The sequence below is a fragment of the Streptomyces sp. A18 genome (genome assembly GCF_059026065.1).
The window spans coordinates 1-54,316 of record NZ_JBWLKL010000036.1; the positions used below are offsets into that span (position 1 = coordinate 1).

The following is a 54,316-nucleotide window of genomic DNA, read 5'->3' on the forward strand; positions in this document are numbered from 1 at the left end:
CTGCAGCCGGGTGAGACGCCCCCGCAGTTCGTGATCTTCTCCTGGGACGGTGCGGGCGAGGTCGGCAACGGTCTCTTCCCGCGCTTTCTGAAGCTGGCCGAGGACCACGACGCGAAGATGACGTTCTTCCTGTCCGGGCTCTATCTCCTGCCGGAGTCGAAGAAGCGGCTCTACAAGCCGCCGAACAATAAGGTCGGCGCCTCCGACATCGGTTATCTCACCGACGGCCACATCAAGGAGACACTGAAGTACGTCCGCCAGGCCTGGCTCGAAGGCCATGAGATCGGCACGCACTTCAACGGGCACTTCTGCGCGGGCAGCGGCACGGTCGCCAACTGGACGCCCGCGCAATGGCAGAGCGAAATCGACCAGGCGACATCCTTCGTCAAGGAATGGCGCACGAATACGGGCTGGACCGATCTGCCGTCGCTGCCCTTCGACTACGACAAGGAACTCGTCGGCGGCCGTACGCCCTGTCTCCTGGGCCAGGAGAACCTGCTGCCGACGGCGAAGAAGCTCGGCTGGCGCTACGACGCCTCGTCTCCCGGCGGCCGTCAGCGCTGGCCCCAGAAGAAGATGGGCGTCTGGGATCTGCCGCTGCAGGCGATGCCGTTCCCCGGGCACTCCTTCGAGGTCCTGTCCATGGACTACAACATCCTGGCCAACCAGTCGCAGAACTCCACGAAGGCGCCGCCGGCCAACTACCCGGGCTGGCGCAAGCAGGCCACCGAGTCCTACATCGCCGGTTTCAAGCGGGCCTACGAGACGAACCGTGCGCCGTTCTTCATCGGCAACCACTTCGAGGAGTGGAACGGCGGCATCTACATGGACGCCGTCGAGGAAGCCCTGAAGCACATCGCGGGCAAAAAGGACGTGCGCCTGGTCTCCTTCAGGCAGTTCGTCGACTGGCTCGACGTCCAGGACCCGAAGGTGCTCGCCGACCTGCAGGGCCTTGAGGTCGGCGCGGAGCCCACCGGTGGCTGGAAGGGACTCGGGAAGGCCGTCTGAAATGGGACTTTCCGCAACCCCGGGGGGCGCGGAAGATCCCCGAAACAGACATGCGAAACTTTTCACATGAGTGCCGCCTGCCGCGCCCCCCACAGCACGAACCGCAGCCGTAGCCGCAGCCGCGCCGCCCTTCTGGGCGCTGGGGCCGCGGTCGCCGCGCTGACCCTGTCGGCGTGCGGCTCGGGCGGCACGTCCGGCGGCTCGGGGAACACGAACTTCGTCACCGGCTCGGACGGCATCGCCACCGCCGGCAAGGGCGAGCGCCAGGACGGCCCGAAGCTGGAGGGGGAGACCCTCACCGGCAAGCACCTCGACGTCGACGGCTACAAGGGCAAGGTCGTCGTCCTGAACGTCTGGGGCTCGTGGTGTTCGCCGTGCCGGGCCGAGGCGCCGAACTTCGCGAGGGTCTCGAAGGACACCAAGGACAAGGGCGTGCAGTTCATCGGGATCAACACCCGTGACCCGCAGAAGGATCCCGCGCTCGCGTTCGAGAGGGAGTGGAAGATCTCCTATCCGAGCCTGCACGATCCGATGGGCAAGCTGATGCTGCGCTTCCCCAAGGGCACGATGAACCCGAAGTTCATCCCCTCCACGATCGTCCTCGACCGGGACGGGAAGATCGCGGCCCGCTCGCAGCAGGCGCTCAACGAAGAGAAGCTGCGCAAGATGATCGACCCGCTCATCGCGGAGAAGTGATCTTGCTGTGATGTCCACTCTCGCCGCCGTCGGCGAAGCGAACCAGACCGTGATGAACGGAGCGCTCCTCCTGGCGCTGCCCGTCGCGGTCCTCGGCGGTCTCGTCTCCTTCTTCTCCCCGTGCGTACTGCCGCTCGTGCCGGGATATCTGTCGTACGTCACCGGGGTCGGCGGCACCGATCTCGCGGAGGCCAAGCGGGGGCGGATGGCCGCCGGGGCCGGGCTCTTCGTGCTCGGTTTCACCGCCGTCTTCGTCTCCACCGGCGCGCTCTTCGGGTACGTCGGGCAGAACTTGCAGGACTACCAGGACGTCATCACCAAGGTGCTCGGCGCCCTGATGATCGTGCTCGGCATCTTCTTCATGGGGCTCATGCCCTGGCTGTCCCAGCGGGAGTTCCGCTTCCACAAGAAGCCCGCCGCCGGGCTCGCGGGTGCTCCGGTGCTCGGCGCGCTGTTCGCCGTGGGCTGGGCGCCCTGCGTGGGGCCCACGCTCACCTCCGTCAACTCCCTGGCACTCGACCAGGGGAGCGCGGGGCGCGGGGCCATACTGAGCGTCGCGTACTGCGTGGGGCTCGGGTTGCCGTTCATCCTCGCGGCGATCGCCTTCCGCAAGGCGCTCGGCGCGTTCAGCTGGGTGAAGAAGCATTACGTCTGGGTGATGCGCATCGGCGGCATCATGATGATCGCGACCGGGCTGCTGCTTGTCACCGGCGTCTGGGACAGCATCGTGCAGGAGATGCAGGTCTGGTCCAACGGCTACACGGTGGGGATTTGATCCATGAGCAAGACCGAAGCCCCTGAAGAGCAGGCCGGCCCGGGACAGGGCGAGCAGGACCTGGGTGCCGCCGGCGCCCAGCTCTCCACGGCCCCCGTGGACCGGGCGATGCCCGGCTCCTTCGGCGGCCGGCGCGCCCCCGGCGTCAGCGGGTGGCTGAGCTGGACGGGCCGTGAAGTCGTCGGCTGGACGCGGTGGATGTGGCGGCAGCTGACGTCGATGCGCGTCGCGCTGCTCCTGCTGCTCCTGCTCTCGCTCGGCGCGATCCCCGGTTCGCTCATCCCGCAGACCAGCATCGACGAGCTGAAGGTCCAGGACTTCAAGGCGGCGCACACCACGCTCGCGCCGATCTACGAGAAGCTCCAGCTGTTCGACGTCTACAGCTCCGTGTGGTTCTCGGCGATCTACATCCTCCTTTTCATCTCCCTCATCGGCTGCATCGTGCCCCGCACCTGGCAGTTCGTCGGCCAGCTGCGCGGCCGCCCGCCGGGCGCGCCCAAGCGGTTCGACCGGCTGCCCGCGTACACCACGTGGCGCACCGAGGCCGAGCCCGAGCAGGTCCACGAAGCCGCGCTCGATCTGCTCAAGGGCCGCCGCTTCCGCGCGGACCTCACGGCGGGCAAGGACGGCGCGGCTGCGTCCGTCGCCGCGGAGAAGGGCTATCTGCGGGAGGCGGGCAACCTCTTCTTCCACATCTCGCTGATCGTGCTCCTGGTGGCCTTCGCCGTGGGCGCCCTGTTCAAGTCCGAGGGCGGCAAGCTCGTCGTCCAGGGCGACGGGTTCTCCAACACCCTCACCCAGTACGACAACTTCAAGTCCGGCAGCCTCTTCAACACCGACGACCTGGCGCCGTTCAGCTTCCGCCTTGACAGCTTCGACTCCTCCTTCGAGCGGAAGGGCCCCGAGAAGGGGACGGCCCGCACCTACCGGGCGAACGTCACCTACAGCGAGGGTGTCGATGGACCGGAGAAGAAGAAGGCGATCGAGGTCAACAAGCCGCTCGAGGTCGACGGCTCGAAGGTCTACCTGATCGGCCAGGGCTACGCGCCGACCGTCACCGTCCGGGACGGCAGGGGCAAGGTCGTCTCCAGAACATCCGTGCCGCTGCTGCCCATCGACAGCAATGGCACGGCGACCGGCGCCATCAAGGTGCTCGACGGCTACCGGGACAAGAACGGGAAGAAGGAGCAGCTCGGCTTCAACGCCTTCTTCGTGCCGACGTTCGCGGGCTCCGGCCAGGGCAACATGTTCTCCCAGTTCCCGGCGCTGGACTATCCCGTGCTCGCGCTGTCCGCGTACCACGGGAGCCTCGGGGTGGACTCCGGGCTGCCGCAGAACGTCTACCAGCTCGACACCAGCAAGATGACCAAGTTCAAGGACGCCAAGGGCGAGCTCCTCAAACAGCGGATGCGGCCCGGCGAGACGATGAAGCTGCCGAACGGCGCCGGCTCGATCACGTTCGAGAAGGACATCAAGCGGTGGGCGACCTTCCAGATCTCCCAGCAGCCCGGCAGCATGTGGGCGCTCATCGGGGCGGTCTCCGCCATCGTCGGCCTCGCCGGATCGCTGTTCATCCAGCGCCGCCGCGTGTGGGTGCGGGCCGTCCGTGGCGCTGACGGCGTCACCGTCGTCGAGATGGCGGGGCTCGGCCGCAGTGAGTCCGCCAAGCTGCCCGAAGAGCTGGGCGACCTCGCGGCGCACCTCCATGAGAAGGCGCCGAGCGCGCCCGATCCAGACCCATCCGATGACCCGGCCGACCGTGCCGATCATGCCGACGCCCCCGATGTCGTGCATGCCGACTCCACCCCCCAAGTTGTTCCTGCCGAAGGGGCTGAGAAGTGAATCTCGCCACCACCCTCGCCGCCGAACCGAACGAGAACCTCGCGAACATCAGCAATGTGCTGGTCTACTCCGCGATGGCCGTCTATCTCCTTGCCTTCTTCGCGCACATGGCGGAGTGGATCCTCGGCAGCCGCAGCAAGGTCGCCCGCACGGCCGCCGCGCTGACCCCCCAGACCGCTGCCGCCGGAGCCAACGCGCCCGCCGTCACCGTCAAGGCCAAGGGCGGCACCGCTGTCCTCGACCGGCCGAAGACGGCACCCAAGGTCATCACCCGCTCCGTCACCGGCACCCGCGACGTGCCGGACGGTCCCGGTGCGTCGGCCGGAAGCGAGAAGGGGGACCTCTACGGCCGTATCGCCGTGTCCCTCACCGTGCTCGCGTTCCTCGTCGAGGCCAGTGGTGTGGTCACCCGCGCGCTGTCCGTGCAGCGGGCGCCGTGGGGCAATATGTACGAATTCAATCTGACGTTCTCCACGACGGCCGTCGGTGTGTACCTCTTGTTCCTGGCGCTGAAGAAGAACGTCGGCTGGCTCGGCCTTCCGCTGGTCACCACGGTCCTCCTCGATCTCGGTCTCGCCGTCACTGTCTTGTACACCGCCAGCGACCAGTTGGTTCCCGCCCTTCACTCGTACTGGTTGTGGATCCACGTCTCCACCGCGATCTTCTGCGGCGCGACGTTCTATCTGGCCGGCGTCGCGACGATCCTCTACCTCTTCCGCGACTCCTACGAGAACAAGCTGGCCGCGGGCGGAAAGCCCGGCCGCTTCGCGACCTCCGTCCTGGAGCGCCTCCCGGCCGCGGCCTCGCTCGACAAGTTCTCGTACCGCGTGAACGCCGCGGTCTTCCCGCTGTGGACGTTCACGATCATCGCGGGCGCGATCTGGGCGGGCGACGCGTGGGGCCGCTACTGGGGCTGGGACCCCAAGGAGGTCTGGTCCTTCATCACCTGGGTCGCCTACGCCTGCTACCTGCACGCGCGCGCGACGGCGGGCTGGAAGGGCCGCAAGGCCGCCTACCTGGCGCTGATCGCCTTCGGCTGCTGGCTGTTCAACTACTACGGCGTGAACATCTTCGTCACCGGCAAGCACTCGTACGCCGGGGTCTGAGCCCCTCGGGAGTGCGGAACGGGATGTACCGGGCCACGCTTGGGCCATGACCGCGACGATCGGGCAGGGCACGAGCAGGACGGAGAGCCTCACCGGCAGCGGGGCGCCGATCCAGCACCTCCATTACGAGCTCCACCTTCCCCACCCTGTGGAAAAGGTCTGGGCGGCGGTGGCCACCCCGGAGGGTCTTCCGGGGTGGCTGGCCGCCGCCGACGTGTTTGAGCCGAGGCTCGGTGGCGCGGTCGTACTGCGCTGGCTCAACGGGGACGAGGCGGCGACCCACGTCGGGCACGTCACCGCGTGGGACCTGGAGCGCGTCGCCGAGTACACGATCGACCTGCACGGACGGTGCCGTTTCCACCTGGAGACGGCCGACGGCAGGTCCGGCACGACCCTCCGCTTCACGAACGAGTTCGCGGGCGACGACGAGCTGCGCCTGGACTGCCTCGCCGGCTGGCACAACCACTTCGAGTTCCTGGTCGACGCGCTCGACGGGCGGCCGAAGGACTGGTCGACGTGGAGCCTGGGCCGGTGGCAGGAGCTACGGGACGCGTACGCGAAGAGCGAGTGATCGGCCCAGGTGATCGGCATCGGTGATCAGCCCGGATGGTGAACCCGAGTGGTCAGCCCCGGTGATCAGCCCGAATGGTTAGCCCGGTGGTCAGCCCCGCGTGACCGAGTCCGGCCGCACCCGCAGCAGCAGCTTCCCCGTGCTCGTGCGCGCCCCCATCAAGCGATGCGCCTCCGATGCGTCGGCCAGCGGGAACTCCGCCGTCACCGGCAGCTCCACGGTCCCGTCCGCCACCTTCGCGAACGCCCGTGCGGCGACCTCGCGCAGGGCCTCGGGTGCCGACGTGGCGAGGGAGAGGATCGAGAAGCCGAAGACGCCGAGCCCCGTCCCGTACAGCTCCGGCTGGCCCACCCGCCACGGCTCCGCCGAGCTCGCGTTGCCGAAGGAGACGAGGCGCCCGAAGACGGCGAGCGCGGCCAGTCCGCCGCGGAAGGCGTCGCCGCCGACCGGGTCGAGGGCGAGGTCCACCCCGCGCCCGCCGGTGGCCGCGCGCACCTCCGCGGCGAAGCCGCCGTCTCCGGAGTCGCCGCCGTCTCCGGAGTTCCCGGAGTTCCCGGAGTTCCCGGAGTTCCCGGGGCTCCCGATGAACACCTCGTCGTAGCCGTGCTCCAGTGCGTACTTGGCCTTGGCCTCGCTCGACACGACGCCGTACACCGCGCCCGCGCCGCCCGCCTTCGCCAACTGGCCCACCACCGTGCCGATTCCACCCGCAGCGCCCTGCACGAGGACCGTCTCGCCCGCGCGCAGCCGTCCCACTTCGTGGAGCAGCGCCTGCGCGGTGGGCAGGACCGTAGGGAGCGTCGCGGCCGTGCGCAGGTCCACGCCGGTCGGCAGGGCGAACACCGTCGTCGCATCGGCGAGCGCGACCTCCGCGTACGCGCCGCCTGCGGTGAGCGCGGCGACCTCCTGGCCGACCTCGAACCCCTCGACGCCCGCCCCGAGCGCCCGTACGTGCCCGGAGACCTCGAGGCCCGGCACGTAGGGGAGGGAGGGGACGCGGTAACCCTCGCCGCGGGCCTTCAGGTCGGCGAAGTTCACGCCGGTGTAGGCGACGTCGACGGTGATCTGGCCGGGGCCCGGCTCGGGGACGCGCGCGTCCACCGCCTTCAGGACCTCCGGGCCGCCGTACGCCTGGAACTGGATCGCGCGCATGGTGGCCGTGGTGGCCGTGGTGGGTGTCGTGGGCGTGGTGGACATGGGCGAGCACCCTTCGAGTGTTCAACGGGAAGCGAACACTCGTGAGTGTATGGTTTTCATCGAACACTAGGCAAGAGGTGTCCCTGTGGCGAACCATCACCACCGCGCGGCGCCGGTGCACGTCCACCCGGACGAGGTGCCCGTGCTGGCCGCGCTCACCGCGCTGGCGGATCCCGTACGCCTGGAACTGGTAAGGGAGTTGGCGTCGTCCGCCGACTGGACCAGGTCCTGCGGCAGCTTCGACGTCCCCGTCGGCAAGGCGGCGCTGAGTCATCACTTCGGGGTGCTGCGGGGAGCGGGCCTCGTCGAGCAGCGGGACGAGGGCCCTCGGCGGGTCAACCGGCTCCGCCGCGAGGAGTTCGACGCCCGCTTCCCCGGGCTGCTCGCGCTGGTCCTGCGGGCCGACTAGGCCCGACCAGGCACGACCAGGGCGGACTAGGCACGACCAGGGCGGACCAGGCACGACCAGAGCGGACCCAGAACGGACCGGGACCGGCGTCGGCCGCGCGCTCAGGCGCTCCAGCCGCCGCCGACCGCACGGCTCGACAGGAACGAGTCGCGCAGCGCCTTGCGCAGGCCGGGGACGATCTCGTCGAACCGCGCGGCGAGCGCCTTGAGCGCCTGCTTGTGGGTGCGGCGGTCTCCCCGGCTCCACACGCAGGTCACCTCGAGCTCGGCCGCGAACACGGCCATGGCCAGGTCCTCCAGTGGGATCGACGCCGGGTCGGCTCCGCCGAGCACGGTGTCGCGCACCCGCTTCTGCAGGGCGCGCACCTCCTCCGGGTGGGCGACGGTGACGCGGTCGGCCGGGATGAGCCCCATCAACTTGCCTCGGGAGAGGGTGACTTCACCGGCAGCGGCGAGCTGGTCGCGGACGGGTGTCTCCGCGGTGTGGGCCTTGTTGTGCACGAACTGGAGCCAGCCCTTGGGCTTGTTCTCGGGCAGATCGCTCCACACCGTGACGACGAAGGCGTCGTCCGGCGTCTTCCCGGGCTTGCGGATCACCTTGCCTCCCGTGGCGTCGAGCAGCCCGTCGCGGGCCAGCTCGGTCAGGGCGCCGGCACGCAGCAACTGGCCGCGTCCTTGCAGGTTGTCGATCTGGAACTTGCCCTGGTCCACGGTGTAGCAGAGCAGGTAGAGGCTTTGCGGCAGGGTCTGGGGCATGGCATCTCCCACGAGAAGCGTGCGGGTTTCTGGCGTTTCTGGTTTCCGGTCCGGTCCGGTCCGGTTCCGGTTCCGGTTTCTGATTTCCGGTTTCAGGTTGCCGATTGGCTCTCGAAGCCCAGGTGTTCGGCCAGGAAACGTTCCGCCGCGGCGTAGAGGGCGATCACGTTCTCCGGGTTCTCGATGGCGTGGCCCTCGTCCTCCATGACGATGTACTCGACGGGGACGTCTCGCGCGCGGAGGGCTTCGACGAGCTGGTCGGACTCGGCGAGCACGACGCGGGCGTCGTTGGCGCCATGCACCACCATCAGGGGTGTGCGGATCCGGTCGACGCGGCTGATCGGGGAGCGGGCCAGCATGTCGGCCTCCTGCTCCGGGTCGGCCGGGTCGCCGACGTACGTGAACCAGTTGTAGGCGAGCATCGGCTTGACGAAGTCGGGCTGGCTGCGCATGAAGTTGGCCAGGTCCGAGATGCCGACGACGTCGATGGCGGCGGCGAAGACGTCCGGCGTGAAGGTGACTCCGACCAGCGACGCGTAACCGCCGTACGAGCCGCCCATGATGGCCACGCGCTCCGGGTCCGCGTACCCCTGCTCGACCGCCCACCGCACGCCGTCGATGAGGTCGTCGTGCATCTTGCCCGCGAACTCGCCGATGCCTGCCCTGGTGAAAGCCTTGCCGTAGCCGGTGGAGCCACGGAAGTTGATCTGCAGCACGGCGCAGCCTCGGTTGGCGAAGAGCTGCGCGGCGGGGTGGTACCCCCAACTGTCCCGGCTCCAGGGGCCGCCGTGGACGAACAGTACAAGTGGCAGCCGGGACGGCTCGGCGCCGATCGGCAGCGTCAGATACGAGGGCAACGTCAGGCCGTCGCGGGAGGTGATCGACACCGGTCGCATCGGTGCGAGGGAGTCGGGGTGGAGGTGCGGCTTCGCCCGGTGGAGCAGGCGGCTCTCACCGGTGGTGTGGTCGTAGAGGTAGGTGACCCCGGGGTCGCGGTCGTGGGTGAAGCCGGCCACCCACCGCTGGCCGCTCTCGTCGGAGGAGAGCCCGGCGAGATCACCGTCGGAGAGCTTCTCCAGGTTCTCCAGTACGGCGGCGAAGTGCGGGTCAAAGGCGTGGATCACCTGCCGCTCCCCGAGGTAGCGGACGCCGAGCAGCTCACCCGTGAGCCTGCTGCGGATCAGGGGGGAGGGCAGCGCGGGAAAGACCCGGGCGCGGGTGTCCAGGTCGTACCGCGGGTGGGAGTCGACCTCTTCCTCCTTGCCGGTGGCCAGGTCGAGCCGGGTCAGGCGGAGACGGTCGCTCCCGCTGTTCGAGCCGAGCCACACCCCGGAGCCGTCCGGGGTGACCTCCATCGGGTAGATGCCCAGAGGCGCGTCACCGCCCTCGAACCGCGCCACGGGGGTCGGTTCTCCCGTCGCCGCGTCCCAGCGGGACAGCTCGACGTCGCCCTCGGCCGTCGTCGCCACCGCGAACAGTTCGCGCTCGCCGTACAGCCACCCTTCGACCCTGCCGTCGGAACTCTGGGCGAGGGTCGTGAGGTCGCCGGTGGCGATGTCCAGTTCTACGAGGTCGAACTGGGCCCGGTCGCGCAGGTTCAGCTGGGTGATCACCTTGCCGGGCCGCCCCGCGGGCAGGTCCAGGCCCACGGTCCGCACCCCGGGGTAGGGGGTGAGGTCAACCGCGGGGGTGGCCGGGTCCTCCAGGTCGACGCGGTAGATGTGCAGGTTCTCGTCGCCGCCCTGGTCCCGCGAGTAGAGCAGCCAGCGCGGGTCACGGGTCCAGTGGTAGCTCACCACTCCGCGGTCCTCGGTGGTCACGCACCGCGCGTCGCCCGGTGCGTCGACGCTCTCGATCCAGACGTTCATGCGGTTCTTCCAGAGGGCCAGGTACGCCAGTTGCTTGCCGTCAGGCGAGAGGCTCGCCTTCGCGCGAGTGGGCGGCCCGAAGAAATCCTCGACGGAGATGGTCTCCCGCAGTGCCATGTCGATCCTTCCGTGGTCAGCTCCAGGTGTCACTAAATGACAGTGTCACTTAATGACACAGGCTTCAAGTAGGTCCGGAGTAGAAGGAGTTGCGAATCGTCGAGTGACCCACGTCACATCAGGAAGGGTAGCCATGTGTGTCACTTAATGACACGATAGCGCTCAGTGACATTGAGAATCGAACCTTGCCCCCAGACGAACTCGGGAGAACTGACCACCATGAAGGCCAAGAGCTTCCTTGGGACAGAGTCCGACAAGCAGGCGGAGCAGACGGAGCAGGCGGAGCAGACGGAGCAGGCGGAGCAGACGGCGCCCCGGCAGCAGTCCTCGGTCCTCGACCAGGCCGGAGGCACCAAGGGGATCGTCTACTCGGCGCTGCCCGTGGTGGCGTTCGTCGTCGCCAACAGCGCGGGCGGACTGCGGGTGGCGGTCATCGCCGCCCTCGCGGTCGCGATCGGCATCGGCGTGCAACGGCTGGTGCGCAAGGAGTCGGTGCAGCCCGCGATCGGCGGCGTGTTCGGCGTCGCGGTCGCCGCGGGCATCGTCTGGCTCACCGGATCCGCCAAGGACTACTTCCTCATCGGCATCTGGGCGAGCCTGGCCGGCGCCATCCTCTTCGTACTCTCCGTCCTGGTGCGGTGGCCGCTGGCGGGCGTGATCTGGAACGTGGCCACCGGCAAGGGCACCATCTGGCGCGCGGACAAGCGCTCGCGGCTCTACTACGACGTCGCCACTCTGACGCTGGCGGCCGTGTTCGGCGCCCGGTTCGCAGTCCAGCAGTACTTCTACGTGACCGACCAGGTCGGTTCGCTTGGCTTCGCCAAGGTCGCCATGGGCTTCCCGCTGCTCGCCCTGGCCCTCCTGGTGGTCGCCTGGGCCGCCCGGCGCTCGAACAAGCGGCTTGCGGCGATCGGTCTGCTGCCCGCCAAGCGCGCCTGACCTCCGAGAATGCCGCAGTGACGACGAGGAGGCGGAAACCCCGATGGACCTGTGCCGCGCCGCCGGCCTGGCCGATGAGGTGGTCAACCGCTTTGCCGGGAACCGGACTTCGAGCGAGGCGCACGAGGCCGACGGCTTCTGGAAGCTGGCCCGTGGCACCCGGGAGTCGCTCATGCGCCAGCGCGCTCCGCACGCACTCGAGGCCGTCGGTGCGCAGCTCACGGAGCACGCACCCGCGAGCGTCGCGAGCGGAGGTGACCGGCATGGCGGCGGCCGAGCGCGGCGGAAACGGAATGAGTGACGAGCGGCGCCGTCGGCTGCGTCTTGAGGTCTCCCGCGAGGCCTCGCGTCTGTTCTGGGAGCAGGGCGTGGATGCCACCAGCGGTGACCAGATCGCCGAGGCGGTGGGTCTGTCCACGCGTACGATCTGGCGGCACTTCCGCAGCAAGGAGAGCTGCGCGGAACCCATCGTGACGCAGGGCGTGGAGTGGGAGTTGAGCGCGTTGCGGAGCTGGCCGCGCCACCTCTCTCTGGAGGAGCATTTCGCCGCGGAGGTCGTCAGGTACGAGGATGCCGCCGGTGCCAGGGAGCACGCCGACACCTTGCTCGCGGTCAGGATGATCCGGCTCGCGGACCATGAGCCGGCGATCCGGACGGCCTGGCTCATGGCCTGTGATGACGTGGAGCGGGAGATGACCGTGGTCATCGCGAAGCGTCTGGGCCGCCCGGCCGAGGACCTCGCCATGCGGCTGTACGGGGCGGCGGCCTCCGGCGCCTTCCGGGTCGTGAACGAGGAGCTCGGCGCCGCCGCGCTGCGCGGTGTCGTTCCCGAGGATCTGGAGGGTGACGTGATCCGTCGCGTGGCGGGAGCGGTGCGCGACGCCACAGGCGGCGCGATCGGCGGCGCGATCGGCGACACGGTCGCCTAGTCCTCGCCGGTGCGGTCGCCTAGCCCTCGTCGACGCCGATGTCCTCGTGCCACAGCTCCGGGCGCGCCGCGATGAAGTCCTCCATCATCGCCGCGCACGAGGGGTCGTCGAGGATCACGATCTCCACGCCGTGCTCCGCGAGCCAGTCGTGCCCGCCGTGGAACGTCCGCGCCTCGCCCACGATCACCCGCGAGATCCCGAACTGCCGTACCAGTCCGCTGCAGTACCAGCAGGGCGAGAGCGTCGTGACCATCGTCGTCCCGCGATACGTGCGCTGCCGCCCCGCGTCCCGGAACGCCGACGTCTCCGCGTGCAGGGACGGATCGCCGTCCTGCACCCGCCGGTTGTGCCCGCGCCCCAGCAGCACGCCGTCCGCGCCGTAGAGGGCGGCGCCGATCGGTACGCCGCCCTCCGCGAGCCCCTGCCGGGCCTCCTCGACGGCGGTCGCGAGCCACGCGCGGGCCTGTTCCTGATCCAGTTCCTGATCCAGTTCCTGATCCATGGGCGCACCTTCCTTCCACACGTCATCGTCACGTCATCGTCCCTGCCGATGAGCCCATCGGCAGGACGCCCCACTGGCTCGTGGACCAGCGCATACGTCCGCTCGTAGCTTCATGGGCATGACCTCAGAGAACAAGGGCACGGCCCAGCTCACCGCAGCGATGGTGCTCTCCGGCACCCTCGGAATCTTCGTCGTCGAGTCCGGTGCGTCGGCCTTCAACGTCGTGTTCTTCCGGGTGCTCTTCGGCGCGCTCGCCCTGGGCGCCTACGCCTTCGCCCGCGGCTACTTCCGCGATCACGGCCTCACCCCGAAGAAGCTCGGACTCGCGGCGCTCGGCGGCGCGTTCATCGTCTTCAACTGGGTGTTCCTCTTCAAGGCGTACGAGGCGACCTCGATCTCGCTGGCCACCGTCGTCTACCACACGCAGCCTTTCCTGCTCGTGCTGCTCAGTGCCATCATCTTCCGCGAGCGCCTGACCAAGCATCAACTAATGTGGCTGGCAACGGCGTTCGCCGGGCTCGTCCTCGTCTCCGGAGTGCGCCCCGGCGACCTCGGCTCCCTCACCGGCATCGGCCTCGCGCTCCTGGCCGCGCTGCTCTACGGCCTCTCCACGCTCGTCACCAAGCGCATCACCGGTGTACGCCCGCACCTCATCGCCCTCGTCCAAGTCATCGTCGGCATACCGCTGTTGCTGCCCTTCGCGGACTTCGGCGCGATGAGCGGCACGGGCGCCGGATGGGGCTGGCTCGTCGGGCTCGGCGTCATCCACACCGGCCTGATGTACGTCCTGATGTACGCGGCGTACGCGAAGCTGCCCACCGCCAAGATCGCCGTACTCGCCTTCACGTACCCGGCGGTCGCGATGGTCGCCGACTGGGCGGTCTACGGGCACCACATCGGCCTCGTCCAGGCGCTCGGCGTACCGCTGATCGTCCTTGCGAGCCTGAAAGTCAACCGTGCCAAGTCGCCTAAGTCAGTGGCTGGTTCACGGTCTCCGCTGCCTGCTCCCGCACCAGCCGTACCGACTGGTCGATGAAGAGCCGCACATGCGAGGCAAGGCGTTTCCCCGCCCGCCACGCCAGCTGCGTGTGCAGCGCGAACGGCGGCTCCCACGGCAGCGCGACGAGCACCCCCGAGGTCAGTTCCTCGCGCACCGCCATCCGCGGGAGCAGCGCCACCCCGAGGCCACCGGCGACACCTCGCTTGGTGGCCTCGATCGTGCCGAACTCCATGAAGGGCGGCGGGGCGCCGTTCCGCGTCCGCAGCTCGTCCTCGAACAGATCGCGGTAGGGGCAGCCCGGCTCCGTGCCGACCAGCTGCACCGCCGCCAGATCGCCGGTGGCGAGCGAGTCGCCGCCGTGCCCGGCCAGCGGATGCGTCGGCGCGCAGACCAGGACCAGCGGCTCCTCGGCGAGGACCTCGGTCTCCAGGCCCGCGTGCTCGGTCTCCCGCTCCATCAGGAACCCGACGTCGTACGTCCCCTGCCGCAGCGCGTGGCGGGTCTCGTCGCCCAGGGTGGGGCGCAGGGAGAGCTGCACCTTGGGGTAGCGGTGGTGGAAGAGTTCGAGCAGCGGGGGCAGGCGGTAGGAGGTCAGGGACTCCATCGTGCCGACCGCGATCGCGCCGCTCGGCTCCCCGGCGTCGACGACCGCGGAGCGCGCCTCGTCCGTCAGCTCGATGATCTGCCGGGCGTAAGGGAGCAGGCGCTCGCCCGCCTCCGTCAGACGGATGCGGCTGCCGAGCCGGTCGAAGAGTTCGGCGTCGAGCGAGGACTCCAGGGAACGGATCTGGCTCGTGACGCTGGACTGGGCGTACTTCAGCTCGGCCGCGGCCTGCGTGAAGCTGAGTACGGACGCGACCTTTTCGAAGGTGACGAGCAGCCGCAGTTCCATCATCAGCCCTCCGTGCCCCGGTCCCGCTTCTTGTCGTCCGGATCCTCGTCCCTGAGGGACTTCAGGAACTCGGGGTTGTCGTCCGGCGCCACCCACTGTCCGCCGCGCCCGGGGCGCCGGCCGGCTCCCGCGGCAGGCGTCTTGCGCGCCTTGCCCGTGACGAACCAGGCGATGGGTCCGAGCAGGACCTCTCCGAAAAGCAGCACGATGATGACCCAGACCACCTTCGGCAGATGCCTGACCTCCTTCTCCGGAGTGTTCAGTACATCGATGAAGGCATAGATCCACACGGCCAGGACCAGCAGGAACGGCAGATACCTGAGCATGTTGGCGCGATTCCCCAAGCGACGAAGGACGGGCGGCGTGCGGGCCCCGCTGTCGGGGCCAGGGTAGCCGGTGACCGATACTTGACCGCATGGCTTATGACGATCTTCGCTCCCTGCTCCGTGCACTGGAGCGCGAGGGCGATCTCAAGCGCATCAAGGCCGAGGTCGATCCGTATCTGGAGGTCGGCGAGATCACCGACCGGGTGCAGAAGTCCGGCGGCCCCGCGCTCCTCTTCGAGAACGTCAAGGGCTCGGCGATGCCCCTTGCGATGAACGTGTACGGGACGGACCGCCGCCTCCTGAAGGCGCTCGGCCTGAAGTCGTACGGCGAGATCAGCGAGAAGATCGGCGGCCTCCTGAAGCCGGAGCTGCCGCACGGCTTCGTCGGCGTGCGCGAGGCGTTCGGGAAGCTCGGCGCGATGACGCACGTACCGCCGAAGAAGGTGAAGTCCGACAACGCGCCGGTGCAGGAGGTCGTCCTCACCGGCGACGACGTCGACCTGGAGAAGCTGCCCGCGCTCTTCACCTGGCCCGAGGACGGCGGCTCCTTCTTCAACCTGGGCCTGACCCACACCAAGGACCCGGACACCGGCGTACGCAACCTCGGTCTGTACCGCCTGCAGCGCCACGACAAGCGCACCATCGGCATGCACTGGCAGATCCACAAGGACAGCCGCAACCACTACCAGGTGGCCGCCCGCAGGGGCGAGAAGCTGCCGGTCGCGATCGCCTTCGGCTGTCCGCCCGCCGTCACGTACGCCTCCACGGCCCCGCTGCCCGGCGACATGGACGAGTACATGCTGGCCGGGTTCATCCAGGGCAAGCGCGTGGAGATGGTCGACTGCAAGACGGTCCCGCTCCAGGTGCCCGCGCACGCCGAGGTCGTCATCGAGGGCTGGCTGGAGCCGGGCGAGATGCTCCCGGAGGGCCCCTTCGGCGACCACACCGGCTTCTACACGCCGCAGGAGGACTTCCCCGCCCTGAAGATCGACTGCGTGACGATGCGGAAGCGTCCGCTGCTCCAGTCGATCGTGGTGGGCCGCCCGCCGACGGAGGACGGCCCGCTCGGCCGCGCCACCGAACGCTTCTTCCTGCCCCTCCTCAAGGTGATCGTCCCGGACATCGTCGACTACCACCTGCCGGAGTCCGGCGGCTTCCACAACTGCGCGATCGTCTCGATCGACAAGAAGTACCCGAAGCACGCGCAGAAGGTCATGCACGCCATCTGGGGCGCCCACATGATGTCGCTGACCAAGCTGATCGTCGTCGTGGACAAGGACTGCGACGTCCACGACCTGCACGAAGTGTCCTGGCGCGCGCTCGGCAACACCGACTACGCCCGCGACCTGACGGTGGCCGAAGGTCCCGTCGACCACCTCGACCACGCCTCCTACCAGCAGTTCTGGGGCGGCAAGGCGGGCATCGACGCGACGAAGAAGCTGCCCGAAGAGGGATACACACGGGACGGGGGCTGGCCGAACATGGTCGAGTCCGACCCGGAGACGGCGTCGAAGGTCGACCGCCGCTGGAAGGAGTACGGGCTCTAAAGATGAGTGCTGATTCAGCGACTCCCGAACTCTTCGGGCCCGAGCCCGCCCCGCCCGGCAAGGTCAAGGCGTTCCTGCGCCTCGTCATGATCGAACACTCGGTCTTCGCCCTGCCCTTCGCCTACATCGCCGCGCTGACCGCGATGTTCCAGCTGGACGGGAACATCCACTGGGGCCGGCTTCTCCTGGTCACGATCTGCATGGTCGGCCTGCGGACGTTCGCCATGGCCGCCAACCGGATCATCGACCGGGAGATCGACGCCAGGAACCCGAGGACCGCCCACCGTGAGCTCGTCACGGGCGCCGTCTCGGTCAAGTCCGCCTGGACCGGCGCGCTGATCGCGCTCGTCGTGTTCCTCGGTGCCGCGGCCCTGCTCAATCCGCTCTGCCTGGCCCTCGCGCCCATCGCGGTGATCCCGATGGTGGTCTATCCGTACGGCAAGCGGTTCACGAACTTCCCGCAGGCGATCCTCGGTCTCGCCCAGGCCATGGGCCCCGTCGGCGCCTGGATCGCCATCACCGGCGAGTGGTCCTGGCAGGCCGTCATCCTCGGGCTCGCGGTCGGCGTCTGGATCGGCGGCTTCGACCTGATCTACGCCTGCCAGGACGTGGAGACGGACCGCGAGGTCGGCGTGATGTCGGTGCCCGCGCGGTTCGGCATCTCCAACGCGATCTGGGGTGCGCGCGGCTGCCACCTCGTGACCACGGCCCTGTTCGTCTGGTACGCGGCGGACACCGGCGCGGGAGTGTTCCTCTGGCTCGGACTCGCGGTGGTCGCGGGCGCGTTCGTCTACGAGCACTCCATCGTGAAGCCCCATGACCTCTCGCGGCTCAACCGCGCCTTCTTCCAGGTCAACGGCTTCATCGGCATCGCGCTCTTCGTCTGCGCCCTGCTCGATCTGCTGGTGCGCGGCCTGACCGTCTAGGCTCACAGCGTGAAGCCAGGAGATACGCAGCGTAAGCCTTGGATCGTGGGGGTGTCGGGGGCGTCGGGGACCCCGTACGCCGCCGCCGTGCTGCGGGCGCTGCTCGCTGCCGGGGAGAGCGTGGACCTGGTGGTCTCGCGGGCCTCGCGTCTGACGATCCTCGACGAGACGGGCATCGCCTTCCGGGACGCGCACTGGCAGGAGGACCTGCGGGAGTGGCTCGGACGCGGGGCCGAAGGGAAGCCGGGCACCTTCGACGTACCGGTGGACGACGTGCGGTACTGGGCGGCCGGGGATCTGGCCGCCGGGCCCTCGTCGGGGTCGTACGCGACCAAGGGGATGCTGATCGTGCCCGCGTCCACGGCGTGCGTGGCCGGGGTGGCGCTCGGGCTCTCGAAGGATCTGCTGCAGCGGTCGGCGAGCGTGACGCTCAAGGAAGGCCGCCGGCTCGTGGTCTGCGTACGCGAGACGCCGCTGAACGGGCAGACGCTGAAGCACTTGGTGACGCTGGACGAGGCGGGCGCGATCGTGCTGCCCGCCTCTCCGGCGTTCTACGCGGGGGCGACGCACATCCAGGATCTGGTGGACTTCGTCGCGGGGCGGACGCTGGATGCGGCGGGGGTGCCGCACACGCTGTACCGCCGGTGGGAAGGGAACCTGGGAGGCGCTTCCCGTGCGGAATGAGCGCCCCGAAGGGGCGCGGGGAGCTGCGCGCTCAGCCACGACGAACGCCCAGCCGCCGCTGATCCGCGCTCCCGCGGCGGGACTATCGCTTCTTGGCGCCCCGGGACTTCTTGGTGGTCCTGGGCGCCGCCGCAACAGTCGCACGCGAGCGGTTGGCCAAGTCCTGCAGCTCGCGCATCCGGGCGTAGGCCATCTCGATCGAGTACACGGTGTGACTCACTCCTGAGTGTTGGTTGTGAAGTGCCGTTTGAAGAATCCTCGCCGATCGGCGGAGATTCCGAAAGATTCACAGGGGTTCAACCCTGTTGCACCTTAGATTCTACACATAGACTCGCGGTATCGCTGAATAATGAAAGGCATCGCACCTATGGACGCCGTGGACAGGCAGCTCATCCAGGCACTGCGCGAGAACGGCAGGGCCTCGTACGCCGAACTCGGTCGGCTCGTCGGCCTCTCGGGGCCGAGCGTCACGGATCGGATCAACCGTCTCGAAGCGGCGGGCGTCATCACCGGCTACCGCGCGACCGTGGACTCCGCGTCGCTCGGCCTGGGCGTCATCGCCCTCATCGGCATCTCCCTCTCGGACGCCGCCGACCACGAGGACGTGGCACGGCGCCTGAAGGACCTGCACGAGATCGAGGACTGCTGGTTCATCGCGGGCGACGACTCGTACATGCTCAAGGTCCGGGCCAGCGACGTGGACGGCCTGGAGAAGACGATCCGCAGGCTGAGCGGCACGAAGGGCGTCTCCAGGACGCGTACGACGATCGTGCTCTCCACGAAGTGGGAGAACCGGGTCGGGGAGCTGCCGGAAGAGGGCTAGGCGGGTAGGCGTACGGTTGGCGAGGCCTGCTTTACGCAGACATTTAGAGCAGACGGAACAGACACGGAGAGGCGGCCGGGAATGGACGCTGGGCTCAAGCGCGAGCTGGAGCAGAAGGTCCGCGCGGGTGAGCGGTTGTCCCGTGAGGACGGCATCGCCCTCTACGCATCGGACGATCTGGCCTGGCTCGGCGGTCTCGCCCACGAGGTGCGCACGCGCAAGAACGGCGACGTCGTGCACTTCAACGTCAACCGTCACCTCAACATGACGAACGTGTGCACCGCCTCGTGCGCGTACTGCTCGTTCCAGCGCAAGCCGGGCGAGAAGGACGCGTACACGATGCGCATCGAGGAGGCCGTCCGTCTCGCCAAGGCGATGGAGGGCGAGAACCTCACCGAGCTGCACATCGTCAACGGCCTGCACCCGAACCTGCCGTGGCGGTACTACCCGCGTTCCCTGAGCGAGCTCAAGAAGGCGCTCCCGGACGTGTCCCTGAAGGCGTTCACGGCGACGGAGATCCACCACTTCGAGACGATCTCGGGGATGTCGGCATCCGACATCCTGGACGAGCTGATCGAGGCGGGCCTCGAGTCGCTGACCGGCGGCGGCGCGGAGATCTTCGACTGGGAGGTCCGCCAGCACATCGTCGACCACCGCACCCACTGGGAGGACTGGTCGCGCATCCACCGCCTCGCGCACGAGAAGGGTCTCAAGACCCCGTGCACGATGCTGTACGGCCACATCGAGGAGCCCCGTCACCGGGTCGACCACGTGCTGCGCCTGCGCGAACTCCAGGACGAGACCGGCGGGTTCCAGGTCTTCATCCCGCTGCGCTACCAGCACGACTTCGTGGACATGAAGGACGGCAAGGTCAGGAACCGCCTCCAGGCGCGGACGACCATGGCGTCGGGCGCCGAGGCCCTGAAGACCTTCGCGGTCTCGCGTCTCCTCTTCGACAACGTCCCGCACGTCAAGGTCTTCTGGGTCATGCACGGCCTGCAGACGACGCAGCTCGCGCTGCAGCACGGCGCGGACGACATGGACGGCTCGGTCGTCGAGTACAAGATCACGCATGACGCGGACGACTTCGGTACGCCGAACAAGCTGACGCGGGAAGACCTGCTCGACCTCATCCGCGAGGCGGGCTTCCGCCCCGTCGAGCGGAACACCCGCTACGAGTCGATCCGTGAGTACGAGGGTCCGGACCTGTCGCTGCGGGAGACGCCGCAGGCGATGCGGGTCTGACGGACCTCACGCGCGAGCGAGCCCCGGCCTCACGAGGCCGGGGCTCGCTGCGTTGTCCGCGATGCGGAACACGGTTGAGGCGCGCGGCCGGTAATGGTTAATCTTGCCCTATGGCGCTTACCTTCCGGCTGGACCCGGCGATCGATCCCGCCCTCCGCGACGGCGTACTCGCCCTCTGGGCCGACGTGTCCAACGCCGGCGGGGCCGTCGGTTTCGTACCGCCCGTGACGGTCGAGGACATACGGCCCGAGTGGCTCAAGCGCCTGGCCCAGCTGAGCGAGGGGGACACCCGGCTGCTCGTCGGGTACGACGAGGACGGTGCCGTCGCCGCGACCGCCTTCCTCGCGTACAACACGCACCGCCTGATGAAGCACTGGATCTGGCTGTACGTGGTGATGGTGCACCCCAAGCACCAGGGCAAGGGATACGGGCGGGATCTGATGTCCGCCGCCGCGGACGCCGCCCGCGGGCTCGACGGGATCGAGGCGATCCGGCTGACCTGCAGGGGCGGCACGGGAGTCGACCGGTTCTACGAGTCCTGCGGATACAAGGAGGTCGGGCGGGTGCCCGGCGCGATCCGCGTCGCCCCCGACGACGACCGCGACGACATCACCATGTTCCTGCCGCTGGGCTGAGGGTCCACGAGAGGGCTCACCCCCCTGCTGGAGGCGACCCCTCCCATGCTTCACTGGAGGGGCTCGTCCTACTCGGGCCAATTTCGGAACGGAAGAGTGGATTGACATGCTCCGCTACACGCTGATGCGCCTCGGGGTCTTCGTGGGCTGCTTTTTCGCGGTCTGGGGACTTGTCTACGTCGGGGTCCTGCCGAAGGGCCTCGGGGACTCCAACCTCCTCTGGGTGCTGCTGCTCGCGCTCGTCGTCTCCGCGCCCATCAGCTTCGTGGTGCTGCGGGGGGAGCGGGACCGGGCATCGATCCAGGTCGTCGAGCGCGTGGAGCGCACGAAGGCCAACCTGGAGGCGAACCGCACCCAGGAGGACCTCGCCGACGACGCGGCGCGCGCCAAGTCGTAGCCGGTCGCGCGGGCCCCTGCGGCTCGTAAGGTTCGTCACAGAGACTTCACGGCCCCGGCCCTTGAGCACCTGCTCCAGGGCCGGGGTTTCTTGTGTCCCAGGGGCGACTCACCCTCTGATTGGGCACGTCTACCTCAAACAAGACCTTTGATGTTCTCAAAGTTCAAGTGTTAACGTGTTCGCCATGAAGACAGCAGCCGCGCACCGCATCGCCATGAGCGTTCCGCTCGTGGCGCGCCTGCATGTCGATCTCTGCCGCTGCATGTCCGCGGCCTGTCGTTGCCGTCGTTGAACCGCGCGAGCGACAAGCACCAAGTGACATCTGCACTGCAGCGGCGCCGTTACGGCCGTTCCGTCTGACCCTTCGCGGTCGCCGCTCCCTCACGTCCCCCCTGCCATTACCCGGAGTGTGTCCGTGTCCGCGAAGTCCCCCGTATCCCCGGCCCCGTCGGCCGAGCAGCCGAAGTCCGGCTCCCGGATACCCCAGTTCCTGAAGCTGCCCTTCTGGGCGCAGATCCTCGGCGGTCTGGTCCTCGGCGTCCTGCTCGGCTGGCTGGCCCGCAGCCAGGACGTGTCCTGGCTCGTCACCACCCTGGACAAGGTCGGAAGCACCTTCATCGGGCTCCTGAAGCTGGCGGTCGCCCCGCTGGTCTTCTTCGCGATCCTGGTGTCGATCACCAACCTCCGCAAGGTCAACAACGCGGCGCGGCTCGCCTCGCAGACGCTGGTCTGGTTCATGATCACGTCGCTGATCGCGGTCGTCATCGGCCTCGCGATCGGCCTCCTCACGAACCCGGGCGCCGGCACCGGCCTCACCCCGAAGGACGGCGCCAAGCCGGACGAGGCGGGTACGTGGATCGACTTCCTCACCGGGATCATCCCGACGGACGTCGTCACGCCGTTCACGGAACTCAACGTCCTGCAGATCGTCTTCATGGCAGCCGTCGCCGGTATCGCCGTACTGAAGATCGGTGACAAGGCGCAGCCGATCCTGGACCTGAGCGAGTCGGTGCTCGCCCTCCTCCAGAAGGCCCTGTGGTGGGTCATCAAGCTCTCGCCGATCGGCACCATCGGCCTCATCGGCTTCGCCATCGCCGACTACGGCTGGGACCTGATCAGCAAGTACGCGACGTTCACCGCCGACATCTACATCGGCTGCGCCATCGTGATGTTCGGCGTCTACCCGCTGCTGCTCTCCACGGTCGCCAAGGTCAACCCGCTGCAGTTCTTCAAGGGCGCCTGGCCCGCGATCCAGCTGGCCTTCGTCTCGCGCTCCTCGGTCGGCACGATGCCGGTCACCCAGAAGGTCACCGAGCGCCTCGGCGTGCCGAAGGAGTACACGTCCTTCGCGGTGCCGTTCGGCGCCACGACCAAGATGGACGGCTGCGCCGCGATCTACCCGGCGATCGCCGCGATCTTCGTCGCGCAGATCTTCGACGTGCAGATGGGCATCAAGGAGTACGTGCTCATCGCCTTCGTCTCGGTGGTCGGCTCGGCCGCGACGGCCGGCCTGACGGGCGCCACGGTCATGCTGACCCTGACCCTGTCGACGCTGGGCCTGCCGATGGAGGGCGTGGGCCTGCTGCTCGCCATCGACCCGGTCCTGGACATGATGCGCACGGCCACGAACGTGGCGGGCCAAGCGGCCATCCCGGTGATCGTCGCCGCCCGCGAGAAGATCCTCGACCGTGAGGCCTACGAGAACGCGTCGGCCTCGCCGCTCGACGGGTTCGACAGGTCCGCCGACGAGCCGCAGACGGTGCCTGCCGCTGCCTGATGTCCCCCGGCTCGTGGTGAGCGTGCCCCCGTGCCCCCGTACCCAGGTCTTGGGTGCGGGGGCACGCTCATGGGTGGTGACGGGTGGGTGGTGGTTGTGGCGCAGGGGCCGGGGGCGGGGCGGTTACCTCGGGTCGCGGTTGAAGACCGACTTCGACCAGAAGTAGCCGAGCGCGGTGAGCGCGAGGCACCACCCGAGCGTGAGCCAGCCGCTGTTGCCGATCTCGGTGCCGAGGAGGAGACCGCGCAGGGTCTCGATGGCCGGGGTGAAGGGCTGGTACTCGGCGATGGGCTGGAACCAGCCCGGCATCGAGTCCACCGGGATGAAGGCGCTGGACAGGAGCGGCAGCAGGATCATCGGCATCGCGTTGTTGCTGGCGGCCTCGGCGTTCGGGCTGACCAGGCCCATGCCGACCGCGATCCAGGTGAAGGCCAGGGCGACGAGAACGAGCAGCCCGAAGGCCGCGATCCACTCCAGGGCTGTGGCGTCCGTGGACCGGAAGCCGATGGCCACACCGACGGCGCCCACGAGGACCACGCTGGCGATCGACTGCAGCACGCTGCCGACGACGTGTCCGATGAGGACGGATCCGCGGTGGATGGACATGGTGCGGAAACGGGCGATGATGCCCTCGGTCATGTCCATGGATACGGAGACGGCCGTGCCGACCGTCGTGCCGCCGATGGTCATCAGCAGGATGCCCGGGACGAGATACGCGATGTACTCGGAGCGATTCGCCCCGCCGCCGCCGATACCCGCGCTCATCACGTCTCCGAAGATGTAGACGAAGAGCAGGAGCAGCATGATCGGGGTGAGCAGCAGGTTCAGGGTGAGTGACGGGTAGCGGCGCGCGTGCAGGAGATAGCGGCGCAGCATGGTGGAGGAGTCGCGCGCGGCGAGGGAGAGGGAGCTCATCGGACGTTCTCCTTGGACTGGTTGGACTGGTTGGACTGGTTGGGGACGGTGGGGTGGGTGGTGTCGCCGGTCAGGGCGAAGAAGACGTCGTCGAGGTCGGGGGTGTGCACGGTGAGTTCGTCCGCCTCGATGCCGGTGGAGTCCAGCCAGTCGAGGATGGAGCGGAGCTCGCGCTGGGTGCCGTCGCTGGGGATCTGCAGGGACAGGGACTCGTCGTCCGTGGTGACTTCGCGCAGGGCGGTGGCGGCGGACTTGTAGGCGTCCGGGTCGGTGAAGCGGAGGCGTACGTGGCCTCCGGGGATGAGTCGCTTGAGTTCTTCGGCGGAGCCTTCGGCGGCGATCTTGCCGTTGTTCAACACGGCGATGCGGTCGGCTAGTTCGTCTGCTTCCTCCAGGTACTGGGTGGTGAGGAAGACGGTGACGCCGTCGGAGACCAGCTCGCGGATGATGCCCCACATGTTGTGGCGTGAGCGGGGGTCGAGGCCGGTGGTGGGCTCGTCGAGGAAGATGATCCGCGGGTTGCCGACCAGGGTCATGGCGATGTCCAGGCGGCGCTTCATGCCGCCGGAGTAGGTGGACGCGGGCTTCTTGGCGGCGTCGGTGAGGTCGAAGCGTGCGAGGAGTTCGGCGGCGACCTTGCGTCCCTCGCTGCGGGAGAAGTGGTGCAGGTCGGCCATGAGGAGCATGTTCTCCTCGCCGGTGATCAGGCCGTCGACGGCGGAGAACTGACCGGTGACGCCGATCGCGCGGCGTACCGCCTGCGGGTCGGTGGCCAGGTCGTGGCCTGCCACTTGGGCCTCACCGCCGTCGGCCCTGATGAGTGTGGAGAGGATCTTGACGGCGGTGGTCTTGCCCGCGCCGTTCGGCCCGAGCAGCGCGAACACGGATCCGGCGGGGATGAGCAGATCGATGCCGTCGAGCACGACCTTGTCGCCGTACGACTTGCGCAGGCCGAGGGCGGAGACGGCGGTGGGTGTGGGAGTTGCGGGGGTGGGAGCGGGCGTGGGCATGACAGGTGAAGGCATGGAGTGCTCCGTTGGAAGGCCGAGGGGGGCTTGAGGGCTGGGGTGGTACGTACGCGGGGTGGTGCTCAGGCGCCGGCGCCGACGCGGCGGACGTCGATGTTGCCGTAGCGGGTGCGGGCGCGGACCTCGACGGTGTCCTCGTTCTTCGCCGGGGACTCGGACGCGGTGAGCGTCTTGCGTACCTGCCCGTGGTCGGAGCTGCCGTCGATCCAAGCGGCGGTGCCCTCGCGGATGCCGACTTCGATGGCGCCGTAGGAAGTCTCCAACTGGACGGTGCCGCAGGCGACTTCGCCCACACGCAGGGTTCCGTGGGCGGTGGTGGCGGCGACGGAGCTCTCGGCGCGGGTGATGTCGATGTCGCCGTTGGCGCCGCTCACCCGCAGGTGGCCGGTCACGGAGCCGACGGTCGTGGTGCCATGCGTGTTCTTCAGTACGGCGGGGCCGTCGACGGTGCCGATGCGCAGGCTGCCGGAGCTGGTGGTGATCTCGGCCATGCCTTCGACGTGATCGACGGTGATCGAGCCGTGGGATGCGGTCAGGCGCAGGGGCCCGGTCGTGTCGAGGCGGACGTCGCCGGAAGAGGTCTTGACCCGGACGTCGCCGAGCCGGCCATCGCCGAGTACCTGGGTCCAGGCGCCGGTCGCGTCGACGCGTGAGCCGGCGGGCAGTTCGACCGTGACGTCGACGGTGCCGGTGCGTCCGATGAGGTAGCGCTGCTTGGGCGTCCTGATGGTCAGTACGCCGTTCGCGTAAGTGACTTGGGTCTGGTCGGCCGTGCGGATGTCCTGGTCCTTCTTCGGGTCGCGGGGCAGCACCTCGACGACCGTGTCGAGGCGGTCGCCTGCGGCGAAGCGGATGGAACCGGCGTCCACGTGGGCGGTCGCCGAAATCGGGGTCGGAGTGTCGAAAGAAGGCATGGCTGTCCCGTCCTTGTGGGTCTTGGAAGGTGGGTCTTGGAAGGCCGGTCTGGGAGAGGCTGTGTGTGAGGGGCCTAGTGAGTGCTTGGGGTGGAGTTCGCGGCTGCCGAAATGGCCCGGACCAGCCAGGCGTTGACCGACAGGCCCTCGCGGTTCGCTGTCTCCTCGGTGCGTGCCTTGAGGTGGGCGGGCAGGCGCAGATTGACGCGGGCGGTGCCGCCGCGGTCGTCGCTCTCGGCGGGCGCGGCGGTTTCCTCGGGGGCGATGTCGGCGGGCGGCGGCGTCACCACGAAGTCGGGGTCGAGGCCGTGGAGTCGTACGTCGACGGAGCCGGGGGCGAGCTCGCGGGTGATCTCGTCCATCGCGGCGGTGAGCACGGTGAGCAGGGTCAGCCGGGTCGCCGACTCCAGAGGGGCGGTGAGCCGCTCGGCCACCTCGCGCGCTTCCTCCCCGCCGGCTTCGGCGGCCACCGCGAGATCGCGGTGGAGGGAGTCGACGTACGGGGTGAGGTCCATGACGCCATCATGGCATCAATTTGGCGCCACGCGCAAGGGTGGGTGGTGTCGCGAGTAGGTCGGGGTTGTGTGTGGCGCTCTGACCTGCAGAAATGTGGCTGGTGCGATGGGTGGCGTCGTGGTGCCACGTGGTGTCGCATGGTGGCGGGCTCTCGGGGGTGGGCTGACCGTAGGCTGGTCTTTCTGTGCACAGGTTGTGTGGAAGGCGGGCGGCTGGGGTGGGCGAAGTGAAGGTCGGTGCGGTGGCCGGCGGCGCGGCGGGGAAGCGGCAGAAGCGGATGCCGCGGGCCGTACGGGAGCAGCAGATGCTGGATGCCGCCGTGCGGATCTTCGGGCAGCGGGGGTACCGGGCGGCGTCGATGGACGAGATCGCGGAGGTCGCGGGAGTCTCGAAGCCGCTGGTGTATCTGTACCTGAACTCCAAGGAAGAGCTCTTCACCGCGTGCATCCGGCGGGAGGCGGCGGCGTTGGTCGCGGCGGTGCGGGGTGGGGTGAGTGGGGGCGGCACGAGCGGGGGCGGTGCGAGCGCGGGCGATGCGAGTGGAGGAGGCTCCGCTGACCGGCAGTTGTGGGCTGGGCTGCAGGCCTTCTTCACGCACACCGCGGAGCGGCCCGACGCGTGGGTGGTGCTGCACAACCAGGCGCGTACGCAGGGGGAGCCGTTCGCGGCCGAAGTCGCCGTGATGCGAGAGGAGATCGTGGCGTTCGTGACGTCACTGATCGCGGAGGCAGCGCGTGAGGCGCACCGGAATCCGGAGCTGGCGGAGCGTGAAGTGGCGGGCCTTGCCCAGGCGTTGGTAGGGGCGGCGGAGTCGCTCGCCGGTTGGGCGAACGGGGACGCGTCGGTGTCGGCGAAGGAGGCTGCGGCGACGCTGATGAACTTTGCGTGGGCAGGGCTGGGGGAGTTGATGGAGGGGCGGAGATGGGTTCCCTAGCTCTCCCTGGCTCCCCTGGCTTATTCGTTTTCTGGCCCTCTAGTTGAGGGCTCCGCTGAGGTGGGTGGTGGTGCCGTCGGAGCTGAGGAGTTGGAAGGCGGGGCCGTCGGCGGCGTACGTGACGGTGCTGGGGAGCAGTACGGGGGCCTTGAAGTCGACGCGTGCGTGGGCGACTTCGGGTGCGCCTCGATTCTCGTGCTCCGCGATGCAGCGGGCCGCGGTCCACATGCCGTGGGCGATGGCGCGGGGGAAGCCGAGGGGGCGTGCGGTGAGGGGGTGCAGGTGGATGGGGTTGCGGTCACCTGAGACGGCGCCGTAGCGGCGACCGAGGTTTGGGGGGAGCTGCCACTGGGCTCGGGCGGGAAGGGGTTCGCTCGGTGTCTTGGTGGCGGTGGTGGTGCCTGTGGTGGTGCCGGTGGCGGTGCCTGTGGTGGTGGCGGTGTTGCTGGTCCGGTGCCGGGCCAGGTAGGTGCTGCTGGAGGTCCATACGGTGGTGCCGTCGACGCGGGCTTCGGTGACGAGGGTGGCTTCGGTGCCGCGGCGGTGGGGCGTCAAGTGGGTCGCGTGGACGGAGAGTTCGAGGCTGTCCGTGGCTGCGAGGGCGCGGTGCCGGGTGATCTCGATCGACGTGTGCACGAGACCGAGGAGCGGCAGCGGAAAGGCACGGCTGGTCATGAGGCGCATGGCCAGGGGGAAGCTGAGGACGTGGGGGTAGGTGAGCGGGAGGGGGGAGGTGTGCTGGGGGGTGGGGTAGCCGCAGAGGCGGGAGTAGGCGGCGAGATGCTCACTGCTGGGGCGTACGCCGCTGAGGGTCGGGCGTGAGGTGGGGAGTGGGGCGTCGGGGCGGGGCCGCTTGAGCGGCGAGAGGATCGCGCCGCGGAGGAGCAGGGGGGCGAGCATGGGGGTCCTTTCGGTGCGGGTGCGGGTGCGGGTGCGCGTGCTGCGGGGTGCGGGGTCCCTGCGGGGCTTGGGCGGGGTGCGGGGTCCCTGCGGGGCGGGTGCGGGGTGCGGTGCTGGTGCGTCTTGGGGTGCGGGGCCGCGCCGGTATGTCCGTCCTCGCTATCGTCCGGTGGCCGCGGGGTTACTTCGACTAGGGAGTGCCGCGAACCGTGCTCCGGGCGGACATACCGGCACGTCCCCTCGCGAGCGCTCCCGTCTGCGGGTCCATGGGGGCACCACTACACGAACCCCCCCATCCCAGCTCCACCCCTTGTCACCGCGGGGCACACGGGCGGGTTGGCGAGAAGGTTTGTTCGGGCAGGCGGGGCTGCTGCGGTGCCTGCCCCGCCGCCCTGCGGCCTACGCCCCCAGCAGGCTCTGGCCGCAGACCCGCACCACCTGCCCCCGCACCCCGCCGGACGCGGGCGAGGCGAGCCATGCCGTGGCTTCGGCGACGTCCACCGGCAAGCCCCCCTGGCCAAGGGAATTCATCCTGCGGCCCGCCTCGCGGATGAAGAGGGGGACCGCCGCCGTCATCTTCGTCTCGATGAAGCCGGGGGCCACCGCGTTCACCGTCACCCCGTACTCCGCGAGCGCACCCGGCGCCAGCGAACGGACCAGGCCGATGATCCCCGCCTTGCTGGCGGCGTAGTTCGTCTGGCCGACGTTCCCCGCGATCCCGGCGATCGAGGCCGTGGCCACCACACTCCCGCCCCGGTTCAACGTCCCGGACTTGAGCAGCGCGTCCGTCGTGCGCAGCACGCTCGTCAGGTTCACGTCCAGGACGGAGTTCCAGCGGTCCGCAGGCATGTTGGCCAGCTTGCGGTCCCTCGTGATCCCCGCGTTGTGGATGAGGATGTCCAGGCCGCCGGGGGCCAGCGCCGACGCCATGCGCTCCCCGGCGTCCTCCGCCGTGATGTCCAGCGGCAGGGCTGTTCCGTTGAGCCGGTCCGCCAGCCTCACCAACTCCGCCTGGGCGGACGGCACATCGAGTACGACCACATGCGCACCGTCCCGCGCGAGCACCTCCGCCACCGCCTCGCCGATCCCCCGTGCCGCCCCCGTGACCAGCGCCGTACGGCCTGACAGGGGGCGGTCCCAGCTGAAGGGGGCCGTCGGCTCCGCTTCCCCCACCTCGATCACCTGGCCGCTCACATACGCCGACCTCGGCGACAGCAGGAACCGCAGCGTCGACTCCGCGCCCGCCGCCGAGCGCATGCGGACCAGCGTCGCCGTGCGGCCCCTGCCGAGCTCCTTGCCCAGGGAACGTACGAAGCCCTCCAACGCCTGTTGCGCCGCCGCCTGATGGTGGTCGGTCGGTGAGAGCGGTGCCCCGAGGACCACCACCCGCCCGTTCTCCGTCACCGAACGCACCACGGGGTGCAGCGCCGCGTGCACATCGGACAGGGCGGGAGTGTCGGCTATGCCCGTTGCGTCCAGGACTATCGCCGTCGGGCGGGAGGAATCGGGCGTCGGGTTGAGGTGTGTTCGGGACAAGACCCGGGACAGCTCCGGCTCGTGCGCGGATCTACCCGCCGTCACGTGCAGCAACTCGCCTTCCAGGAAGGGGCGTTCCGGGGTCCAGCGGTGCAGGGGCGACGGCTGCGGGAGGCCGAGCCTTCGGGTGAGGAAGCGGCCGGGTGCGGTGCCCGTGAAGTTCAGATAGCGGTCGGCCATTGTCCAACTCCCAGCTCGGTCGTAAATTTACTTCTGAGTAAGGTTACTCAAGGGTCAGGAGTTGGTCGAGACATGAATACCACCCGCCGCGTGGCGGTCATCGGCGGCAGCCGCATCCCGTTCGCGCGCTCCGACGGCCCGTACGCGACCGCGTCCAATCAGGAGATGCTGACCGCCGCCCTCGACGGGCTCGTCGAGCGATACCGGCTTGAGGCGCCCGGCGCGGTGGGCGAGTTCGTCGCGGGCGCCGTGCTCAAGCACAGCCGGGACTTCAACCTCGCCCGTGAGACCGTCCTCGGGTCACGCCTCGCGCCGACCACACCCGCGTACGACATCCAGCAGGCCTGCGGCACCGGGCTGCAAGCCGTCATCGCCGCCGCCAACAAGATCACGCTGGGGCAGACGGAGTCCGCCGTGGCCGGCGGCGCCGACACCGCGAGCGACGCCCCCCTCGGCGTCAACGACTCCCTGCGGAAGATCCTCCTGTCCGCCCGCCGCGCCAAGTCGGCCGGAGCCCGCGTCAAGGCCCTCGCCCGCGTGCGGCCCTCCCATCTCGTACCGGACATTCCGCGCAACGCCGAGCCCCGCACCGGGCTTTCGATGGGCGAGCACGCGGCCGTGACCGCCCAGGCCTGGGGCATCACGCGCGAGGCGCAGGACGAACTCGCCGCCACCAGCCATCGGCGTCTTGCCGCCGCGTACGACAGGGGGCTCCTGGACGGGCTTGTCGTGCCCTTCCGAGGGCTTGAGCGGGATCAGAATCTGCGGCCGGGGTCGAGTGTCGAGAAGCTGGGCACCTTGCGGCCCGTCTTTGGGGCGCAGGGGCCCAACCCGACCATGACCGCCGGGAATTCGACCCCCTTGACCGATGGCGCCGCCCTCACTCTCCTCGCCGGTGAGGAGTGGGCCGAGGAGCGCGGGCTCGAGCCGCTGGCCTTCATGACCGCGTACGAGACCGCCGCCGTCGACTTCGTCGGCGGTGACGTCGTCGGCGGGGAGGACGGGCTGCTGATGGCGCCCGCCCACGCCGTGCCGCGGATGCTGGAGCGTGTGGGGCTCGGGCTCGCGGACTTCGACTTCATCGAGGTCCATGAGGCGTTCGCCTCGCAGGTGCTCGCCACGCTTGCCGCCTGGGAGAAGCGCGGGCTCGGGGCCGTGGACCGTGACCGGCTCAACGTCGCCGGGTCCTCGCTCGCCACGGGTCACCCTTTCGCTGCCACGGGCGCGCGGATCGTCGCCACCCTCGCCACGCTGCTCGCCGAGCGCGGCGGCCCCGGGCGCGGGCTGATCTCCATCTGCGCGGCGGGCGGGCAGGGGGTGACGGCGATCTTGGAGCGGTAGCGCCGGTATCCGGCATCGGCTCCGCCGAGCCCGCCCGCAAGCCCGCGTCCCCCGCCACGCCGGACCACACCCCCGACCATCCCCCGACCAGGAGCCGCCACCCGTGTCTTCCATTTCCCCTCAACCCGCCCTCGTCGAGCCCGATTTGCGTCGCCTCGACGGCACCGTGCGCGAAGTCTCGGTGCCGCCGTTCGCCTCCGCCGTCAGCCGTGGCTCCCTCGCCGACATCCCCTTCGACAACGCCCGTGAGGCACCCGCCGAAGCCGTGCTCTCCCGGAAGGGCGACGACGGGCGGTGGCGGGACGTGTCGGCCGCCGAGTTCACCGAGGAAGTCCTCGCCGTCGCCAAGGGGTTGATCGCCGAGGGGCTCGCTCCGGGGGACCGGCTCGCCATCATGGCGCGTACGACGTACGAGTGGACGCTGCTCGACTTCGCGGGGTGGGCCGCCGGGCTCGTCACCGTGCCCGTCTATCCGACCTCATCCGCCTACCAGACCCGGTGGATCGTGCAGGACTCCGGCGCCGTCGCGCTCGCCGTCGAGACCGCCGCCCTCGCCGCGTCGCTCGGGCCCGAGCGTGACCGGATGCCCGACCTGGAACATCTGTGGTCTTTCGAGAAGGGGGACGTGCGGCGGCTCGCCGAGCTGGGGCGGCGCGGGGAGATATCCGATGCGGAAGTGGAGGGCAGGAGGGGTGAGGTGGGGCCCGACTCCGTCGCCACGATCATCTACACCTCCGGCACCACCGGGCGGCCCAAGGGCTGCGTCCTGACCCACGGCAACTTCTTCGCCGAGGTCGACAACGCGATCGAGCTGCTTCATCCCGTCTTCAAGTCCGTCAGCAAGGAGCCTGCCTCCACGTTGCTCTTCCTGCCGCTGTCCCACGTCTTCGGACGCATGGTCGCCATCGGCTGCATGCGCGCGCGAGTGCGGCTCGGGCACGCGCCGAGCATTCAGACCGAGGATCTGCTGGGGGATCTGGCGGGCTTCCGGCCCACCTTCCTGCTCGCCATTCCGTACGTCCTGGAGAAGGTGTTCAACACCGGGCGCGCGACCGCCGAGAAGATGGGGCGCGCCTCCTCCTTCGACCGCGCCGCCCGCATCGCCGTCCGATACGGCGAGGCGGTCGAGGCGCGGCAGCACGGCACGGGCCCGGGTCCGACGTTCGGGCTTCGCCTTGCCCGCGCGCTGTACGACCCGCTGGTCTACCGGCGGATCCGCGCGGCGCTCGGCGGCAAGGTGAAGTACGCGATCTGCGGCGGTTCGCCGCTCGGGCGCCGTCTCGCCGCGTTCTACGCGGGGGCGGGCATCGAGATCTTCGAGGGGTACGGGCTGACCGAGACCACCGCGGCGGCGACCGTGACACCGCCGCTGCGGCCCAAGCTCGGGACGGTGGGCTGGCCGCTGCCCGGTACGCGTGTGCGGATCGCGGACGACGGCGAGGTGCTGCTCGCCGGGGGTCAGGTCTTCGGCGGCTACTGGGACGGACAGGCCGGGCGTGCGGTGCCGGCGAAGGGGGAGTGGTTCGCGACGGGGGACATCGGCGCCCTCGACGCCGACGGGTACCTCTCCATCACCGGGCGCAAGAAGGACATCCTCATCACCACCGGCGGCAAGAACGTGGCGCCCGCCCCGCTGGAGGACTGGCTGCGCGCCCACCCGCTGGTCGGCCAGTGCATGGTGGTCGGCGACGACCGGCCGTACATCACCGCCCTGCTCACGCTGGAGGCGGACGGCATCGCGCACTGGTGCCGCATGAAGAAGAAGGAGCACACGCAACCGGCCGATCTGGTGGAGGACGCCGATCTGCTCGAGACCCTGCAGCGCGCCGTCGACGAGGCGAACAAGCTCGTCTCGCGGGCCGAGTCCATCCGGCGCTTCGCCGTCCTTCCCGTGGACTTCACGGAGGAGAGCGGCCATCTGACCCCGTCCCTGAAGCTGAAGCGGGACGCCATCGGGCGGGACTTCGCGGAGGAGATAGAGGGCCTGTACGGACACGCACGGTAGCGACTGTCACTCACCGTCACCTGAACGGGCGGGGCAGCTGCCCCGCGCTTAGGGTGATCGAGGGGCAGACCCTGGGAGGTTGCCGTGCGCAGAGCTGTCGCACTCGCCGGCGTGACCGCGCTGGCCGTGATGGGGACAGGAGCCTGGCTGCCGGGCGAGAGCGCGGCGGCCGAGCCCTCACCCTCGTCCTCGCCCGACCTGTCCCGCTACTACACGCAGAAGATCAAGTGGGGTGCCTGCGAGGGAGACGGGGCGGGTCTCATCGCGGAGACCGATGCCACCACCGTCCCCAAGGACAAGAACATCCAGTGCGGCAAGCTCACGGTCCCTCTCGACTACGCGAAACCGGGGCGCGGCACGGTCAAGTTGGCCATGATCCGCATCAAGTCCAGCGGTGAGCCACGGGGTTCGCTGTTCCTGAACTTCGGAGGGCCCGGCGGCGCCGGGGTCTCCGGGCTGCTCAACGCGCAGAAGGAGTTCGAGTATCTCGGCAAGGGGTACGACGTGGTCTCCTTCGATCCCCGCGGCGTGGGCGAGAGCTCACCCGTCAGTTGCGGGGACATGGGAGCCGAAGAGCCGAAGATGGAGGAGGACCCCGACGACCCGAGCGCCGTGCTCGACGAGGTGCGCAAGATCTCCGAGCAGTGCAAGAAGGAGTCGGGACCGGTCCTTCCGTACGTCGGGACGGTCAACGTCTCGCGCGACATGGACGTCATGCGGGAGGTGCTCGGCGACAAGAAGCTGAACTATCTCGGCTTCTCTTACGGGACACGGCTCGGCGCCGTCTACACCGCTCAGTTCCCGGACAAGGTCGGCCGGATGGTCCTCGACGGCGTGGACACGCTCACCGAGGACGTCGCGGAACAGGCCCTGGTCAGCGCGGAGGGGCGGCAGACCGCCCTCGACAACTTCATCGAGTGGTGCACGGACAACCCGGGCTGTGTCTTCGGCACCGACTCGCGTGCGGCACGCGGCCACATGGCCGACCTGATCAAGGGGCTCGACCAGTATCCCCTCCAGTCCGCGGACGGCGCGGAGTTCACCGGCCAGGACGTCGTGGAGGTGCTCGGCCAGTCGCTCTACAGCAGGCAGTCGTGGCCCGCCCTCTCGCAGGCGCTCGGCGCGCTGATGGCGGACGGCGACCCCAGGGCGCTGCTGCGGATGAGCGGCTCCCTGGCCCATCAGCGTCCCGGCAGCGGAGTCGCGGGGCGGGCGCCCGTGGACGTCCCCGCCGACAACATGGCTGCCGCGCTCATGGCCGTGAACTGCGCGGACGACCCGGACCGCCCCAGCGCCGCACGCCTGGAGAAGGAAGTCACCGAGCTCCAGCAGGAGTTCGAGTCGACGTCCGCCATCTTCGGCCGGTCGATGCTGATGCCGGTGCTGTTCTGCTACGGGCGTCCGGCAGGCACGGACTACATCCGTGACGACGTACGCGACGTGAAGAGCCCCGACTTCCTCCTGGTCGGCACCCGGGGGGACCCGGCGACGCCGTACCGCTGGACCGAGGAGACCGCGAAGCGCCTCGGGTCGTCGGCCATAGTCCTGGACAACAAGGGCGACGGGCACACCGGTTACGCGGGGTCGAAGTGCGTGCGGGACAAGGTGGACCGGTTCCTTCTGTACGGAGAGACGCCGAAGACCGGGAGCTCGTGCGGGGTGGAGGAAGAGGACTAGAGAGGGCCGGCGGTCAGCGGCCGGTGAGGGGTGCGGGCCGCCGGGTCCAGGCGCAGCATCGCTTCCTCGTCCGGGCTGCCGGGCGGCGCCTGGTAGGTGACCAGGCGCTGGCCGCCCGTCCGCGCGAGCTGCATCGTCTCGTACGTGAGCGTCATCGGGCCCACCTTGGGGTGCGCGAAGTTCTTGACGCCGCCGCCCCGTTCCTTCACGTCGTACCGCTCCCACATGCGCGCGAAGTCCGGTGATTTCAGGAGGAGTTCGCCGACCAGGGCGGCGAGCTGGGGCGAGTCGGGGTCGAGGCCCCCGACCGCGCGCAGGTGGGCGACCGACGTGGCCACGGTCTCCTCCCACGGGACGTAGAGGGTACGGCCCACGGGGTGCAGGAAGAGGTACCGCGTGAGGTTGCGCTGCTCCGGGGCCCAGTCCCAGAGGCCGGGGAGGAGATTGCGGGCGGGCGGGTTGGCGGCCAGGAGGCGGTTGTGGCGGCTGACCACGTACGCGGGCAGCGGGCGCAGAGCTTCCACCATGCGGACGATGGACTCGCGGACCGTGTGGTCGGCGGTGGGGTGCGGCTCCGTGAGGCGGCCCGATGCCAGCTCGGCCAGGTCGTACAGGCGCTCGTGGGCGTCGCCGCCGAGGCGCAGGGCGCGGGCCAGGGCGTCGATGACCGAGGGGGAGGGGTTCGTCTCGCGGCCCCGCTCCAGGCGCGTGTAGTAGTCGACGCTGACTCCGGCGAGCGTGGCGAGTTCCTCGCGGCGGAGCCCGGGGGTGCGGCGTAGGCCTGTGCCGGCCGGGAGACCGGCGTCCGAGGGGCTCACCTGCGCGCGCCTGGCCCGCAGGTATCTGCCCAGTTCCGTGCCCTCTGCCTTCGTCGCCATCCGTCCATTGTCCCCGGTGGGTGTGTGCGGGGGGTGGGCGTGGGGGGCTGTGTCAGGGCCAGGAACCCTGCGGTCTGCCGGGGCGGCGGGCCTGGGCGGAGTCTTGGCGTGACCCCGTCGGTGCTGCTTGCCGCGGGGGCTTTCCCGCCGACCCGCCCGAATTTCCCCCGCCCTATTGCCCCCCGCCCTATTGCCCCGCAGTCGATTGCCTCGCTGGAGATACCGCCCATGCCGTCCCCCGCTGTCGCCTCCGCTCCCGTCTCCCTCCGCACCGCGCCCCCCACCACCCCGACGCGCTCGCCCACCCTCGCCCTCCTGGCCTCCCTCCTCGGCTTCACCGTCATCACCGTCGACGTGTCCGCCGTGAACATCGCGCTGCCCGACATCCGCACCTCCCTGCACGGTGGCATGGCGGGGCTGCAGTGGGTCGTGGACGCGTACACGTTGATGTTCGCCGCCCTCATGCTCTCCGCGGGCGCCCTCGCCGACCGGGCGGGTGCGCGGCGCGCCTACGCCTGGGGAGTCGGGCTCTTCACCCTCGCGTCGCTCGCCTGCGCGGCGGCCCCCGGCATCGGCGCGCTCATCGCCGCCCGCACGGCGCAGGGCGGGGCCGCGGCCATCGTCATGCCCGCCTCGCTCGCGCTGATCCGGCAGGCGTACGACGATCCGCGTCGCCGCGCGAACGCCATCTCACTGTGGGCGGTGGGTGGTTCGCTCGCCCTGGCCGCCGGGCCGGTACTCGGTGGCGTACTCACCGAGGCGGCCGGATGGCGTGCCGTCTTTCTTCTCAACTTGCCCATCGGGGCGGTGATTCTCGCCCTCCTCGTCCGCACCGCTCCCTCTCCGCGACGCCCCGCACCCCTCGACTTCGCCGGTCAGGTCAGCGCCGTACTGGCCCTGGCGGGGCTCGCGTTCGCCGTCATCGAGGGCGGACACCTGGGGTGGACCAGCGTGCCGGTGATCGCTGCCGCCGGTCTAGCCATCGCGTCGGGCATCGGCTTCCATGCCGCCGAGAAGCGGCACCGCGCGCCCATGGTCCCGCTCGGCCTGCTGCGTGAGCGACGGGTCGGCGTCTCGCTGGCGGTCGGCTTCGCCGTCAACGCGGGCTTCTACGGGGTCGTGTTCCTGCTCGGGCTCTACTGCCAGCAGCTGCGGGGGATGTCGGCGATCGCGACCGGCCTGATGTTCGTGCCCCTGGCGTTCCTCACCACGGCTTCGAACCTGGTCTCGCCGCGCATCGCGGAGCGGATCGGCCGCCGTCGGGTGATCGTGGCGGGGCAGGCGGTGTTCGTCCTCGCGATGTTCCTGCTCCTGCCGCTGGCCGCGGACACCCCGCTCTGGCTGGTGCTCGTCCTGCTCGCCCCCACCGGCATGGGCGGCGCCTTCGTGGTCCCCGCGCTGACCGGCCTGCTGATGGACGCCGTCCCCGCCCACCGCGCGGGAACCGCGTCCGGCCTGCTCAACGCGCTGCGTCAGACGGGCGGCGCGATGGCGGTCGCACTGTTCGGCGCGCTCCTCGCGTCCGACGGCGCGACGGGCTTCTCGCTCACCGGGATGCGCGAGGCCCTCGTCGCGGTGGGCCTGCTGCTGTGCGCGACGACGGCGCTGACGGCGTGGCTGCTGCCTCGGGACGGGGCCGGGGATGGGGCCGGGGACGGCCGGTGACTCGCCCCCTCCGGCGTACCGTGGAGGCATGAAGCCTCTGCCCGATCCCGTGGCCGAGGCGCCGGTGATGTTCGGGATGCCGATGCCGCCGGGTGAGCGCGGGGCCCGCGTACCGGGTCCGCCCGCGGCGGGTCTTCGGCCGGGACTCCGACATGCGGGCGCCCACGAGGTGGCGGTTCGCCGGGGCACAGGGAAATCCGGTGGGAGCCGAGCGCACGCGCGGCTACGGTCCCCACCATGCGCCGACAAGCCGAACAAGACCCATCCGCCACGGGCCCCGTCACGCCGGACGACCTCGACGACGCCCTCCGGCTCGCCCTCACCACCCTCCGCGAAGCACCCCCGACGGCCTGGGACCGCAAGGCGGGAACGCTGGAGTGGGACTGCTGGGAAACGGTGGAGCACCTCAGCGACGACCTCTTCGCGTACGCGGCCCAACTCGGCCCGCGGCAGCCGCCCTTGGAGGGAGAGATCCCGTTCATCTGGGAGCCGCGCAGGCCCGGCGGCCCTTCCAACGCGATCCACGCGGACCAGGCGGCGGGCCCTGCGGGGCTGCTCCAGGTCCTGGAGTCGAGCGGAGCCCTGCTCATCGCCATGGTGCGCACGGCGCCCTCGACGACCCGCTCGTACCACGGCTTCGGGATCTCCGACCCGGAGGGCTTCGCTGCGATGGGGGTCGTGGAAACTGTGGTCCACACATACGACTTGGCCGCGGGCCTCGGCTTGAAATGGACTCCGCCCGCCGACGTGTGCGCCCGAGTCCTCCACCGCCTGTTCCCGGCCGCCCCGCGGGAAACGGAACCCTGGCCGACCCTCCTCTGGGCCACGGGGCGTGGCGAGTTGCCGGGCCGGGAGCGGCTCGCTTCGTGGCGGTGGCACGGGGAGCCCCGGTCCTGACTGGTTCGTGCGTGGATAACGAGGTCGCGCCACTGATGCCGTTGTAGCCTGATCGCCAGCCGGTCGACGGGGGAGGCAGCGGTGGGCCACGGGGTCAAGCAGATGAATCTTGTGCTGACGGGAGCTCTGGACAGCGACCAAGAGGAACTTGACACCCTCACGGCCCAATTCCGGTCTCATCTCCTGGAGTTGGACGTCGACCAGGTCGCGTTGGCTCGCTCCGGTGCGGCACCCGCGGGGGCCAAGCCGGGCGACCTGATCGCCCTCGGAGCGCTGACGGTCACCTTGGCTCCCTTCGCGCTGCGGGCAGTGCTGCGCCTGGTGGAGGCGTGGATCGAACACCGGCCCGTCCGTACCGTGAGCATCACGATCGGCGACGACACCCTTGAGCTGCAGGCCGTCTCATCGGCGGACCAGCGCCGGCTGATCGATACGTTCGTCGCCGCTCATGGGGATACCGCACCGGATGAATCCAGTGGGTCCTGAGGAAGCCGCCGTGTCCACGGGCCGCCATGCACTGCTCATTGCGACGGGGAGCTACGACAAGTCTGCCCTGAGGAGGCTGCGCTCCCCGGCGCGGGATGCCGAGGGTCTTGGCAAGGTACTTCAGGACCGGAATATCGGCGGCTTCGACGTACGCACCATCCTCGATGGTCGGCACTCTGAAGTAGCCCGCAGCCTCGAAGAGTTCTTCCTCGACCGGCGTCCGGACGACCTCCTGCTGGTGCACTTGTCGTGCCACGGCATCAAGAATGACAACGGCGAGCTGTTCTTCGCCGCCAAGGACACCGACCCGAGACTGCTCGGCTCGACGGCCGTCTCAGCCGCGTTCCTCCACACACAGATGGCTCGCTGCCGAGCGAAGTCGATCGTGCTCCTCCTGGACTGCTGCTACAGCGGAGCCTTTTGGCCGGGCGCCAAAGGCGACGACATGGTGCACGTCAAAGACGAACTGGCCGGTCATGGAAGGGTGGTGCTCACTGCGACCAATCGCACCGAGTACGCCTGGGAAGGCGACAGCCTCACCGAGGCCGACCCCGCACCGTCCCGCTTCACGGCAGCCATCATCGAGGGGCTGCGCACGGGGCGGGCGGACCGCGACCGCGACGGCCTGATCAGCATCAATGAACTGTACGACTACGTCTGCCAGCAATTGCTCGGCAGCGACGCCAAGCAGCGTCCGCAGCTCTGGGCCATGACTCAGTACCGGGTTGTCGTGGCCCGTTCGGTGCTGCGTCCGAGGGAAGAGGACCCCCCGGAGCCCTCGCTCGCGGCCCCGACGCCCTTGATGCCGGTGCAGGACAGCGAGGGGTCGGTTCTGGCGGCCGACAGGATCACCATCTCGAAGAACTCCTCCGGGGACAGCACATTCGTCCAGGAGCTGATCGGCCTGCTGCGTCAGAAGGAACTGTCGTACGCCAAGCTCCAGGAACTGGCCCCCAGCGAGAAGCAGCTCAAGGGAATCCTCGAGGGAGAGTTCCCTTCACGGCCCTTCCTCACCGAGCTCGTCGGATTCCTCGCCCCGGAAGACCTTTACGACTGGCTGGATCGCTGGCAAGAGGAGAATCAGCGACGCAAGCGGACAGGCCAGGCCGAGCCACGCAAACAGGTCAAGGTCCCGCTGCACCCTCCCGCCCCGAAGCCCTCCCTCGCCTTCCGGCTCTGGATGCCCGTCAGCACCGTACTCGCGCCCGCTCTGACATACGGCGCCACGGCCACGTTCACCGCCGGTCTGCAGGCCGAACCCGGCGCGGGCATCATCAATTTGGCCGTGTACGCCGTGGTGGGCCTGGTGGCCGTTGCCCTCGCGGATCTGCTCCTGGTGACCCCGATCGTCGAGCAGAGAGAGAACTTGTTCTTGACCGCCGCGGCCCTGACGGTCCTGGCGTTCGCAGCGGGCCTGATCGTGCCGTGGATCTGGGACGTCAGCGACGAACCCTGGTACTCGATCGCGGACCGCCTGGGCGTCATCTAGACCACGCCCACCGGCCAGTCAGGCGACAGGGCTGCCGGTGTACGTGACGAACGCGGCCCAAGTGGCGGGGGCCACCGCGAAGTTGGGGCCCTCGGGGTTCTTGGAGTCGCGTACGTGGATGGCATGGGGGCAGGGGGATACCTCTACGCAGTCGCCGCCTTCACCGCTGCTGTGGCTGGACTTGCGCCAGGTGTAGGCGACCTCCAGGCACGATCCGCCTTCGCCGCCGCTGTAGCTGGACTTGAACCAGTTGAGCTGCTCGATGTTCATCGCGCTCCCAGCATCTTCTCGATCAGGACCAGGGATTCCCGGGCGTTCAGCGCCTGTGATCGAAGGATGCCATAGCGGGCAGTGATGAGCCTGACCTCTTCTACGTCAGTGATCAGCCGGGGGTACCCCTGGACCTCCGTATAGGCCACCTGCTGTCGCGCTTTGCTGGTGACGAGGGTGAACACCCCATCCACATTGGGGTGTTCCGCACGGTCGGTCGGCATCACCTGTAGCTCCACGGTCCGGTGTCGGCCGACGCGTAGAAGCTGTTGCAACTGGCCGTCATGCACCAGGTGCCCGCCGATCGGCCGCTGAAGCGCGGCCTCTTCCACGATGAAGCTGCAGATCGGAGCAGGCCAGCGCTCGAAGATCTGCTGGCGGTCCAGCCGGTCAGCCACTCGCCTGTCGATCGTCTCCGGATCCAAGAACGGGCGTCGCTGGGAGAAGATTGCTCGTGCGTATTCAGGTGTCTGCAGCAGGCCATGGACGACTTGGTTGCTGTAGTCGTGCAGCTCGATGGCCTCGCCTTCCAGGCTTGCGTACTTCCGGTACCACTCCGGATGCCGCGTCCGAGCTTTCGACTGCGCCTCGCGTACGTCATCGGCGGCCGCCGCCAGCACGCCCCTGGCGTCGAGCAACTCATCGGCCCTGATCAGGAACTCCGGCTGCGGAGTCCGAACCCCTCGCTCCATGGCCGAGATGAGCGCCTCGCCGCAATGCGCCGCCTTGCCCAGATCTCGTTGGCTCATCCCCGCGTGCTCACGCAACACCTTGATCTGTTTGCCCAGCGCCCTGAAGAGATGCGCCGTGCCGTCCATCTCGGAGGGCCTTTCCGGCCGCTCTTCTCGATCCGTACTCGTCATATCCCGTACCGCCCTCGCGCAGTGGTCACGGTCGACACCTCATACGACCAACCAGCTGCACTCATACAGCTACGCTCCGTCGCGGCGTCGTACCTGGTCAGCGTAGAGCGCCATGGCCACGCTCGGTTACATGGAAAGCCAAATCTCCACCCCCCAAACCGAGTTCGAGTTCGCGCAGCGACTCAGCTCCACCCGCAGAGGCGCCCGCCTGGCCCGCATGCTCGTGACCCACGAGCTGTACCTCTGGGGAATCCCCCACGGCAGCGACCTCTCCGACACGGCAGCGCACATCACCGCCGAGCTGGCGGCCAACGCCGTCACGCACGGCCACGTACCCGGAAGGGACTTCGAACTCCGTCTCGCCTACGCGGAGCCGTCGCGCACGCTGCGTATCGAGGTGTCGGACGCGCGGGGCGACCGCGTCCCGGAGCTGCGCGCGGCCGACCCCGAGGCGGAGGCGGGCCGTGGGCTGTGTCTCGTCGAAGCGAGCGCCGCGGCGTGGGGCGTCACGGAGCGCCGGATCGGCAAGACGGTCTGGGCCGAGGTCCGCAGCCGGCGGCTGTAGGCACGTGGCGGGGGCTGGGGTGCGGAGGCCCGCACCCCAGCCCCCTCACCCCATGCCCGGCCCGTACCTCACCTCAACGCGTGTGACGTGCGGCCCGAAGCCTCGTCGATCTCGCCGTGCGCCTTCGTCAGGAGCTGCATCGCCAGCTCGTTCAGGGCTCGCGCCCCCGCGATCTCCTCGCCGACCCGTGGCTGCGACGAATCGGCAGGGTGTCGGCTCGCGTATCCGTGCGCCCGCACCTCACTCCCGTCGGGGAGTCGTACGAGGGCTGCCGCACGGGTGCGGTGGGCGTCCTCCTCGAATTCAAGCTCCACGTGCCAGCCCACAGTGGTTTCCATCATCACCATCACCTCCGGAACACCTGCTTCCAGAGTGCGCCCGGCCGCCCGCCGTGGTCCAGCGGGCGGCACGGAGACCGCTAGCAGTTGCCGCGCGCGGGCTTCCCCGCGAAGCGGTCCGCCAGCCAGTTCGCCGCCAGTGGCGACTGCGTGATGACCCCGGAGACGTGCTCGCCCAGTGGCACGGTGTGCCACTCCACGGTGGCGCCCTTCGCGCACCAGTCCTTGCGGACCTGCTTGCCCACGCCGTACGGGATCAGCTCGTCGGTGATCACGTGGTACTGGTACACCGGCGCGTCCGGAGCCCGCGTGCCGACCGCCGACTCGCGCAGGCGCTGCTGCCAGTCCGGCTGGTCGAGGGGGTTCTTCACCGTCATGTCGGAGATCTTCTTGAAGGCGCCGAGCACCGCACCGTCCGCCACACAGCTGTCGCGCAGCGTGCCGATCAGCTTCTTGCCCGCCGGGTTCAGGTACGACTCCAGGTTCAGCTCGGGGAAGGCCGCGTTCTGGCCGATGGCAGCCATGAAGATCAGGCCGGAGCCGTACGAGCCGTCGTTGAAGTCCGCCACCTTCATCAGGTCACCGGGCACTCCGCCGGCCGCCGTGCCCTTGACCTTCAGGTCGGGGGCGTACGAACCGTGCAGCTCGGCCGCCCAGCCGGAGGCCTGTCCGCCCTGCGAGTAGCCCATGATCCCGACCGGCGTGTCCGCGCCGAGCCCCGCGTCCGGAAGGCGGATCGCGGCGCGGGCGGCGTCGAGCATGGCGTGGCCCTCGGCCCTGCCGACCGTGTAGGTGTGGTCGCCGGGGGTGCCGAGGCCTTCGTAGTCCGTCACCGCCACCGCCCAGCCCCGCAGGGTGAGTTGCTGGATGAGGTTGGCTTCGAGGGTGGTCCCCCGGGGGAAGCCGGCGCTCGGGGCGCAGTGGTCGCCCATGCCGATCGTCCCGACGGCGTACGTGATGAGGGGGCGGGGTCCCTTCCTGCCGTCCTGCGGCACGATGACCGTGCCGGAGACGGTGTTCGGGTCGCCCTTCGCCGTCGTCGAGCGGTAGTCGATCTTCCAGGCCTTGGTGTTCGTCGGCTGGCCCGGGAGGGGATGGAAACTGCTGGGTGCGGAGCTGACGATGTCGCCCGGGGCGGCTGCGTCCGCCGCCGGGGCGGCCTGCGCCGTCACCGGGGTGATGGCCGAAAGTCCGAGCGCGGCCACCACGGCCAGGGCTCTCGCGCCGGTACGTATGTGCTGGTGCATGCGGCTCTCCCAACTGTCCTCAGAGGCTGGGGTGTTCAGGCGACGACCGTAGTGACTGGTGAGTAATTCCGGCGCTGGCGGGAGCGCTCAGCTTTGTTGACCCCAGTTCTCATAGCGGTAGGCGCCGGGCGTCGTCCCGGTCCACCGCCGGAAAGCCCGATGGAAGGCCGTGTCCTCGGAGAAGCCGAGCCGTGCGGCGAGTTCGGCGATCGGTTCCGACCCCTCGGCCAGCCCCGCGATCGCCGCGTCGCGCCGCACGGCGTCCTTCAACTGCTGGTACGAGGTGGACTCCTGGGCGAGGCGGCGCCGCAGCGTCGCCGGGCTCACCGCGAGGCGCGCGGCGATCTCGCCGAGGGAGGGCAGGCGGGGAGAGGAGCGCAGCGCGCGGGTGAGGGCGCGCCGGACCTGTTCGGCGACCGTCGTCCCGTACTCGCGCCGCGACAGGAGGTCGAACGGCGCCCGGCCGAGCATCTGCTCAAGCGCCGCCTCGTCCCGGATCAGCGGGGCGGACAGCCAGTGCGCGTCGAACCCGGCGCCGGTGTGTGGCGTGCCGAAGCGGACCGGGCAGCCGAAGAGGAGCCCGTACTCGTCCTTGTGCGGGGGCGGCGGATGCCCGAACTCGGCCCAGTGGAGCGGGATGCGGCGCCCGATGAGCCAGCTGCACAGGCGGTGCCAGATGATGACGAGGCACTCGGCGAGGAAGTAGTCGTGTTCGAGGTCGTTGCGTACGGCGAAGACCGCGCGGCCCGCGTCGCGGTGCTGGAGCGTCAGGTCCGGGCCGCCCGGAAAGAGGCCGTAGAAGGTGACGCCCCGCTCCATGGCGGCGCCGAGATCGCGGCAGCCGAGGGCCGCGTGGCACATCATCGCGAAGGTGCCCGGCCTGCTGGCAGCCGAACCGAGGCCGAGGAACTCGTCGCCCGTGGCGCGGTACAACTCCCGGAAGAGGCGGGCGAACTGGACCTCCGTGATGCGGGCCCGGTCGTCGCCGAGGAGGAGCGGGGGGATCTGGGCGGTGCGGAGCAGCGGGACGGTGTCGATCCCCTGGCGCTGTGCGCCGTGCAGCATGGCGCGGACGTGGTGGACGGTGATGGTCCGGCTGGGCATGGGGTTTCCTTCCCCCGTCCCGCCCCTTCTCGAACTCGGCGGCGCCGAAAGCGGCGTTGTTGCCGCCGCGCGCTGAGCTTCCCGGCCAACCCCGCTGACGCTTCCCGTCATCCCGCGAAGCCCCGCACTGTCCCTAGCGTCGTACGCATGCAGCCGACGGAGCGTCCCGACACCCTGGCCGTCCTCACCGAGTGGGCGGCCGACCGCCACGGCAAGCTGCCCGCACTCCGGTTCAAGTCCGGAGGCGGGACGTGGGAGGAAGTCTCGTACGACCAACTGCGCGCGAGGGTGAGGGGCTTCGGCCGGGAGCTACTCGCCCTCGGCGTCCGCCCGGACGACTGCGTGGCGATCCTCGCCGAGACCCGGCCCGAGTGGACCTACGCCCACTTCGCCACCTTCGCGGCGGGCGCCGTGGTCGTCCCCGTCTACCCGACGGCGGGCGACGAGGAGGTCGAGTGGGTCATCGGCGACTCCGGTGCCTCGGTGGTGATCTGCGAGAACGCCACGCAGGCGGCGAAGATCGAACGCCTGCGGGTCCGCCTGCCCGGCGTACGGCACGTGCTGCAGATGACGGAGCTGACGGCGGAGGTGACGACGGATCGCGAGCGACGCCCCGAACTGCCGCCGACCGACGCCCTGTTGGACCGCGCCGGGGCCCGCACCCCCGCCGACCTGGCCACCATCATCTACACCTCCGGCACCACCGGCCTGCCCAAGGGCTGCCTCCTCACCCACGCCAACCTGGGCGCCGTCCAGTCCGCCACGCTCCCCCTGATCGAGGGAGGCCCCGGCGACTCCACGTACCTCTATCTCCCGCTCGCCCATCTCCTGGCCCAGCTCATCGAGTTCACGACGCTCATCCAGGGCGGCGAGCTCTGCTTCTTCGGCGGGAAGATCGAGGAGATCGTCGGTGAACTGGCCGAGGCGAGGCCCACGCATCTGCCGTCCGTGCCGCGCCTGTTCGAGAAGGTGTACTCCGTGGTCCTCTCCCTCGCGGAGTCCCAGGAGGGGGGCCGCGAACGGTTCGAGGAGGCGGTACGCATCGGGGTCCTCGCGGCGGACGGTGTCCTTCCGCCCGATCTGCAGGACGCGTACGAGGCCGCCGACAAGGCGCTCTACGACCTGGTCCGGCAGGCGCTCGGAGGGCGCGTGCGGTGGGCGCTGACCGGTGGTGCCCCCATCGCGCCGCACGTCATCGACTTCCTGCGGGCCTGCGGTATTGCGCTCTTCGAGGGGTACGGGATGACCGAGTCGGCCGGTGTCATCAGCCTGAACCATCCCGGCGCGGTCCGGTACGGCACGGTCGGCCGCCCCATCGAGGGCTGCGAGGTCCGCATGGCCGATGACGGCGAGATCCTCGCCCGGGGCGAGATGGTCTTCCCCGGCTACCACGCGGACCCGGCCGCCACCCGCGATGCCCTGGACGACGAGGGCTGGCTGCACACCGGTGATCTGGGTGCCGTCGACGCCGACGGCTACCTCACCATCACGGGCCGCAAGAAGGACCTGATCATCACCTCGGGCGGCAAGAATCTCACCCCGTCCCATTTCGAACTGTCCGTCCAGCGCTCGCGTTTCGTGTCGCGCGCGGTGATGGTGGGCGACAAGCGCCCCTACCCGGTGGCCCTGATCACTGTGGACGCGGAGGAGATCGGCGGCTGGGCGGGACGTGAGGGCGTGGAACTGACCGAGCCGCTCTCGCGCGACCCCCGCGTCCGCGCCCTCGTCCAGGAGGTGGTGGACGAGGCGAACGCGGCGGTCTCGCGCCCGGCCCGCATCCGCGGATTCGCCCTGCTGGACGAGGACTTCACGGTGGAGGGCGGGTTGCTCACACCGAGCCTGAAGGTGCGCAGGCGGGCGGTGACGGAGCGGTACGGGGAGGTGGTGGACGCGCTGTACGGGAAGGGCGAGCCAGGAGCTACGCCACCCCGGCCAGACGCAACAGCGCGGTAGTCGCCGCGGCGCCGACCACGACCACGGCGAAGGGCGCCTTCCGCCAGGCGAGCACCCCGCCGACCAGGACGCCGATGGGCCGCGCCCACCCGGCGAACCCGTACCCCTCGGTGAGCGCGCCGGTGGCGAGCAGCGCGACGAGCAGGACGGTGGCTCCGACGGTCAGCAACTCCTGGACGCGAGCGGGCAGTTCGACCCGGCCGTGCAGCAGGGGCCCGGCGAGCCGGAAGGCGTACGTTCCGGCGGCGAGGACGAGGACGCAGGCGAGGTAGGCGTTCACGAGGGGCTCCCGTGGGGGGCGGTGGTGCGGTCGGGGCTGTTGGGGCGCGCCGGACGGCCCGGCCCGCGCCGCGCCGCGAGGAGGCCGAGCAACGCAAGCAGCACCGGCACCCCGGCGGGCAGCCACGGCGCGGCGGCGACCGCGATCACGGCACCGGCGGCAGCGGCCCGACGCGTCATGCTGTCGCCGCGCAGGGCGGGAAGCACGAGGGCGAGGAGCACCGCGGGGAACGCGGCGTCGAGGCCGAAGCGGGCGGTGTCGCCGAGGGCGGATCCGGCGAGCGCGCCGCCGAGGACGCTGATGTTCCATACGGCGAACAGGCCGAGCCCGGATATCCAGAACGCGGCCTTGCGCCGCTTCTGGTCGGGCTGCGCGAGGACGAAGGCCGCCGTCTCGTCGGTGATGAGGTGCGCGCCGAGGAACCGCGCGGCCCTGGACCGGCCCAGGCTGTCGGCGACGGCCAGGCTGAACGCGGCCGTGCGGGAGTTGAGCAGCAGGCCGGTGGCCGCGGCGGCCACCGGGCCGCCGCCCGCCGCGAGAATGCCGACCGCGCTGAACTGCGCGGAGCCCGCGTACACGAGCAGCGACATCAGGACCGGCACCCAGACGGGCAGGCCGCCCGCGACGGCGATCGCGCCGAAGGAGACGCCGACGACGACGTCGGCGAGCCAGACGAGGGCGATGTCGCGCAGGACGCCGCGGGGAAGGTGGGAGAGGCGTACGAAACCGTCGTTCGTTCGCTGTGGCGGGCTGTCTGTTCGGTGTGGCGAACGCATACGTCGTAGGATGGGCGGAGTGGGCGCCGTTCGTCAAGGCGAACGATCTGTCCACTACACCGAACGACGGTTCAGAGGTGAGGGAGCGGTTACGGCATGACTGACGGCAAGGGCGACGGCACCGCCCGATCCCGCCTGCCCCGCGAATGGGTCGCGGCCGCGTTGCGCCGGGAGCGGGCCAAGGCGGGGCTCTCCCTCTCCGAGCTGGCCAAGCGCGCGGGGGTCGCGAAGTCGACGCTGTCCCAGCTGGAGGCGGCCACGGGCAACCCCGGCATCGAGACGCTGTGGGCCCTGGCGGTGGCGCTGGGCGTGCCGTTCAGCGTGCTGGTGGAGTCGCCCGCGCCCGAGGTGACGGTGATCCGGGCCGGGCAGGGCCCCACGATGCATGCCGAGCGCGCCTCGTACGCGGGGACATTGCTGTCGGCGGGGCCCGCCGGTGTGCGGCGCGACATCTACCACGGGGCGATGGGGCCGGGTTCCGCGCGGGAGTCGGACCCGCACATTCCCGGCTCGGTGGAGCATCTGATCGTCAGCACGGGCCGACTGCTGGCGGGCCCGCGAGACGAGACGGTGGAGCTGGCGGCAGGGGACTACATGTCGTACAGGGGCGACGTCCCCCACCTGTACGAGGCCTTGGAGCCGGGCACAACGTTCGTCTTGATCATGCAGCACAACTAGACGGCGCGCCCGGCCACGACGAACCCGCGGGCAGGAAGCTGGGACCGGGCCCCGCCAGGGGCGCGGGGAACGGCGCGACAAGCCACGACGGCGCAGGAGACCAGGACGCACGGCCGGGCCCCGTCAGGGGCGCGGGGAGCGGCGCGGCAAGCCACGACGGCGCAGCAGTCCAGGACGCGCGGCCGGGCCCCGTCAGGGGCGCGGGGAGCGGCGCGGCAAGCCACGACGGCGCAGGAGACCAGGACGCGCGGCCGGGCCCCGTCAGGGGTGCGGGGAACGGCGCGACAAGCCACGACGGCGCAGCAGTCAAAAGCCGGCCTACGACTTCTTCCGAGGCCCAGGGGCCAGCAACTGCTCACGCAGGGCAGTCAGTTGATGCGAGGTCTCCACCGCGCGGCCCTCGTCCAGCGTCGCCAGAGCAAGGAGCAACGCGTCAGCCACCACCAGCGCGGTGAGTGCCTCCGTGGTGATGCCGGTAGGCGTATGCGGCGCCGTCAGGACCGCGTCCACCCGCGGCCCGTACAGCTCCGCCAGCTCGTCCGTGACGAGGACGACCCGTGCCCCCACCGCCCGCGCCCGCTCTATCAGGACCGTCAGCTCGGTCAGCGCACGCCCCGGCTGGAAGATCACCACGGCGTCCCCCTGCCGCACGGCCAGCAGACGGTCGGCGAGGGTGAACCCGGTGTCCCCGAAGTAGCGGGCCCTGCGGCCGATCCTGCCGAGGGCCAACGCCAGGTGGCGCGCGGCCAGTTCGGATGCCGCCACCCCGTAGCAGTGGATCTCGGGAGCCTGGGCGAGGAAGCCCACCGCGTCCCGTAGCGCCTCGCCCGGCGTCAGGCGGCGCGCGTGCTCGATGCGTTCCTGGGCCTCGTCGAACACCTCGCCCCAGATGTCGTCCAGGTCCCGGCCCACGTGCGCGATGCGCTGCCGCAGGCGCACCTCGGGCGGCACCGCCGACGTGAAGTCCGACGTCAGCTCCCGCTTGAGCGCGGGCAGGCCCGCGTACCCCAGGCGCTGCATGGCGCGGACGACCGTCGCGTTACTGGTGCCGCTCGCCGTGCCGAGCTCCTGGGCGCTGGCGAAGAGCAGCGACTCGACGGGGGCGCTGACCACGTACTGGGCGACGGCGCGCTCGGACGTCGAGAGTGTCTCCCACTGGTCGCGCACGGCGGCCCGCAGCCGGGCGAGCCCCGCCCCGCCCGTGGTGTCGCCGGACCCCGTCTGATCCTCTGAAATTTCCATTACAGCTATTGACTCTCGTGTGATGGCCGTTACTCTCCTGGGCAACGCATTCCAGAAGGAGAGCTTCCTGTAATCGACGTTACAGGACAGTCGCCGGAAGCTCTCCGTCGCGAGGAGAACAATGGCACCCCGCACCGCCCCCGCTGCCCCTGAACGCTCCGAGAACTCCGCACGCTCCCTCCCGCTCATCGAGATATCCGGCACCCCTCTGGAGCGCGGCCACCAGTACGGCGAAGCCGTCCGCCCCCAACTGCACGCCGCTCTCGCGTACTACGAGGAGGCGTTCGGCCAGTCGTCGGGACTGACCTGGAACCAGGTCGCCACCCGCGCCGCCCGCTGGACGCAGCCCGTCCGCGACTACGCGCCCCACCTCCTGGAGGAGATGCGCGGCATCGCGGAGGGCGCGGGAGTCGCCCTCGACGACATCCTCGCCCTCAATGCCCGCGGCGAGGTCATCTACGACCGCTCCTTCGCCGACATGAAGAGCGCCGACATGAAGAGCGCCGACACGAAGAGCGCCGACGTGAAGAGCGAGGAGGAAGAGCCCGCCGAGGGCTGCACCTCCTTCGCCGCGTACGGAGAAGCCAGCGGGGACGGCCACGTCTGGGCCGGACAGAACTGGGACTGGCGGGCCGGAGTCGGCGACACCGTCGTCATGCTGCGCATCGTCCAGCCCCCGCACCCCACCCTGATCATGCAGGTCGAGGCGGGCCAGATCGGCCGCCAGGGCGCCAACTCGGCGGGCATCGCCCTCAACGCGAACGGCCTCGGCGGCCGCTTCAGCGACGCGATCGGCCTCCCCCAGACCGTCGTACGACGCAGCGTCCTGGACCAGCACTCCATCACCGACGCCCTGGAAGTCCTCTGCCGCACCCGCGCGCACATCGCGTCGAACGCCCTGCTGACCTGCCGCGAGGGCTTCGCCGTCGACCTGGAGACGACACCCGCGGGGCACGGCTGGATGTACCCCACGGACGGCCTCCTGGTGCACGGCAACCACTACCAGGCGGGCATCCCGGCCGCGATCGCCGCGAACTACCGCCCCATGTCGTCGGATTCGCTCGTCCGCGTCCCCCGCGCGGAACAGGGCCTGGGTGCCCTGCGCTCCTCCACCGGCGCCGACGAGTCCCGCAAGCTGATCAAGCAGGCCATGTCCGACCACCTGGGCCACCCCGAGTCGCTCTGCACCCACCCCGACCCGCGCAAGCCCGAGGTCAAGCACTGGTCCACGCTCGTCTCCTCCTGCGTGGACCTGACCACCGGCGACTACCACGTCACGGCGGGCACCCCCTGCGACCGCGACTACCAGCACATGCCCTGGAACCTCTACGACGGCCCGTACGGAGACAACAGATGACGCCCACCACCAGGACCCCGAAGCGGCCGGTGGTCGCCGGTATCGCCGTGGCCACGCTCCTCACCGCCGTCGGCTGCAGCGGCGCCGACACGGCCGCGACCGGCGGCAAGCCCGCCGACGCCGCGAAGCTGAAGCTGAGCGCGACGACCGCCGCGGCCAAGGGCGCGCTGGACAAGGCGAATTGGCTCCTGGAGGACGAGCCGGACTCGCTCGACCTCGACACCCAGGGGACGAGCGCGGGCCGTGTCGTCCTCACGAACGTCTGCGAGCGGCTCTACCAACTGCAGCCCGACATGACGACGAAGCCCTTCCTCGCCGAGAAGGCGGGCACGCCCGACGACAAGACCCTCGTCCTGAGCATCCGGGACGGCGTCACCTTCCACGACGGATCGAAGCTGACCGCCGACGACGTCCTGTGGTCGCTGAAGCGGCACGCCGATCCGGACATGGAGCAGGCGGATGAGTTCGGCAACGTCAAGTCCATGAAGAAGACCGGCGACCGCGAGATCACCATCCGCTTCAAGTCCCCCGACGCGCTCTTCACGAAGGCACTCGCCGGTGACGCGGGCATCGTGTGGAACAAGGAGCAAGTGGTCGCTGCCGGAAAGGACTTCGGTACGCCGGGGCAGGGCGACGCGTGCAGCGGCCCGTACGCACTGAAGGGCTGGAAGTCCGGCGACTCGATCACCATCGAGGCGTACGACGGGTACTGGGGCAAGAAGCCGCTGACCCGGCAGGTCGTCTTCCGCTGGGCCTCCGACAGCGCGCTGGTCAACGCCCTGAAGACGGGCGCCGCCGACGGTGCGTACGCCGAATCCCCGAACACCGCGTCCGCCCTGCGCACCAGCAAGGGACTCGACCAGCACTACGGCCCGTCCACGGCATCGCTGGTCCTCATCCCGACGGCCCGCGGCGGCCTGAAGGACCCGCAGATCCGCCGGGCCCTGTCCCTCGCGATCGACCGGACCGGCATCGCGAAGTCGGGCTACGGCGGCCTCGTCCAGCCGTGGGCCACCCCGGTCGGCTCGGGCGCCTGGGGATACGAGAAGCCCGAATTCGAGGCGGCCCAGAAGGAGTTGGCGGCCTCCGCGCCCGCAACGCCCACCGCCGACGACCTGGCGAAGGCCAAGGAGCTGGTGAAGGAGGCAGGCGCGCCGACCGACCCCATCGTGATCGGCACGGACAGCAGCCAGGGCCGCACGGTCGTCGCGAACGCGGTGCGCTCCGCGCTCCAGCGGATCGGCCTCAAGGGGCAGATCAAGACGGTGCCGACGGCCCAGTTCGAGGAGTTCTACAGCGATCCGGCCGCGCGGGCCGACATCGACGTGCTGGTCGGCGACTGGTACATCTCCAAGGCCGACCCCATGGGCTTCTACGACAACGGCCTCTCCGACTCCCCGAACAACTGGGTGGGCTTCAAGAACGCCACGTACGACAAGTTGGTCCATCAGGCGCTCAGCACCCTGGACGACGCGAAGCGGGCCGAGCTCGCGATCGACGTACAGAAGCGGTTCGTGGACGCGGGCGTCTGGATCTCCGTCGCACAGGTCCCGTCGGCCCTGGTCGTCAGCGACAAGCTGACGGGCCCGCCCGCGTCGCAGGCCTACCTCTACTACCCGTGGGCCGCCGAACTCGGCCTCAAGAAAGGCTAGGTGAGAGCCGTGCTCGCCCGCATATCGCGCCGCCTCGCCGGCCTCCTCGCCACCCTCTTCGCCGCCTCGTTCGTCATCTTCGCCGCCGTGTACGCGGCGCCAGGTGACCCGGCGGTCTTCCTCGCCGGCGGCCGGGACAAGCTGACCCCGGAGCGTCTGGCCCAGGTCCGCTCCCAGTACCACCTGGACGAGCCGCTGGTGATCCAGTACGGACGTTGGCTGTGGGACTGCGTCCACTTCGACCTGGGACGCTCCTTCAAGTACAGCGACCAGGTGGCGGACCTGGTGACGGCCCGCTTCCCGACCACACTCCAACTCGTCGCCTATGCCACGGTGTTGTTCGTCGTCCTGGGCGTCGGCGCCGGAATCCTGGCCGCGGTCAAGCGGTCCACGTGGGTCGACTCGGCGGTGGTCGGCGGCACGACGCTCGCGGCGTCGGTGCCTTCGTTCGTGGCGGCCATCGCGCTCGTCTCACTCTTCGGGGTACAGCTGGGGTGGTTCCCGGTCTCGGGCTCCGGAGAGGGATTCGGCGGCACGCTGCACCATCTGACGCTGCCCGCCCTGTCGTTGGCGCTCGGCGCGCTCGCCATCATCAGCCGGGTCACCCGGCAGGCGATGGCGGACGCCGCAGCGTCGGACCACGTGGAGGCGGCACGCGCATCCGGTGTGCCTGAGCGGGACATCATCCGACGGCACGTCCTGCGCAACGCGCTCGGGCCGATCATCACGATGTGCGGACTCGTCATGGCGGGCATGCTCGCGGGCACGGTGGTCGTCGAGACGGCCTTCGGCATCAGCGGCATCGGCTCGCTCCTGGTGGGCGCGATCAATACGCACGACTTCCCCGTGGCGCAGGCGGTCCTGCTGCTCATGGTCACCGGCTACATCGTCGTGACGACGCTGGTGGACGTGGTCCACCCGCTGCTCGACCCACGCGTGAAGGAGGCGCGTTCCTGATGACTGCTGAATCTCCTCCCGCCGTCGCACTGGCACCCCTGGCCGTACGCCGCCGACGCCCCGCCGGGGTGATGGTGGCCGCGGGCCTGCTCGTCCTGGTCGTGCTCGCGGCGCTGTTCGCACCGCTGCTCGCGCCCTACGCCCCCGACGCGATCGACCTCTCGGCATCCCTGGTCGGAACGTCGGGCGATCACCTCCTTGGCACCGACTCATCCGGCCAGGACCTGCTGTCACGCGCGCTGTACGGAACCCGTACGAGCCTGATCGCACCGATCCTGCTCCTCGCCGTAGCGGCCGTACTCGGCGTCACGCTCGGCGTGCTCGCCGCCTGGCGCGGGGGATGGGTGGACGCGCTGGTCTCACGGCTCACCGACGTGATGTACGCGTTCCCGGGCCTGCTGTTCACCGTCCTGATCATCGCGGTCTTCGGCGCCGGAATGACGACGTCCGTCCTGGCCCTTGGGCTGGCCTTCACCCCGACGATCGCCAAGTACGTCCGCTCACTGGCCCTTTCGGAGGCACGCAAGCCGTACGTCGACGCGTACCGGGTGCAGGGAATGGGCGGCGCGCGGATCTGCGTGGCCCACCTGGTGCCGAACCTGGGCCGAGCGATCCTCGGCTACTTGGTGGTCCTGTTCGGCGAAGCCCTCATGTCCCTCGCGACCCTCTCCTACCTGGGCTTCGGCGCCCAACCACCGTCCTCCGAC

Annotated in this window: 56 protein-coding genes (1 of these 56 cut by a window edge); 34 read left to right on the forward strand and 22 right to left on the reverse strand. The window is 69.8% G+C overall.

Annotation, left to right across the window (positions count from 1 at the left end; genetic code table 11):
• From AC5P1C_RS34965 to AC5P1C_RS34990, 6 genes are all read left to right on the forward strand, one after another.
• The coding region (locus tag AC5P1C_RS34965; protein WP_493870008.1) for a polysaccharide deacetylase family protein at positions 1–1,008 on the forward strand (1,008 nt) is incomplete at its 5' end.
• Positions 1,009–1,074: 66 nt separating this feature from the next.
• Positions 1,075–1,704 carry a TlpA family protein disulfide reductase gene (locus AC5P1C_RS34970; RefSeq protein ID WP_493870009.1) on the forward strand — a complete coding sequence of 210 codons (630 nt, stop codon included), beginning with the start codon at positions 1,075–1,077 and terminating at the stop codon, positions 1,702–1,704.
• A 10-nt stretch (positions 1,705–1,714) separates the two neighbouring features.
• Positions 1,715–2,479, forward strand: coding sequence for a cytochrome c biogenesis CcdA family protein (locus tag AC5P1C_RS34975; protein WP_493870010.1), 765 nt, complete (start codon positions 1,715–1,717; stop codon positions 2,477–2,479).
• Positions 2,480–2,482: 3 nt separating this feature from the next.
• Entirely contained in the window at positions 2,483–4,321 is a 1,839-nt protein-coding gene (gene resB / locus AC5P1C_RS34980) for a cytochrome c biogenesis protein ResB (RefSeq protein ID WP_493870011.1), read from the forward strand.
• Positions 4,318–5,427, forward strand: a complete 1,110-nt coding sequence (gene ccsB / locus AC5P1C_RS34985) for a c-type cytochrome biogenesis protein CcsB (RefSeq protein ID WP_493870012.1) — start codon at positions 4,318–4,320, stop codon at positions 5,425–5,427. The genes resB and ccsB overlap by 4 nt, the downstream gene beginning before the upstream one ends.
• Before the next feature lie 46 nt (positions 5,428–5,473).
• On the forward strand, positions 5,474–5,998 hold the full coding sequence (locus AC5P1C_RS34990) for an SRPBCC domain-containing protein (protein ID WP_493870013.1): 525 nt from the start codon (positions 5,474–5,476) through the stop codon (positions 5,996–5,998).
• Between the two features lie 90 nt (positions 5,999–6,088).
• Here AC5P1C_RS34990 and AC5P1C_RS34995 read toward each other — a convergent pair whose 3' ends face one another.
• Positions 6,089–7,150, reverse strand: a complete 1,062-nt coding sequence (locus AC5P1C_RS34995; protein ID WP_493870075.1) for a quinone oxidoreductase family protein — start codon at positions 7,148–7,150, stop codon at positions 6,089–6,091.
• Positions 7,151–7,280: 130 nt separating this feature from the next.
• Between AC5P1C_RS34995 and AC5P1C_RS35000 the strand changes: the two genes are divergently transcribed.
• Positions 7,281–7,604, forward strand: a complete 324-nt coding sequence (locus tag AC5P1C_RS35000) for an ArsR/SmtB family transcription factor (RefSeq protein WP_493870014.1) — start codon at positions 7,281–7,283, stop codon at positions 7,602–7,604.
• A 101-nt stretch (positions 7,605–7,705) separates the two neighbouring features.
• Here AC5P1C_RS35000 and AC5P1C_RS35005 read toward each other — a convergent pair whose 3' ends face one another.
• Positions 7,706–8,359 (reverse strand): GOLPH3/VPS74 family protein, encoded by a 654-nt coding sequence (locus AC5P1C_RS35005; RefSeq protein WP_493870015.1) that lies wholly within the window; start codon positions 8,357–8,359, stop codon positions 7,706–7,708.
• 92 nt (positions 8,360–8,451) lie between these two features.
• On the reverse strand, positions 8,452–10,344 hold the full coding sequence (locus tag AC5P1C_RS35010; RefSeq protein ID WP_493870016.1) for a S9 family peptidase: 1,893 nt from the start codon (positions 10,342–10,344) through the stop codon (positions 8,452–8,454).
• 219 nt (positions 10,345–10,563) lie between these two features.
• On the opposite strand from AC5P1C_RS35010, the gene AC5P1C_RS35015 reads away from it, so the two are divergent.
• From AC5P1C_RS35015 to AC5P1C_RS35025, 3 genes are read left to right on the forward strand one after another with little or no spacing between them, the layout of a single operon-like run.
• On the forward strand, positions 10,564–11,283 hold the full coding sequence (locus AC5P1C_RS35015; protein WP_493870017.1) for a DUF3159 domain-containing protein: 720 nt from the start codon (positions 10,564–10,566) through the stop codon (positions 11,281–11,283).
• Positions 11,284–11,326: 43 nt separating this feature from the next.
• Entirely contained in the window at positions 11,327–11,584 is a 258-nt protein-coding gene (locus AC5P1C_RS35020) for a hypothetical protein (RefSeq protein WP_493870018.1), read from the forward strand.
• Entirely contained in the window at positions 11,547–12,212 is a 666-nt protein-coding gene (locus AC5P1C_RS35025; RefSeq protein ID WP_493870019.1) for a TetR/AcrR family transcriptional regulator, read from the forward strand. Before AC5P1C_RS35020 ends, AC5P1C_RS35025 begins: the two co-directional genes overlap by 38 nt.
• A gap of 19 nt (positions 12,213–12,231) precedes the next feature.
• Here the strand turns inward: AC5P1C_RS35025 and AC5P1C_RS35030 are convergent, their stop codons facing one another.
• The gene (locus AC5P1C_RS35030) at positions 12,232–12,714 is read right to left on the reverse strand and encodes a nucleoside deaminase (protein WP_493870020.1); all 483 of its coding nucleotides are present in this window, start codon (positions 12,712–12,714) and stop codon (positions 12,232–12,234) included.
• Positions 12,715–12,832: 118 nt separating this feature from the next.
• Here AC5P1C_RS35030 and AC5P1C_RS35035 point away from each other — a divergent pair, with 118 nt between their 5' ends.
• Complete coding sequence (locus AC5P1C_RS35035) at positions 12,833–13,750, forward strand: DMT family transporter (protein WP_493870021.1); 918 nt, start codon at positions 12,833–12,835, stop codon at positions 13,748–13,750.
• On the opposite strand, the gene AC5P1C_RS35040 is transcribed toward AC5P1C_RS35035, so the two are convergent.
• A complete protein-coding gene (locus AC5P1C_RS35040) occupies positions 13,683–14,606 on the reverse strand; it encodes a LysR family transcriptional regulator (RefSeq protein ID WP_493870076.1) in 924 nt (307 codons plus the stop codon). The two genes, AC5P1C_RS35035 and AC5P1C_RS35040, sit on opposite strands and share 68 nt — an antisense overlap.
• Before the next feature lie 2 nt (positions 14,607–14,608).
• The gene (locus tag AC5P1C_RS35045) at positions 14,609–14,932 is read right to left on the reverse strand and encodes a PLD nuclease N-terminal domain-containing protein (protein ID WP_493870022.1); all 324 of its coding nucleotides are present in this window, start codon (positions 14,930–14,932) and stop codon (positions 14,609–14,611) included.
• Positions 14,933–15,021: 89 nt separating this feature from the next.
• Between AC5P1C_RS35045 and AC5P1C_RS35050 the strand changes: the two genes are divergently transcribed.
• From AC5P1C_RS35050 to AC5P1C_RS35060, 3 genes are read left to right on the forward strand one after another with little or no spacing between them, the layout of a single operon-like run.
• The gene (locus AC5P1C_RS35050; protein ID WP_344519134.1) at positions 15,022–16,479 is read left to right on the forward strand and encodes a menaquinone biosynthesis decarboxylase; all 1,458 of its coding nucleotides are present in this window, start codon (positions 15,022–15,024) and stop codon (positions 16,477–16,479) included.
• Between the two features lie 2 nt (positions 16,480–16,481).
• Positions 16,482–17,405, forward strand: coding sequence for a menaquinone biosynthesis prenyltransferase MqnP (mqnP, locus tag AC5P1C_RS35055; RefSeq protein WP_351174115.1), 924 nt, complete (start codon positions 16,482–16,484; stop codon positions 17,403–17,405).
• A 9-nt stretch (positions 17,406–17,414) separates the two neighbouring features.
• Positions 17,415–18,089: a UbiX family flavin prenyltransferase gene (locus AC5P1C_RS35060; protein ID WP_493870023.1), complete on the forward strand. Its 675-nt coding sequence runs from the start codon at positions 17,415–17,417 to the stop codon at positions 18,087–18,089.
• A gap of 82 nt (positions 18,090–18,171) precedes the next feature.
• On the opposite strand, the gene AC5P1C_RS35065 is transcribed toward AC5P1C_RS35060, so the two are convergent.
• Positions 18,172–18,309 carry a hypothetical protein gene (locus AC5P1C_RS35065; RefSeq protein ID WP_493870024.1) on the reverse strand — a complete coding sequence of 46 codons (138 nt, stop codon included), beginning with the start codon at positions 18,307–18,309 and terminating at the stop codon, positions 18,172–18,174.
• 147 nt (positions 18,310–18,456) lie between these two features.
• Between AC5P1C_RS35065 and AC5P1C_RS35070 the strand changes: the two genes are divergently transcribed.
• The 5 genes from AC5P1C_RS35070 (at position 18,457) to AC5P1C_RS35090 (ending at position 22,966) form a co-directional block, all read left to right on the forward strand.
• Positions 18,457–18,912, forward strand: coding sequence for an Lrp/AsnC family transcriptional regulator (locus tag AC5P1C_RS35070; RefSeq protein ID WP_249588502.1), 456 nt, complete (start codon positions 18,457–18,459; stop codon positions 18,910–18,912).
• A gap of 81 nt (positions 18,913–18,993) precedes the next feature.
• On the forward strand, positions 18,994–20,157 hold the full coding sequence (gene mqnE / locus AC5P1C_RS35075) for an aminofutalosine synthase MqnE (RefSeq protein ID WP_493870025.1): 1,164 nt from the start codon (positions 18,994–18,996) through the stop codon (positions 20,155–20,157).
• Between the two features lie 110 nt (positions 20,158–20,267).
• Entirely contained in the window at positions 20,268–20,792 is a 525-nt protein-coding gene (locus AC5P1C_RS35080) for a GNAT family N-acetyltransferase (protein WP_493870026.1), read from the forward strand.
• A 106-nt stretch (positions 20,793–20,898) separates the two neighbouring features.
• Positions 20,899–21,189, forward strand: a complete 291-nt coding sequence (locus AC5P1C_RS35085) for a DUF4229 domain-containing protein (RefSeq protein ID WP_493870027.1) — start codon at positions 20,899–20,901, stop codon at positions 21,187–21,189.
• A gap of 415 nt (positions 21,190–21,604) precedes the next feature.
• On the forward strand, positions 21,605–22,966 hold the full coding sequence (locus AC5P1C_RS35090) for a dicarboxylate/amino acid:cation symporter (RefSeq protein WP_493870028.1): 1,362 nt from the start codon (positions 21,605–21,607) through the stop codon (positions 22,964–22,966).
• 123 nt (positions 22,967–23,089) lie between these two features.
• Here the strand turns inward: AC5P1C_RS35090 and AC5P1C_RS35095 are convergent, their stop codons facing one another.
• From AC5P1C_RS35095 to AC5P1C_RS35110, 4 genes are all read right to left on the reverse strand, one after another.
• Positions 23,090–23,881: an ABC transporter permease gene (locus AC5P1C_RS35095; RefSeq protein ID WP_493870029.1), complete on the reverse strand. Its 792-nt coding sequence runs from the start codon at positions 23,879–23,881 to the stop codon at positions 23,090–23,092.
• Positions 23,878–24,891 (reverse strand): ATP-binding cassette domain-containing protein, encoded by a 1,014-nt coding sequence (locus AC5P1C_RS35100; protein ID WP_493870077.1) that lies wholly within the window; start codon positions 24,889–24,891, stop codon positions 23,878–23,880. The genes AC5P1C_RS35095 and AC5P1C_RS35100 overlap by 4 nt, the downstream gene beginning before the upstream one ends.
• A gap of 80 nt (positions 24,892–24,971) precedes the next feature.
• Positions 24,972–25,823 (reverse strand): DUF4097 family beta strand repeat-containing protein, encoded by an 852-nt coding sequence (locus AC5P1C_RS35105; protein ID WP_493870030.1) that lies wholly within the window; start codon positions 25,821–25,823, stop codon positions 24,972–24,974.
• Positions 25,824–25,897: 74 nt separating this feature from the next.
• Positions 25,898–26,338, reverse strand: a complete 441-nt coding sequence (locus tag AC5P1C_RS35110; protein WP_493870031.1) for a hypothetical protein — start codon at positions 26,336–26,338, stop codon at positions 25,898–25,900.
• 278 nt (positions 26,339–26,616) lie between these two features.
• Here AC5P1C_RS35110 and AC5P1C_RS35115 point away from each other — a divergent pair, with 278 nt between their 5' ends.
• Positions 26,617–27,273, forward strand: a complete 657-nt coding sequence (locus tag AC5P1C_RS35115) for a TetR/AcrR family transcriptional regulator (protein ID WP_493870078.1) — start codon at positions 26,617–26,619, stop codon at positions 27,271–27,273.
• Positions 27,274–27,312: 39 nt separating this feature from the next.
• Here AC5P1C_RS35115 and AC5P1C_RS35120 read toward each other — a convergent pair whose 3' ends face one another.
• Entirely contained in the window at positions 27,313–28,173 is an 861-nt protein-coding gene (locus tag AC5P1C_RS35120; RefSeq protein WP_493870032.1) for a MaoC family dehydratase, read from the reverse strand.
• Positions 28,174–28,572: 399 nt separating this feature from the next.
• Entirely contained in the window at positions 28,573–29,889 is a 1,317-nt protein-coding gene (locus AC5P1C_RS35125) for a 3-oxoacyl-ACP reductase (protein WP_493870033.1), read from the reverse strand.
• Between the two features lie 72 nt (positions 29,890–29,961).
• Here AC5P1C_RS35125 and AC5P1C_RS35130 point away from each other — a divergent pair, with 72 nt between their 5' ends.
• The 3 genes from AC5P1C_RS35130 (at position 29,962) to AC5P1C_RS35140 (ending at position 34,912) form a co-directional block, all read left to right on the forward strand.
• The gene (locus tag AC5P1C_RS35130) at positions 29,962–31,230 is read left to right on the forward strand and encodes an acetyl-CoA C-acetyltransferase (RefSeq protein ID WP_493870034.1); all 1,269 of its coding nucleotides are present in this window, start codon (positions 29,962–29,964) and stop codon (positions 31,228–31,230) included.
• 103 nt (positions 31,231–31,333) lie between these two features.
• Complete coding sequence (locus tag AC5P1C_RS35135; RefSeq protein ID WP_493870035.1) at positions 31,334–33,235, forward strand: AMP-dependent synthetase/ligase; 1,902 nt, start codon at positions 31,334–31,336, stop codon at positions 33,233–33,235.
• Positions 33,236–33,319: 84 nt separating this feature from the next.
• Positions 33,320–34,912 (forward strand): alpha/beta hydrolase, encoded by a 1,593-nt coding sequence (locus tag AC5P1C_RS35140; protein WP_493870036.1) that lies wholly within the window; start codon positions 33,320–33,322, stop codon positions 34,910–34,912.
• Here the strand turns inward: AC5P1C_RS35140 and AC5P1C_RS35145 are convergent.
• Positions 34,909–35,790 (reverse strand): helix-turn-helix transcriptional regulator, encoded by an 882-nt coding sequence (locus tag AC5P1C_RS35145; RefSeq protein WP_493870037.1) that lies wholly within the window; start codon positions 35,788–35,790, stop codon positions 34,909–34,911. The two genes, AC5P1C_RS35140 and AC5P1C_RS35145, sit on opposite strands and share 4 nt — an antisense overlap.
• Before the next feature lie 228 nt (positions 35,791–36,018).
• On the opposite strand from AC5P1C_RS35145, the gene AC5P1C_RS35150 reads away from it, so the two are divergent.
• From AC5P1C_RS35150 to AC5P1C_RS35165, 4 genes are all read left to right on the forward strand, one after another.
• Entirely contained in the window at positions 36,019–37,455 is a 1,437-nt protein-coding gene (locus AC5P1C_RS35150) for an MFS transporter (RefSeq protein WP_493870038.1), read from the forward strand.
• A gap of 237 nt (positions 37,456–37,692) precedes the next feature.
• Positions 37,693–38,352: a maleylpyruvate isomerase mycothiol-dependent enzyme family protein gene (locus tag AC5P1C_RS35155; RefSeq protein ID WP_493870039.1), complete on the forward strand. Its 660-nt coding sequence runs from the start codon at positions 37,693–37,695 to the stop codon at positions 38,350–38,352.
• A gap of 102 nt (positions 38,353–38,454) precedes the next feature.
• Positions 38,455–38,838, forward strand: a complete 384-nt coding sequence (locus AC5P1C_RS35160) for a hypothetical protein (RefSeq protein ID WP_493870040.1) — start codon at positions 38,455–38,457, stop codon at positions 38,836–38,838.
• A 10-nt stretch (positions 38,839–38,848) separates the two neighbouring features.
• The gene (locus tag AC5P1C_RS35165; protein WP_493870041.1) at positions 38,849–40,327 is read left to right on the forward strand and encodes a caspase family protein; all 1,479 of its coding nucleotides are present in this window, start codon (positions 38,849–38,851) and stop codon (positions 40,325–40,327) included.
• Between the two features lie 18 nt (positions 40,328–40,345).
• On the opposite strand, the gene AC5P1C_RS35170 is transcribed toward AC5P1C_RS35165, so the two are convergent.
• Together AC5P1C_RS35170 and AC5P1C_RS35175 are read right to left on the reverse strand one after the other, a co-directional pair.
• The gene (locus AC5P1C_RS35170) at positions 40,346–40,597 is read right to left on the reverse strand and encodes a DUF397 domain-containing protein (RefSeq protein ID WP_493870042.1); all 252 of its coding nucleotides are present in this window, start codon (positions 40,595–40,597) and stop codon (positions 40,346–40,348) included.
• Positions 40,594–41,460, reverse strand: a complete 867-nt coding sequence (locus AC5P1C_RS35175) for a helix-turn-helix domain-containing protein (protein WP_493870043.1) — start codon at positions 41,458–41,460, stop codon at positions 40,594–40,596. Before AC5P1C_RS35175 ends, AC5P1C_RS35170 begins: the two co-directional genes overlap by 4 nt.
• A 130-nt stretch (positions 41,461–41,590) precedes the next feature.
• On the opposite strand from AC5P1C_RS35175, the gene AC5P1C_RS35180 reads away from it, so the two are divergent.
• Entirely contained in the window at positions 41,591–42,025 is a 435-nt protein-coding gene (locus AC5P1C_RS35180; protein ID WP_493870044.1) for an ATP-binding protein, read from the forward strand.
• 68 nt (positions 42,026–42,093) lie between these two features.
• On the opposite strand, the gene AC5P1C_RS35185 is transcribed toward AC5P1C_RS35180, so the two are convergent.
• The 3 genes from AC5P1C_RS35185 to AC5P1C_RS35195 form a co-directional block, all read right to left on the reverse strand.
• A complete protein-coding gene (locus tag AC5P1C_RS35185) occupies positions 42,094–42,366 on the reverse strand; it encodes a DUF1876 domain-containing protein (protein WP_493870045.1) in 273 nt (90 codons plus the stop codon).
• A 77-nt stretch (positions 42,367–42,443) separates the two neighbouring features.
• Positions 42,444–43,610, reverse strand: coding sequence for a lipase family protein (locus AC5P1C_RS35190; protein ID WP_493870046.1), 1,167 nt, complete (start codon positions 43,608–43,610; stop codon positions 42,444–42,446).
• A gap of 87 nt (positions 43,611–43,697) precedes the next feature.
• Positions 43,698–44,714, reverse strand: coding sequence for an AraC family transcriptional regulator (locus tag AC5P1C_RS35195; RefSeq protein WP_493870047.1), 1,017 nt, complete (start codon positions 44,712–44,714; stop codon positions 43,698–43,700).
• Between the two features lie 147 nt (positions 44,715–44,861).
• Here AC5P1C_RS35195 and AC5P1C_RS35200 point away from each other — a divergent pair, with 147 nt between their 5' ends.
• A complete protein-coding gene (locus AC5P1C_RS35200; RefSeq protein ID WP_493870048.1) occupies positions 44,862–46,667 on the forward strand; it encodes an AMP-dependent synthetase/ligase in 1,806 nt (601 codons plus the stop codon).
• Here the strand turns inward: AC5P1C_RS35200 and AC5P1C_RS35205 are convergent.
• Positions 46,633–46,947: an AzlD domain-containing protein gene (locus AC5P1C_RS35205; RefSeq protein ID WP_493870049.1), complete on the reverse strand. Its 315-nt coding sequence runs from the start codon at positions 46,945–46,947 to the stop codon at positions 46,633–46,635. The genes AC5P1C_RS35200 and AC5P1C_RS35205 overlap by 35 nt on opposite strands.
• On the reverse strand, positions 46,944–47,723 hold the full coding sequence (locus tag AC5P1C_RS35210; RefSeq protein ID WP_493870050.1) for an AzlC family ABC transporter permease: 780 nt from the start codon (positions 47,721–47,723) through the stop codon (positions 46,944–46,946). The genes AC5P1C_RS35205 and AC5P1C_RS35210 overlap by 4 nt, the downstream gene beginning before the upstream one ends.
• A gap of 96 nt (positions 47,724–47,819) precedes the next feature.
• Between AC5P1C_RS35210 and AC5P1C_RS35215 the strand changes: the two genes are divergently transcribed.
• Positions 47,820–48,401 carry a helix-turn-helix domain-containing protein gene (locus AC5P1C_RS35215; RefSeq protein ID WP_493870051.1) on the forward strand — a complete coding sequence of 194 codons (582 nt, stop codon included), beginning with the start codon at positions 47,820–47,822 and terminating at the stop codon, positions 48,399–48,401.
• Between the two features lie 318 nt (positions 48,402–48,719).
• Here the strand turns inward: AC5P1C_RS35215 and AC5P1C_RS35220 are convergent, their stop codons facing one another.
• Positions 48,720–49,643, reverse strand: coding sequence for a MurR/RpiR family transcriptional regulator (locus AC5P1C_RS35220; protein WP_493870052.1), 924 nt, complete (start codon positions 49,641–49,643; stop codon positions 48,720–48,722).
• 121 nt (positions 49,644–49,764) lie between these two features.
• Between AC5P1C_RS35220 and AC5P1C_RS35225 the strand changes: the two genes are divergently transcribed.
• The 4 genes in view from AC5P1C_RS35225 to AC5P1C_RS35240 are tightly spaced (at most 9 nt apart) and all read left to right on the forward strand, a layout consistent with a single transcriptional unit that may run on beyond the window.
• The gene (locus tag AC5P1C_RS35225; protein WP_493870053.1) at positions 49,765–51,000 is read left to right on the forward strand and encodes a C45 family autoproteolytic acyltransferase/hydrolase; all 1,236 of its coding nucleotides are present in this window, start codon (positions 49,765–49,767) and stop codon (positions 50,998–51,000) included.
• Positions 50,997–52,652 carry an ABC transporter substrate-binding protein gene (locus AC5P1C_RS35230; RefSeq protein WP_493870054.1) on the forward strand — a complete coding sequence of 552 codons (1,656 nt, stop codon included), beginning with the start codon at positions 50,997–50,999 and terminating at the stop codon, positions 52,650–52,652. The genes AC5P1C_RS35225 and AC5P1C_RS35230 overlap by 4 nt, the downstream gene beginning before the upstream one ends.
• A 9-nt stretch (positions 52,653–52,661) precedes the next feature.
• Entirely contained in the window at positions 52,662–53,609 is a 948-nt protein-coding gene (locus tag AC5P1C_RS35235) for an ABC transporter permease (RefSeq protein ID WP_493870055.1), read from the forward strand.
• Positions 53,609–54,316: the 5' portion of an ABC transporter permease gene (locus AC5P1C_RS35240; RefSeq protein WP_493870056.1), read on the forward strand. Its footprint extends 147 nt past the window's final position; the window shows 708 of its 855 coding nt (coding positions 1–708); it begins with the start codon at positions 53,609–53,611; its stop codon lies off the right edge, out of view. Before AC5P1C_RS35235 ends, AC5P1C_RS35240 begins: the two co-directional genes overlap by 1 nt.

Coding starts and splice junctions, on each gene's coding strand:
- AC5P1C_RS34970 (WP_493870009.1), top strand. CDS start 1,075: ATGAGTGCCGCCTGCCGCGCCCCCCACAGCACGAACCGCAGCCGTAGC.
- AC5P1C_RS34975 (WP_493870010.1), top strand. CDS start 1,715: ATGTCCACTCTCGCCGCCGTCGGCGAAGCGAACCAGACCGTGATGAAC.
- resB (WP_493870011.1), top strand. CDS start 2,483: ATGAGCAAGACCGAAGCCCCTGAAGAGCAGGCCGGCCCGGGACAGGGC.
- AC5P1C_RS34990 (WP_493870013.1), top strand. CDS start 5,474: ATGACCGCGACGATCGGGCAGGGCACGAGCAGGACGGAGAGCCTCACC.
- AC5P1C_RS34995 (WP_493870075.1), bottom strand. CDS start 7,150: ATGCGCGCGATCCAGTTCCAGGCGTACGGCGGCCCGGAGGTCCTGAAG.
- AC5P1C_RS35005 (WP_493870015.1), bottom strand. CDS start 8,359: ATGCCCCAGACCCTGCCGCAAAGCCTCTACCTGCTCTGCTACACCGTG.
- AC5P1C_RS35010 (WP_493870016.1), bottom strand. CDS start 10,344: ATGGCACTGCGGGAGACCATCTCCGTCGAGGATTTCTTCGGGCCGCCC.
- AC5P1C_RS35015 (WP_493870017.1), top strand. CDS start 10,564: ATGAAGGCCAAGAGCTTCCTTGGGACAGAGTCCGACAAGCAGGCGGAG.
- AC5P1C_RS35020 (WP_493870018.1), top strand. CDS start 11,327: ATGGACCTGTGCCGCGCCGCCGGCCTGGCCGATGAGGTGGTCAACCGC.
- AC5P1C_RS35025 (WP_493870019.1), top strand. CDS start 11,547: ATGGCGGCGGCCGAGCGCGGCGGAAACGGAATGAGTGACGAGCGGCGC.
- AC5P1C_RS35030 (WP_493870020.1), bottom strand. CDS start 12,714: ATGGATCAGGAACTGGATCAGGAACTGGATCAGGAACAGGCCCGCGCG.
- AC5P1C_RS35035 (WP_493870021.1), top strand. CDS start 12,833: ATGACCTCAGAGAACAAGGGCACGGCCCAGCTCACCGCAGCGATGGTG.
- AC5P1C_RS35040 (WP_493870076.1), bottom strand. CDS start 14,606: ATGGAACTGCGGCTGCTCGTCACCTTCGAAAAGGTCGCGTCCGTACTC.
- AC5P1C_RS35045 (WP_493870022.1), bottom strand. CDS start 14,932: ATGCTCAGGTATCTGCCGTTCCTGCTGGTCCTGGCCGTGTGGATCTAT.
- AC5P1C_RS35050 (WP_344519134.1), top strand. CDS start 15,022: ATGGCTTATGACGATCTTCGCTCCCTGCTCCGTGCACTGGAGCGCGAG.
- mqnP (WP_351174115.1), top strand. CDS start 16,482: ATGAGTGCTGATTCAGCGACTCCCGAACTCTTCGGGCCCGAGCCCGCC.
- AC5P1C_RS35070 (WP_249588502.1), top strand. CDS start 18,457: ATGGACGCCGTGGACAGGCAGCTCATCCAGGCACTGCGCGAGAACGGC.
- mqnE (WP_493870025.1), top strand. CDS start 18,994: ATGGACGCTGGGCTCAAGCGCGAGCTGGAGCAGAAGGTCCGCGCGGGT.
- AC5P1C_RS35080 (WP_493870026.1), top strand. CDS start 20,268: ATGGCGCTTACCTTCCGGCTGGACCCGGCGATCGATCCCGCCCTCCGC.
- AC5P1C_RS35085 (WP_493870027.1), top strand. CDS start 20,899: ATGCTCCGCTACACGCTGATGCGCCTCGGGGTCTTCGTGGGCTGCTTT.
- AC5P1C_RS35095 (WP_493870029.1), bottom strand. CDS start 23,881: ATGAGCTCCCTCTCCCTCGCCGCGCGCGACTCCTCCACCATGCTGCGC.
- AC5P1C_RS35100 (WP_493870077.1), bottom strand. CDS start 24,891: ATGCCCACGCCCGCTCCCACCCCCGCAACTCCCACACCCACCGCCGTC.
- AC5P1C_RS35105 (WP_493870030.1), bottom strand. CDS start 25,823: ATGCCTTCTTTCGACACTCCGACCCCGATTTCGGCGACCGCCCACGTG.
- AC5P1C_RS35110 (WP_493870031.1), bottom strand. CDS start 26,338: ATGGACCTCACCCCGTACGTCGACTCCCTCCACCGCGATCTCGCGGTG.
- AC5P1C_RS35115 (WP_493870078.1), top strand. CDS start 26,617: ATGCCGCGGGCCGTACGGGAGCAGCAGATGCTGGATGCCGCCGTGCGG.
- AC5P1C_RS35120 (WP_493870032.1), bottom strand. CDS start 28,173: ATGCTCGCCCCCCTGCTCCTCCGCGGCGCGATCCTCTCGCCGCTCAAG.
- AC5P1C_RS35125 (WP_493870033.1), bottom strand. CDS start 29,889: ATGGCCGACCGCTATCTGAACTTCACGGGCACCGCACCCGGCCGCTTC.
- AC5P1C_RS35130 (WP_493870034.1), top strand. CDS start 29,962: ATGAATACCACCCGCCGCGTGGCGGTCATCGGCGGCAGCCGCATCCCG.
- AC5P1C_RS35145 (WP_493870037.1), bottom strand. CDS start 35,790: ATGGCGACGAAGGCAGAGGGCACGGAACTGGGCAGATACCTGCGGGCC.
- AC5P1C_RS35150 (WP_493870038.1), top strand. CDS start 36,019: ATGCCGTCCCCCGCTGTCGCCTCCGCTCCCGTCTCCCTCCGCACCGCG.
- AC5P1C_RS35155 (WP_493870039.1), top strand. CDS start 37,693: ATGCGCCGACAAGCCGAACAAGACCCATCCGCCACGGGCCCCGTCACG.
- AC5P1C_RS35160 (WP_493870040.1), top strand. CDS start 38,455: ATGAATCTTGTGCTGACGGGAGCTCTGGACAGCGACCAAGAGGAACTT.
- AC5P1C_RS35170 (WP_493870042.1), bottom strand. CDS start 40,597: ATGAACATCGAGCAGCTCAACTGGTTCAAGTCCAGCTACAGCGGCGGC.
- AC5P1C_RS35175 (WP_493870043.1), bottom strand. CDS start 41,460: ATGACGAGTACGGATCGAGAAGAGCGGCCGGAAAGGCCCTCCGAGATG.
- AC5P1C_RS35180 (WP_493870044.1), top strand. CDS start 41,591: ATGGAAAGCCAAATCTCCACCCCCCAAACCGAGTTCGAGTTCGCGCAG.
- AC5P1C_RS35185 (WP_493870045.1), bottom strand. CDS start 42,366: ATGATGGAAACCACTGTGGGCTGGCACGTGGAGCTTGAATTCGAGGAG.
- AC5P1C_RS35190 (WP_493870046.1), bottom strand. CDS start 43,610: ATGCACCAGCACATACGTACCGGCGCGAGAGCCCTGGCCGTGGTGGCC.
- AC5P1C_RS35195 (WP_493870047.1), bottom strand. CDS start 44,714: ATGCCCAGCCGGACCATCACCGTCCACCACGTCCGCGCCATGCTGCAC.
- AC5P1C_RS35200 (WP_493870048.1), top strand. CDS start 44,862: ATGCAGCCGACGGAGCGTCCCGACACCCTGGCCGTCCTCACCGAGTGG.
- AC5P1C_RS35210 (WP_493870050.1), bottom strand. CDS start 47,723: ATGCGTTCGCCACACCGAACAGACAGCCCGCCACAGCGAACGAACGAC.
- AC5P1C_RS35215 (WP_493870051.1), top strand. CDS start 47,820: ATGACTGACGGCAAGGGCGACGGCACCGCCCGATCCCGCCTGCCCCGC.
- AC5P1C_RS35220 (WP_493870052.1), bottom strand. CDS start 49,643: ATGGAAATTTCAGAGGATCAGACGGGGTCCGGCGACACCACGGGCGGG.
- AC5P1C_RS35225 (WP_493870053.1), top strand. CDS start 49,765: ATGGCACCCCGCACCGCCCCCGCTGCCCCTGAACGCTCCGAGAACTCC.
- AC5P1C_RS35230 (WP_493870054.1), top strand. CDS start 50,997: ATGACGCCCACCACCAGGACCCCGAAGCGGCCGGTGGTCGCCGGTATC.